This is a genomic window from Pyxidicoccus fallax (assembly GCF_012933655.1).
Lineage (GTDB): Bacteria > Myxococcota > Myxococcia > Myxococcales > Myxococcaceae > Myxococcus > Myxococcus fallax.
This window is the reverse complement of sequence record NZ_JABBJJ010000043.1, coordinates 1-53,735: the sequence shown is the minus strand read 5'-3', so window position 1 is coordinate 53,735 and position 53,735 is coordinate 1. Positions and strand designations below refer to the sequence as shown.

The window sequence follows — 53,735 nt, the reverse complement described above, 5'->3', positions numbered from 1 at the left end:
GGCAGCGTCAGGTGTGTATAAGAGACAGGGTGTGGAGGACATGTGGGGCTCCTGTCTTCGGCACGGAGCGGAGGCCACCGTGCCGATGCGGCCTGGATGTGCCACCCGGAGCCTCCGCGCGGAACGGGCAGGAGCGCGGGGGCAGCCATGCGAGAATGCAGGGGTGGACTGGAACGACCTGCGCTATCTGCTCGCGGTGCATGAGGGAGGCTCGCTCGCGGCGGCGGCGCGCAGGCTGCGCGTGGACGCGGCGACGGTGGGACGCCGGCTGACGGCGCTGGAGCGCGCCGTGGGCGTGCGCCTCCTGGAGAAGGCCCCGGGAGGCATGCGCCTGACGGTGGCCGGTGAGCAGGCCGTCCAGGCCGCGAAGCACATCGACGAGACGGCCACCACGCTGGAGCGCCAGCTCGCCGGAGCGGACGTGCAGGTCTCCGGGAGCGTGCGCATCACCGCGCCCGAGACGGTCGTGAGCCACATCCTCGCGCCCCACCTGCCCGCCTGGCGCGAGCGCTACCCAGCGCTGCGTCTGGAACTGCGGGCGGCCACCCAGGTGCTCAACCTCTCGCGCCGCGAGGCGGACGTGGCGGTGCGGCTGTTCCGGCCCCAGGAGGACACGCTCATGGCACGCAAGCTGGGCGAGTTCTCCCTCGCGCTGTACGGTTCCCGGACCTACGTGCGCCGGCACGGGCGTCCCCGGCTGGACGCGCTGCACGAACACGCACTGCTCGGCTACGACGAGTCCCTGGCCCACACGCCGGAGCAGCAGTGGCTGGAGCGCGCGGGGAACGGGGCTCCCTTCGCCCTGCGCAGCAACAGCCGCTACGCGCTGCTGGAGGCCGCGCGCCAGGGGGTGGGGCTCACGGTGCTGCCCTGCTACCTCGCGGACGGCGTGTCAGGGCTGGTCAGGCTCTCGCGTGTGGAGGACCTGCCCCGGCGCGAAGCCTGGCTCGCCGTGCATCCGGACCTCCAACACGCGCCCCGCGTGCGTGCGGCCATCGACCTCGTGGTGGAGGTCTTTCAACACGAAGGCGCCCGGCTGCGGGGCGAGCGACCGAGCTGAAACCTTCATCCTTCCATCAGGACATCATGGATACGTACAGCCTGGAGTTGGCGACGGGCCGCATCATCCATCTCCGGGCGCTCGACCAGTCCCACGTGTACGAAGGACTGCTGGAGGGAGCGCCCACGAAGAAGATGAACCAGGGCATCCTGGGACGCCTGCTGGAAGAAGCGCGGAACCTGAAGGCCGGGGAGCCCTACCTGGTGACTCCGCGCGAGACGCCCATCGAGATGTCGGAGCGGCTCCGGCCGTACCCGTTCGGAGAGCCCGCGGCACTGCCGCCCATCGCCTGTGTCGGGCGCTTCCGCTCATTCCAGCCAGCCAGGGACAAGAACTGTGATGCCTCCGAGCTGGTCGTGGTCTGGCTCCAGGATTCGTTCGCGTTCCCCATCGCCCCGGGGGTGGAGGAACACCTGAAGGCGCTCGACTGGGAGCGCCTCGCTCACGACTTCGAATACTGAGGAGCGGACATGGCCGACGACAGACTCAAGAAGAGCGACCTCATCGTCATCTCCCGCACGCCCGGATTCGATCCGGAGCTCGGGTCGTCGACCCTCCAACTCACCGCTTCGGGATTGGCGTACTACCAGCGCTGGTGGTTCAGCTCCCCTGGGCACGTTCGGCACTCGGAGCAGGCGGAGCACCGCTTCAATGAGTCCGCCATGAGCAGGATTCGAAGCCTCCTCGAAGGGCTTCCGCCCCCGGTGCCTCCCGCCTTCATCATGGAGGACGCCGGGACGTGGGAGTTCGCGTTCTGGAGCGGAGAGGAGGTCCGCGTGGTGAGCATCTACGACATGTACCTGGACGAGAGCACGCGCGAGCGGTTCGGAAATGACGGCTACCCCGCCTTCCACCGGCTCCGCACCCTGTGGAGCATGCTGCACCTCCCCTTCAAGAAGCAGGAGTGAGGCGCCCTACCCCCGCGCGAGGAAGCCCTTCAGCACTCCGGCGACGTTGGAGCCCAGGTCCTCCACCGCGTAGCCGCCTTCCTGCACGAACACCGTGGGAATCCCGAGGCGCGCCAGCCGCTCACCCATCAGCGGGTAGTGCCGCGTCTCCAGCTTGAACGCGCTGATGGGGTCGCCCTCGTACGTGTCGACACCGAGCGACACCACCAGCGCGTCGGGCGCGAAGCCACCGACGGTGTCCAGCGCCGCGTCCAGCGCGGTGACGTACTCCGCCCATGCGGTGCCTCGCGGCAGCGGGAAGTTGCGCGTGTAGCCCTCGCCCTCCCCTGCTCCACGCTCGTCGGCATAGCCGAGGAAGTACGGGTACTCCGTCTCGGGCGTGCCGTGGATGGAGACGAAGAGCACGTCGGAGCGCTCCCAGAAGATGTCCTGCGTGCCGTTGCCGTGGTGGTAGTCCACGTCCAGCACCGCGACGCGCTTCTTCCCGTGGTCCCGCAGGTACTGCGCCGCCAGCGCCGCGTTGTTGAGGAAGCAGTACCCGCCATACACGGCGTGCCCCGCGTGGTGGCCGGGCGGACGGCACAGGGCGTAGGCGCCGCGTTCACCCTCGACGACGTGGGCGGCGGCGGTCAGCGCGCAGTGCGCGGCGGCGAGCGCGGCGTCCCACGTGCCCTCGACGATGGGCGTGCTCGCGTCGAAGGCGTAGTACCCCATCTTCCCGTTGATGCCGGCGGGGATGTGGTCCCGGCGCAGGCTCCGCGCCGGGAAGCCGCTCGGCAGCATGAAGCCCTCCTTGCCCACGGCGCGCCACTCCGCGTGCGCCGTGCGCAGGAACTCGACGAAGCCGGCGTCATGGACGCGCAGCAGCGACTCCAGCGGGAACTCGCGCGGCCCGCCCACCGCGAAGCCCTCGCGTCGCAGCGCCTGGAGGATGAAGTCCGCGCGGGACGGCATCTCGAAGCACGGCACCAGCTCGCCGCGGTGCAGTTCCTTGCCGCCGTCGTGCCGGGCGTGCAGTGGCGAATGGACGACCTTCATGGGAGCGACTCCTGGCGCACGGTGGGCGAAGCGGCGCGGGCGGAATCCTACGAGCCGCGTTTCCCCGTGACGAGCCCACCGGGAGGCGACGGTCGCCCGCTCAGTCGCTCCGTACGCTCCCGGCTTCACCCCGTGCGCGGCAGCCACCGCGTACGCGCGGGCACGCGTCCGAAGCTCCGCGCCCCGGCCACCCGTGGCGGGCCTCCTTCCGCGGTGCCAGGACCGGACCCGCGTCCGAGGCTCCGCGCCCCGGCCATCCGTGGCGGGCCTACTTCCGCAGCGCCGCCACCAGGTCGCCCGCGGCCAGCCGCTTCACCTGCCCGGCGTCCGTGTGACGGAAGTGGAGCGCGTACCCCTCGCTCCCCTCCGGTAGCGAGGGCTCGTCGGAGAGGCCCGCGAAGAAGGTGGGCGCACTCCCCAGCTCCAGCCGCGGCACCGCCCGCGCGTCCTCCAGGCGGCGCACCCTTCGCAGGAAGTGACCCGTGTCCTCGTCCGGTGCCCGTGTGAGGACGACCACGCTCCCATCGCGGCGGCGCACGTGCACCTTGCGGGTGCGTGCGGCGGCATGCAGGCAGGCCAGCTCCCAGAGCGTCGGCCTCGAGCCGGTGCCGAAGTAGTCCATCGTGTCCTTGCCGAAGTGGGCGAGCTCCCCACGCGAGCGCCGCACGCTGTGGAAGCTGCCGTCGGCCGGCACCTTCACGTCCACCCAGCGCATCCGGCGCTCCACCAGGTCGATGACGAGGGGCACCGAAATCATCGCGCTCCCCTGCAGGTCGAAGCGCTGCTCCACCGTGGACGCGTCGAAGTGCGGCCCGCTCGGGCCCTCGCGCACCATGAAGCCCGCGAAGGCGTCCTCCATGCGGTCGAAGGGAACGCCGTCGTAGGAGAACACCACCGGCACCGCGTAGCGCACGCCCTGCTTCAGCAGCTCGGGGGTATTCACATCCAGGAACTCGGCGCCCCCGAGCGGCGGCGTCCCGGAGGTGACGTCTCCCGAGTGCACGGCGGCGTCCTGCGGCAGGCGCAGCTGCGTGAAGTCGCACAGCGACACGAGCCACCACCGGGCATCGTAGAGCGCCACCGACAGGTCGAGGTCCACCGACTCGCCCTTCGGCTCCGTCCAGTGCACGAAGAAGCGCAGGTGCTCGCCCTCGGGCAGCTCCAGCACGCTGCCGCGCGGCACCGCCACCAGCGCGCGCGACGCGGTCTTCTCCGAGAGGGGAACGAGCAGGTCGCCGAGCTTCTCGTCGAGTAGCGCCTGCGGCAGCGCCGGGAGCCCCTCCGCGCGCACCAGCAGCTCCCGCTCCAGCGTTCCGACGAGCTGCCCGAGCATATCCCCGGGCAGCAGCGGCCGCCGGTCCGCGGCGCCCCAGGCATGGGTGGCCTCACCCTTGGGGAAGAACACCCGCCGCGCGAAGGGCGCGTGCCGCCGTCGAAGATGCGCGGCGACGGTGAGCAGGAGCCCGGGCGCGGCGCGCGGTGCCACCGCCTCCAGCGCGGCGACGAGCTTCCGCTCGCGAGCGGCGCCGTCCGCTCCACTCAGCGCCGTGCGCGTCACATGGTCCAGCCGGCGCAGCAGCTCGCCGGGCCGCTGCCGCAACAGCCGCAGCAGCCCGTCCATGTCCCGCAGCTCCAGCGCCTTCTCCACCTGCGCGCTCCAGGACCGGAAGCGCACCGTGAAGCCCTGCTCCGAGGCGCGGAGCTGGAAGGCGTCGGGAAGCGCGCGGGCCCGGGCGAGCAGCGCCTGGCCGAAGTCCGTCTCCGGCTTCAGCACCGTGCCGCGCAGCGTGGCGAAGGCGAGCGCGACATCCGGATGGTCGCTCCAGCGCTCGAAGACGTGGAGCTGCCCGGCCATGGCCTTCCAGAGGCCGGGGTGGCGGTGCACGTCCTCGGTGAGGTTCAGCGGCGGGAGCCCCGCCAGCAGCTCCAGCACGGCGCGCCGCAGCGGGCGCGGGTGGCTCTTGAGCGGCACCTTCACCGTCAGGTCGGGGTTTCCCCCGGCCCACGCGACGAGCACCCGGAGGACATCCGTCGCGGTCTTCAGGTGCGCGGCGGCACCGCTCAGCACGTCACCCATGGCCTCGGGTTCCCGCCTCAGTAGCAGGCCGATGACCTCGGCCAGCGTCTCCTTCACGGGGATGCGCTGCGGAAGCCAGCCGAGCACCTTCAATCGGAAGGCGGAGACGAGCGTGCGGACCGAGTCCATCTCGTCCGGGCGGAGGACGGTGGCACGTGAGAGCAGCCGCTGCAGCATCTCCCGAGCGGCGGCCTCCAGGTCCGTGCCGAGCGACAGCCGCGTCGTGCGCCCGTGCCGGCGCACGTAGAGGCCCCGGGTGGAAGGGTGCGTCACCGGCTGGAAGTAGGGCTGCCCCGGAGAGACGCGCCGGTGGCAGATGGGGCACACGCTCGTCTCGCTCGGGTCGAAGCAGCGCGTGCAGACGACGTGGGCACACGGGTCGATGGCCCGCACCGTGTCCACCTTTCCGCAGTGGATGCAGGGTTGCTCGTACTCCTGGAAGAGCAACACGAGCATGCGCTGCCTGTACACCGAGTCGGTGTCACGAGGGACACTGCCGGGGAAGCCCAGGAAGTGGGCCGCGAAGGGCCGGTCCCCACCGAGCGTCCGCTGGAGCTCGAACCACACGAAGCGCCCCACCGCGGCGAGCATCGTGGGGGGAAGCGCGGCGAGCGCGTCCTGGAGCGGTCCGGACAGCGTGTAGCCCAACGCGAGCAGGTCCGCCTCGAGCACGCGCACGCCCTCACGTCCCTCGGGAGAGGGCTGGCTGCCGGCGGGCACCGGGGGAAGGAAGACGCGAGACGTCTTCCACAGCATCAGGGCCGCGACGGGCCCCGCAGTTCCGGACGGGTCGAGCGCGGGCGAAGTCACCGTGCCTCCGGCGAGAGGGAAGAAGTGGGGCGGAGAGCGGATGCACTACCCATAGGGAGTGAGAAGGAAGCACACCCAGAGCCGCCCCGAGACCGGAGTGTAGCAGAGGCGTGGGCCGTGCGAAGCCGTCCCAGGTGCGCGTTCCGCGCCGACCTCCAGGGCGGCTTCTCCTTCGTCGCCCATACCGAGAACGTCCCGCCCATCCGCCAGGTGCCGCCAGGACCTCCCAACCGCCGCATCCGCACGGGCGAGTGCATTCCCTTCACCCCGCCCGCGGAGTGGATGCGGCGCATGGAGGCCGGCGCCGCGAGACGCCCGCTACCTGGGGCTCGCCGCGGCCATGTAGAAGTGGATGCGCGTCACGGCGCGGTAGCCCATGCGGAGGTACACCGGGTAGCCGTCCGCCGTGGCATGCAGCACCGTGCGCTTCAGTCCCTGCGTGCGGTGCATCTCGTCGAGCGCCTTGCGGAGCACGGCCTCGGCGCAGCCCAGCTTCCGGTGCTGCCGCATCGTCGCTACCAGCGCGACGTAGGCGACGCCGTCGATGGGGAAGACGGTGGTGCTGCTCGCGGCCTCTCCGTCGCGGTAGGCCACGTAGCCCACGCCCAGGCCCTCACCCGCGAAGTACGCGGGCACGTCGAGCGAGGCGCGCACCATGTCCCGGGGCGCGTCATAGGCATGGGCGTTGATGTCCGCGATATCGTTGCGGCCCTTCGTGTCCACGGCCTGGCGCAGCTCCACCTCCGGCAGCGGCCGCCTGGGCGGCACGAGCGCGTCGGTGACCATGCCGGTGGTGTCCATGCCCGTCTTCAGGCCGTACGGGGCGAGCAGCTCCGCGGCGCGGGGGCGAACCTCGGCCGGCAGCCAGTCCTCGCACACGGCGAGCATCCACGGGTTGCCCCGGGGGACGAAGTAGCCCGCCGCCGCCGCGGCGGCACGCTGGAGCTCCTCCGCCGACTTCACCGGCGCGCGGAGGAAGGCCACGTTCAGCATCATCCACGCGCCGTTGGCCGAGGCGATGTGGACGTCGGGCAGGTCGAGCACCTCGCCCCGAGGATTGTGTCGGGCCATGAAGCGCCAGGCGCCGAGGAACTGCTGGTTGGATTCGAGAATCTCGTCGATGGGCACACCGTCTCCAGGTTGTAGCTGCACCCAGACTACGGTCATCCGCCCAGGCGTTGGGAAACGACTTCATCACCCGCCGCCCTGCTCCCCTTGCGCCGCCAGTACAGGAACACGGGCACGCCCGCGCCAAGCAGCAAGACGCCCTTGAGCGCGTTCAGGGGGTTGGACGCCGCCGAGCCCACCACGACATACAGCGCGGCGGCGATGAAGAGCAGCGGCGTGAGCGGGTAGCCCGGCACGCGGTAGGCCACGCGGGGCACGAGCCCCCGGCGCTCGCGGGAGCGGTAGACGAAGAGCGTGGCCGCCGTGGCGCCGAAGACGAGCCAGTCCGCGAAGACGACGTAGTCGAGCAGCTCGCCGTACGTCCCCGTCCCCGTGAGCAGGATGGCCCAGGCCGCCTGGAAGACGATGGCCGTGGCGGGGGTGCGGTAGCGCGGGTGCAGCCGGGCGAGCTGCGGGAAGAACAGCCCGTCCGCGGCCATGGCCTGGTACACGCGCGGCGAGACGAGGATGACGAGGTTGAGGAACCCGAACGTGGAGAGCGCCACCCCCGCGGTGATGAACGTGCGCCCCCCGGACCCGAGCAGCTGGCCGAGCGCGTCCGCCGCCGGAGCGCTGCTCGCCGCCAGCCCCGTCGCGCCGAGCGTGCGCAGGTAGGTGAGGTTCGCCAGCAGGTACACCGTCACCACGCCGATGACGCCGAGCAACAGCGCGCGCGGCAGGTTGCGCGCCGGGTCCACCATCTCCTCGGCCACGAAGTTCGTCTGCTGCCACCCGCCGTAGCTGAAGAGCACCGGGACGAGCGCCGCGCCCACGGCGAGCACGAGCGAGTCCGGCGCCTCTGGGGGAACGGCGGCCTCCACCGCGGGCGAGGCCCCGGCGAGCAGCAGCCCCGCCCCCACGAGCACCGCGAGCGCCAGCAGCTTGAGCACGGTGAAGACGTTCTGCGTGAGCGCCCCGGGCCGTACACCGAAGTAGTTCACCCCGGAGAGCAGGACGATGGCGCCGACGGCGAGCGGAAGCCGGTAGCCCTCCCCCAGCCCCGTCAGCGCGAGCGTGTAGTTGGCGAACGTCACGGCCACCGCGGCGATGGCCCCGGTGGCAATCATGAGCATCATTCCCCACGCATTGAGGAAGGCCGGCAGCGCGCCGAAGGCATCGCGCAGGTAGACGTAGCTGCCGCCCGCCTTCGGGATGCGCTGCCCCAATTCGCCGTAGACGAACGCGCCGATGAGCGCCACCCCGCCACCGAGCAACCACACCCCCAGTGTCAGCGCGGGCGTGTGCACGCGCTGCGCGACGATGGCGGGGTTGAGGAAGATGCCCGAGCCGATGATGCCGCCGATGACGAGCATCACGCCGGAGAAAAGACCGACCCGCCGCGCGTAGCCATCCGTGGGAGTGGAAGAATCCATGTGCCGTGGAGCATAGCTCCCGGCGCGTCCGTGCTCGCAGGCCAGCAGGGCCGTCACTCGCGCCGCGTGCGTGGACGCCACGAGGCGGATGCTTTACCTTGCTCACACGCTTATCTCGCTTCGACAGTATTTCTGGAATATGTCGATGTTTGCGGCGCGATGATGCGTGATTGGCTCGCCAATCATTCCCCCTCAAGACAGACACCCATGAACTCCTTCAAGACGTGCAGCCTCGCGGTGGTGACCCTTGCCCTCGGCGCGTGTGGTCCCGCGCCGGAAGGGAAGGAGCAGGCTCCCAGCGGCGCCGAGCTCGCCCAGGCCGAGGCGGCGGTGACCAGGCCCATCCCGAATACGACGTGCGTCGTCGAGGCGACGTCCCCGTACACCTACGACAACGTCACGGTGAGCGCCCAGGCCTCCGTGTGGGACTGCGACCAGGACTACCCCATCATCTACATCTGCTCGATCGTGGAGCTCCGCTCGGTGAGCAGCACGGGCACCGTCACCTGGACGGCCCTGCCGGGCAGCCGGAGCTGCTGGCCCGAGACGAACACCGACTTCGGCGGCCAGACGGCGAACCGGGTGACCTATACCCCTGGTAGCGTCTACCGTCAGCGCGCGCAGGCGGCCATCAAGCTGAACGCCACGACGTGGACCCCGGCGCAGCCGTCGAGCTGCACCACCCTGGCCAACGACATCCCGTGCACGTTCACCAGCGTGGTGTCCGCTGGCGTCACGATTCGTTGATTCGCGCCTCCCAGGCGTGAACCACCGAGGGTCCGGCCGGGGCGCCACTCGCGGGCCGGACCTTCGCCGTTACAGGGCGCGCCGGCTTCAGCTCCCCGGAGGTGGGTGAGCGACGCGCCGGACCTTCCGCCGCAAGACACAGCCTCCCCACATCGGTACCGGCACAGTGCCGCGCGCGAGGCCCGGGCACCTTCTGTTCCCGTCTGGCATTGGCTATAGCCGCCGCCCATGAGCCTGATGAATCTCGTGTCGGAAGCCGCGGCGCTGCCGCACGCGTGGCGCTCGCGGGTGCTGGGGCGGGTCGGACAAGCGAACGTGAAGGTGCTGCGCATGGACGCGATGCCGCTCGAGGAGGAGCGCCATCCGTACGACGAGGCGCTGCTGGTGCTCGAAGGCCACATGGAGCTGACCGTGCCCGAGGCCTCCGTCACCGTGCGCACCGGCGAGCTGTACCTCGTGCCGGCCGGGACGCCTCACTCCGTGAAGGAGGGCAGCCGGGGCACGCTGGTCATCATCGACCTGTAGCCTGCGTCCCCATGTCGAGCGGCGCCTGGAGCGCCGGCTTCACGCGCGCGGACAGCCTGTCGCGCAGCCAGCGGCGGGCGGGCTCCTCCACGTAGCGGAAGACGGCGAGCGACGCGGCCACGCACAGCAGCGAATAGCCGATGAAGAAGGCCGGCCCCCGGGACCACCAGCCGAGGCCCAGGTATGTGTCCGCGGCCTGGAGCCAGTTGTTGACGGGCGAGTGCAGCAGGTAGAGCGCGTAGCTGGCCTCGCCCAGCTTCACCATGAAGGGCCGCGCCAGGAAGCGCGAGAGCGGGTCCGCCCCCCCGGCCAGGCCCCAGATGAGGCACATGAAGCCGGGCAGCATCGCCATGTCCTTGAAGTACAGCGCGGGGCGGCCCCACGTCAGGCCCAGCAGCACCAGGCTCGAGCCCACGCCCAGCGCCACCATCGCCCGGTCGAAGGACGCGGACGCCCGCCCGTCACGCTGACGCAGGCAGAACAGCCGGCCCAGGAAGACGCCACAGAGGAACTGGGGCAACCGCAGCAGCGGGTTGTACGCGCCCACCACCTTCCACGCGTCCCGGTCGAAGCCGCTCCCGTGCTCCGTGCCCCACCACAGGACGAAGAGCCAGACGCCCATGAGCAGCACGCCCACGAGCGCCGACACGCCCAGGGCCACGAGGAGCCGCCGGGCCCCCATGCGCAGCACGGGCAGCGCCGCGAAGGGGAACACCAGATAGAAGAACGCCTCCACCGACAGCGACCAGCCCGGACAGTTCCACTGACAGGCCGCGGCGGGGAACCACGCCTGCGACAGCCCGCCCACGGCCGCGCCGATGCCCGTCACCGTCCACAGCGACTGTCCCGTGAGGCCCTGCTGCTGGAACAGCTTGCCCACGAAGATGGGCGCGGCGAGCAGCAGGCCGAGCAGGTACACCGGATAGACGCGCGCGAAGCGGGCCACCCAGAACGAGCGCCTGGGCACCTCGACCTCCGACTCCGCGCCCAGGTAGCTGTAGGCGAGGATGAAGCCGGAGAGGATGAAGAACAGCGTCACGCTGTTGGAGCCGCTGTCCGCCACGTTCGCCAGCCACGTCGGCATCCCGCTCCGCTCCAGGTAGTGGAACACCACCACGTGGAAGGCCGCCAGGAAGCGCAGGCCGGTGAGCGCGGGCAACGGGCGGAGAGCGGTCCTCATGAAGACAGGCGCGGCAGCATGCATGAGCGCATGCGGTGCGGCAACACTCCGTGGCCGCGCCTCCGCGACAATCCGCCCGCTCCCCCGCTGTCCCACCGAGTCGCACGCGCCCCACACCCGATGCGGCACCGGGGGCGAATGGCCTGCGGGGGACGAAGGCTGACAAGATGGCCGACGGCCTGCTCGCCTGCACGCCGACGGAGTCTCCCATGCCGCACGCCCGCTCCAACGTCCCCCTTCCCGTCCTCTCCTTCCGAAAAGCCCTCCACCGCGCGGCCGCCGTCACCTGCGGCCTGCTGGCCCTCACCGTTTTCGCCTGGCCCACGCCGGGCCGAGCGGATGTCGTCGCCGAGTGGAACCACCTGACGCTGAAGCTGGAGTCCCCGCGCGCCTTCGTGCTGCTCACCCGCGTGGGAGCCCTGACCCAGGTGGCCATGCACGACGCCATCAACGCGCTGCCGGACCAGCGGCGCTTCGCCACGTACCTGCCGCCCGTGCCGGCGCCTCCGGGTGCTTCCGCCGAGGCCGCCGCCGTGGCCGCGGCCCACCGGGTGATTCTCCGGTACGTGCTGACCGTCCACCCCGAGAACAGCGCCCTCATCGCCCTGATTGAAGCGCGGTACGCGGCGTCGCTCGCGGCCATCCCGGACGGGCCCGCGAAGGAGAAGGGGCTCCAGGTCGGCGAGGCCACGGCGGAGCAGCTCTGGGCCGTGCGCGACGCGGACGGCTGGGACAACCCGGACGGGATTTCCTACGTCTTCCCCACGCCCGCGCCGGGCGTCTGGAGGCCGGTGCCGCCGGCGGCTCCGGGCACCGTGCCACCCTTCTATTGGTGGAACCGTGTGACGCCGTGGGTGATGCGCGACGCGTCCCAGTTCCTGACGCAGCCGCCGCTCTCGCTCACGAGCAAGGTGTACCTGCGCGACGTGGTGGAGACGTGGGCCTACGGAAGCAACGACAGCCGGCTGCGCACGGCCGACCAGTCCTTCGCGGCCCGCTGGTGGGGTGAATGCCAGGAGACGAGCACCGCGGGCGTCGTCGGCCTCATGGCGGCGCAGCTCGTCGAGGACCACGGCGAGGACCTGTACGACAGCGCCCGCATCTTCGCGCTCGTCACGATGGCGCAGGCGGACGCCATCATCTCCAACGTGGACAGCAAGGCCACCTGGAGCTTCTGGCGCCCCATCACCGCCATCCGCGAGGGCGGTGACGCGGACTGGACGCCGTACCTCGCCACGCCTCCGACGCAGGAGTACCCCGCCGGCCATCCGATGGTCAGCGGCGCCGGGCTGTACATGCTCGCGAGGTTCTACGGCCAGGGCCCGCTCGCGCGGCCGCTGAGCATCACCAGCCCGGACTGCGGCACCCGGACGTTCCGCAGCCTCGACGCGGCCGTCGACGAGGTCATCAACGCGCGCATCTGGGGCGGCATGCACTACCGGCACTCGGGCGTCGTGGGCGCGCGCACCGGCAAGCAGATTGCCCACTGGGTGCACGCCCACGCGCTCCGGCCGCTGGAAGACTGACGGCCCCGAGGTACGCTGGGGTCCGCCGATGCCCCTGGACCCCCGCGATACCCTTCCCGACGTGCGCGACGGCCTCACCCGCGTGGAGCGCATCATCCTCCACACGCTGCACCAACTGGAGCAGCAGCAGGGAGGCCGCGCCGTGCCCACGGCCATGCTCTACGGGTACGTCGTCGAGCACGTGAATCTCCGCCCCGACGAGTTCCAGGACATCCTCGCGCGGCTCGTGGGCCGCCGGGTGCCTTGAGGCACCGCACCGGGAACGGCCACCGCGAGCGCGCGGATGCCATGCGCTCGCGAAGCCGCGGGTGAACCGGCGCAACCCCACTCCCTTCCCTCAGCGCGGAAGCGCCGCGTCCGCGTACTGCGCCGCGAACTCGGCCGTGGGCGGGATGGGCTTGATGACGTCAATCATCACGCCGTTCGGGTCCGCGGTGATGAAGTGCCGCTGGCCGAAGGGCTCGTCGCGCAGCGTGCGGAGGACGGGCAGCTTCGCCTCCTGCACGCGCGCATAGACGGCGTCCGGGTCTTCCACCTCGAAGTTGAGCAGCAGGGAGGACGTCTTCCCGCGCCCCTCCGGTGGAATCGTCTCGTGGTCGTTGCGCACGATGCCGAGGTTGACGCCCGGGTCCTCCGACGACTGGAGGTGCACGTACCAGTCGCTCTCGAACAGCGGCTTGAAGCGGAAGTGCGTCACGTAGAAGCGGGCCGTCCCCGCCACGTCGGGGGTCAGCAGCACCGGATAGTAGGAGGTCGTCTTCATTGTTCCGTTCCCTCGCCGTTCGACATACAGTCTGTATGTTTCTTCCCAACTAACATACAGGCTGCATGTATGCAACGTAAGCCCACCCGGCGGACGAATCAGGAGCGGACGGAGGTGACGCGGGGCGACCTGCTCACGGCGGCGCGCAAGCTGTTCACCGAGCGCTCGTACGCGGAGACGAGCACGCCGGACATCGTGGCGGAGGCCGGGGTGACGCGGGGCGCGCTGTACCACCACTTCGCGGACAAGCAGGCGCTGTTCCGAGCCGTGGTGGAGCAGGAGGCGCTCGCCGTCGCGGAGGAAATCGAGCGGGCCACGCCACTGTCCCTGCCCGTGCGCAAGGCGCTGCTCGCCGGAGCGGATGCCTACCTCGCGGCCATGGCGGTGCCAGGCCGCACGCGCCTGCTGCTGCTGGACGGGCCGGCGGTGCTCGGCCGCGCGGAGATGGACGGAATCGACCTGCGCCACGCGGGCCGCACCCTGCGCGAGGGGTTGGCCGCGGCGATGGGCGAGGGTGTCATCGCGAAGAGCCCCATCGATGCACTGACGGGACTGCTCTCCGCGGCGTTCGACCGGGCGGCCCTGGCCGTCGACGCGGGTGCTTCCGCCGCGGACTACCGGGCCGCCCTCGTCGCGCTGGTGGAGGGGCTCTTCACCTCGAAGAAGCGCTGAGCCCCTCGGCCGGGCCTCATCAGCTCTTGCTGATGGGGCGGTAGCGGATGCGGTGCGGCTCCAGGGCCTCGGGGCCGAGCCGCTTCTTCTTGTCGGCCTCGTAGTCCTGGAAGTTGCCCTCGAAGAAGAACACCTTGCTGTCGCCCTCGAAGGCCAGGATGTGCGTGGCGATGCGGTCCAGGAACCAGCGGTCGTGGCTGATGACCACCGCGCAGCCCGCGAAGCCCAGCAGCGCGTCCTCCAGGCTCCGCAGCGTCTCCACGTCCAGGTCGTTCGTGGGCTCGTCGAGCAGCAGCAGGTTGCCGCCGCTCTTGAGCATCTTCGCCAGGTGCACGCGGTTGCGCTCGCCGCCGGACAGGTCCTTCACGCGCTTCTGCTGGTCCTGGCCCTTGAAGGCGAAGCCCGCCAGGTACGCGCGGCTCGGAATCTGGCCGCCCTTGCCCAGGTCCAGGTGGTCCAGCCCGCCGCTGACCTCCTGGAACACCGAGTTCTCACCATTGAGCGCGTCGCGGCTCTGGTCCACGTAGGCCAGCTTCACCGTCTCGCCGACGCGCAGCTCGCCCGCGTCCGGCTTCTCGACGCCGGTCATCATCCGGAACAGCGTCGTCTTGCCGGCGCCGTTGGGTCCAATCACGCCGACGATGCCACCGGGCGGCAGCTTGAAGTTGAGGTCGTCGATGAGCAGCCGGTCGCCGTATGCCTTGCGCAGCCCCTTCGCCTCCACCACCAGGCCGCCCAGCCGGGGGGCCGGGGGGATGATGATTTCGCCCGTGGGGTCGCGCTTCTCCTGCGACTGGTTGAGCAGCTCCTCGTACGCGGCGATACGCGCCTTGCTCTTGGCCTGACGCGCCTTGGGCGACTGGCGCACCCATTCCAGCTCGCGCTTGAGCGTCTTCTGCCGGTGGCTCTCCGCCTTCTCCTCCAGCGCCAGCCGGTTCTGCTTCTGCTCCAGCCAGCTGGAGTAGTTGCCCTTCCAGGGCACGCCCTCGCCGCGGTCCAGCTCCAGGATCCACTCCGCCGCGTTGTCGAGGAAGTAGCGGTCGTGGGTGATGCAGACGATGGTGCCCTTGTACTCCTTCAGCGCCTGCTCCAGCCACGCGACGCTCTCCGCGTCCAGGTGGTTGGTGGGCTCGTCGAGGAGCAGCAGGTCCGGCTTCTCCAGCAGGATGCGGCACAGCGCCACGCGGCGCTTCTCACCGCCGGACAGCGTCGTCACGTCCGCGTCGCCCGGAGGCAGGCGCAGCGCGTCCATGGCCATCTCCAGGGTGCGGTCCAGCTCCCAGCCGTTCACCGCGTCGATGGCGTCCTGGAGCCGGGCCTGCTCGGCGAGCAGCTTCTCCATGGCGGTGTCGTCCATGGGCTCGGCGAACTTCGCGCTGATCTCGTTGAAGCGGTCCAGCGTGGCGCGGACCTCCTTGAGGCCCAGCTCCACGTTGCCCTTCACGTCGAGCGTGGGGTCGAGCTGGGGCTCCTGCGCCAGGTAGCCCACCTTGGCGCCCGGGTCCGGCTTGGCCACGCCGAAGAACTCCGTGTCCACGCCGGCCATGATGCGCAGCAGCGTCGACTTACCGGAGCCGTTGGGGCCGATGACACCAATCTTCGCGCCCGGGAAGAACGACAGGTAGATGCCCTTGAGGATCTCCTTGCCATTCTTGACCTTGCGCAGGTCCTGCATCGTGAAGATGAAATTCTGGGCCATCGCGGCTTTCCTGCCTCCGGCGGGGTGAGGGGCACTGCGGATACCAGGGAGCAACAGCGCACTCAAGCCGCGAGCGTCCCCACTGCCCCCGAGGCCCGGAGGGGCGTCGACGCTCGGCAGCCCCCGACGCGTGCCCGGGGCACCGACCGGCGAGTCCCCGTTCCGCCGCCCGGTGACCGTCCGGTAACGGGCACTGCCACCCTCGCGGAGACCGGGAGCGGGTCAGGGACTATCCGACATCCCCATGAGCCGGGGGCGCCGCGGCGAGTGTGGTGGCCCGGGAAAATGTCGCGAAAAATGCCTGTCGATTTCCGCGAGCCCCGGACGACCACTCTTCGGGGAGGCTCTACTCCCCCCGAATCCCCGAGGAACACCATGCGCTACGTGCTGACCATCTACGAGAACGAGAAGCTGTGGGAGGCGCTGTCGAAGGAAGAGGCCGACCAGGTGATGGGCGAGTACTTCACCTTCACCGATGGCATCCGGAAGAGCGGCAACTACCTGGGCGGCGAGGCGCTCCAGCCCGTGGCCACGGCCACCACGGTGCGCATCCGCGACGGCAAGCGTCTGACGACGGACGGCCCCTTCGCCGAGACGAAGGAGCAGCTCGGCGGCTTCTATCTCATCGAGGCGGAGAACATCGACCAGGCCATCGCCATCGCCTCGCGCATTCCCACCGCCCGCACCGGCTGCGTCGAGGTGCGCCCCGTCATGGAAGTCATGTCGGATCAGGGCTAGACACGCACCCGCGTGAGCACCCCGGCCTCCCTGCTGGAGCGGACCTACCGCGAGGACCATGGCCGCATCGTGGCCACCGTCATCCGTGTGCTCGGCGGGGACTTCGGCGCCGCCGAGGAGGTGGTGCAGGAGGCCTTCGCGGACGCGCTCGTCCAGTGGCCTCGCGAGGGTGCGCCTCGCGAGCCTCGGGCATGGCTCATCCGCGCCGCGCGCAACAAGGCGGTGGACCGGGTGCGGCGCGGGGTGCGCCTGGGCGCCCGCGTGGACGCGCTGGAGGTGGTGGCGCGCATCGAGCAGGAGCTGGCGCCACCGCCGGATGGCTCGGAGTGGGAGGGCTTTCCCGACGACACGCTGCGCCTGCTCTTCACCTGCTGCCACCCGGCGCTCGCGCCCGAGGCGCAGGTGGCGCTCGCGCTGCGCACGCTGTGCGGCCTCACCACGGAGGAGGTGGCGCACGCCTTCCTCGTGCCCCCGGCGACGATGGCGCAGCGGCTGGTGCGCGCGCAGCGGAAGATTCGGGACGCGGGCATTCCGTACATCGTGCCGGAGCCGGACGCGCTGGGCGAGCGCACGCGCGGGGTGCTGCACACCGTGTACCTCGTCTTCTCCGAGGGCTACGCGGCGACGGACGGCCCGGAGTTGCTGCGGGTCGAACTGTGCGCGGAGGCGCTGCGGCTGGGCCGGCTCGCGCGCTCGTTGTTGCCTCGGCATGCGGAGGTGGCGTCCCTGCTCGCGCTGATGTTGCTGCACCACTCGCGCCGCCGCGCGCGGGTGGCGGCGGATGGTGGGCTGGTGCTGTTGGACAGGCAGGACCGCGCGCTGTGGGACCGCGAGGCGATTCGCGAGGGGCTCGCCGAGCTGGACGCGGCGCTCGCGCTGGGCGGGCGGGGGCCGTACACGCTGCAGGCCGCCATCGCGGCACTGCACGCACAGGCGGCCCGCCCGGAGGACACGGACTGGGCGCAGATTGCCGTGCTCTACGAGCGGCTGTGCGAGCTGTCACCGGGCCCCGTCGTGGAGCTCAACCGCGCGGCGGCGGTGGCCATGGCCCGGGGGCCCGAGCACGGACTGGCGCTGGTGGATGACCTGGAGACCTCTGGGCGCCTCACCGACTACCACCTGCTGCCCGCCGCTCGCGCCGAGCTGCTGCGGCGCATGGGACGGGTGAAGGAAGCCGTGGCCAGCTACCGCCGCGCGCTCGCCCTGGTGAAGACGGCCCCGGAGCGACGCTTCCTGGAGGAGCGGTTGGCGGAGCTGCTGGGAGGCGCAAACACCTAGAGGATGCAGGTGCATCCTGGCACTCAACTGCAAATCCCTATTGAACTCCCCAGCCTCACCGTCCGACGCTCGCCCCGCGGTGCGGACAGAGGAGTCAGCATGGCGACATTCCTGGGTGGCTTCTACGTCGAGGCTTCTGGAGCTGACGCGGTGCGCGACATCTACCAGGAAGCCCTCCAGTTCCTGGAAGAGGAGTGGGACGCGGAGCCCGCCGACCCCAAGGGATGGAAGCTGGTCGTGGAGGCCCGGGAGGGCTCTCCGTTCATGTTCGTCGAGCTGGCACAGCCCGTCGACGCGAAGGACCGCCTCGACTCCTTCGATTTCGCCCAGGACCACCCCGCCTTCCCATCAGGGCTCTCCTCCAGACTCGACTGTGTCGTCGCCGCCTTCGGTTTCGACTCCCGGACGGAATACGAGTTCGTCGAGCTTTTCGAAGGCGGGCACCAGACCGAGATGTGGACCCGCGGCCTCGGGGACGACGACTCCGACGAATCAGGGGATGAGGACTCCGATGAGTCGGAGGACTCGCGCGACAATCCGCCCCTGACGCGGCTGGCCTCCGAGTACGGGGTGAGCCGTGAAGCCCTCTTCGACCTCTGCTCGGACAGCCACGGCCTCGACATTCCCCTGGACCAACCCCTCTCCGAGGAGCGCCTGCGGCAATACTTCGCGGCGCTGGCGCCCATGCCGCGTCCGCCCGCCCCGGCGGAGAAGGCAAACCTGCGCGTGGCACTTCCGCAGTCCGTCATCAACGCGGCGACCGCCCTGGCGACTCAGCAGGGCATGTCGTTCAGCGAGACCATCCGCCAGGCCTTCGAGAACATGCTCCCGCTGCTGAGGGAGCGCATCGAGCAGGACCCCGATGCCCTCTCCCGGCAGGTGGCCACCGCGGGGAACGACCCGCGAGTCTTCTGCGAGCTCCACCTGCCCGAGGAACTGCAGAAGACGCTGCAGAAGCTCATCGTCCTCTCCGACAGGCCCGCGGGGTGGCTGCTGTGCGCGGCATTCCGGCTCAGCCAGTCACGGTAGCCCCCGCGCTCAGGGAGCCCAGGTGGAATGGAACTTCCATTCCGCAGCCGGCACCGCGTACCGGCCCGCTACAGCAACGCCTTCCAGGCAGCCAGATACGTGGACGCCTCGGCGCTGAAGCCCGTGTGCAGGGGCTCCCAGCCCAGCAGCCTGCGCGCCTTCGAGGCGTCCGCCACCTGGTCCAGCGCGAGGCACTCCGCGAGCTGGCGCATGCCCTCGGGCGCCTGTGACGGCGGCACGAAGGTGACGCGCGCCTTGCCACCGGCGGCCCGTACCACCGCGTCCACCATGTCGCGCACGCGCTCACGCGAGCCATCGCCGAGGAGGAAGGTTTCCCCCGACACGTTCCGCTCCGCCGCGCGCACGTACGCGTCCGCCAGGTCCTCCACGTGCACCGTCACCCAGTGGTTCGCGCCGTCGCCGAAGACGCGCAGCTCCCCTTCCACCGCGCCCTGGAACCACATACCGGTGAGGCTGCCCGAGCGCCCGTACACCACGCCCGGACGCAGCACGACGCCGCGCACGCTCTCCGCCGTCAGCACCCGCTGCTCCACCGCGGGCCGCCAGGCCACCTTCGCGTGCGGCCGCAGCGGCGTCGCCTCGTCCACCGCCACGCCGCCCGTGTCTCCCTGCACCCAGATGCCGCTCGTGTAGAGCACCGTCGGCTTCTGCGCCCCCGCCGCCCCCTGCCTCAGGAAGACGTCCAGCACCTTGCCGTCCAGCTCCGCCGCGTCCGCCGCGTAGTCCACCGCCGCGTGCACCCGCACGCTGGCGCGCGCTGCCTCGTCCGCCCATTCCGCGGGCGCCTGGAGCGTCCCGAGCACCGGGTGGATTTCCTCCTGCTCCAGCAGCTTCGCCTTGGCCGGCGTGCGCACCAGCCCCACCACCTCGTGCCCCGCCCGCCGGAAAGCCCGCGCCACGTGAAAACCGATGGTACCCGTCGCACCCGTGATGAAGACCTTCATGACCGTGCTCCTCTTCTCGTGCACGGGGCCTGCCCCGCGCCGTGACTCGGCGGATGAACACCCGCCAGGAATTCTTCCCGGCGGAGCCAGGATGGGCTCCGCTTCGACACCGTGGATGTAACCCCGTCCCCATGCGTTGATAATCTGGCCCTTCATGGAAGGACTTTTTCCAATCCGGAAAGAGTCTCCCAGGAGGGCACGTGGACCAGCTCGGTGCGATGACGGTGTTCCGGCGGGTGGTGGAGGCAGGCAGCTACTCCGGCGCCGCCCGCGCGCTGCGCATCTCGGTGGCCAGCGCGAGCAAGCAGGTGGCCTGGCTGGAGCAGCGGCTGGGCGCGCGGCTCCTGCACCGCACCACGCGCCGGCTCGCGCTCACCGAGGCGGGCCGCGAGTACCACGCGCGCTGCGGCCGCATCCTCGACGAGGTGGCGGAGGCCAACGCCCGGGTCGCCGAGCGCGAGGCCGCCGTGCGCGGCAGCCTCCGTCTCACCGCGCCCGTCTCGTTCGGGCTGCTCCACATGAGCGCGCCCATCACCACCTTCGCGCGCAACCACCCCGACGTACGCGTGGAGCTGGCGCTGACCGATAGGATGGTGGACCTCGTCGAGGAGGGCTTCGACGTCGCGGTGCGCATGTCGGCACGGCCCCCGGACACGTCGCTCGTGTCGGTGAAGCTCGCGCGGGCCCGCCGCGTGGTGTGCGCGGCCCCGGGCTACCTGAAGCGAGAGGGGCGGCCTCGCAAGCCCGCCGACCTCGCGCGGCACCGCTGTCTCATCAACCCGGACACCGTGGCGCCCACCACGTGGCTGCTACGAGGCCCAGAGGGCCCCATCGCCGCGGAGGTCCATGCCGCGCTCTCCGTCAACAGCAGCATCTCGCTGCGCGACGCCGCGCTCGCGGAGCTGGGACTCGCGCTCCTGCCGGAGTTCGCCGTCGCGGAGGAACTGCGGGGAGGGCGCCTGGAAGCGGTGCTCACCACCTACGAGCCCGAGCCGCTGCACATCTACGCGCTCCATCCCCACGGGCGCTTCATGCCCCGGCGCGTCCGGCTCTTCTTGGACGCGCTCCGCGAGCAGTTCTCCGGCGCCGGGTGGCGGGCCCGATAGCGGGCACCGCGCACCCGGACGCGACTCCGACTACGGCTTCGTGCCCGCGGCCGTCGCTTCGGAGGACGTGGCGGTCTTCATCCACGCCGAGCAGGCCGCCTTCGCTGGCTCCAGCTCCTTCTCCGACCGCTGCTCCACGATGGGGCACAGGTACGCCTCGCGCCACTGCGACAGCGCGCCCGCCGAGCGCTCCACGTGCACGGCCTCCACGGTGTCCGCGCCCACGACGAGCGTCTCCTTCAGACCGTCGTCGTCGAGGTCCGCCTCCACCATCGTGGTCGGCTTGCCCTTGCGCATCAGGTCCAGCGAGAGCCGCCGCACCGCCTGCGTCCCCGACACCTGGAACACCTCCAGCACGCCCGGCTTGCCCGCGCCCGGCTCGTCCTTCAGCAGCCACACGTCGGACCCCACCGTCCGCACCGGCACGTAGCGGTGCCGGTCTCCTGGCACCAGCTCCGCGTACGCGAGCCGCCCGTGGTCCGAGCGCACCACCCACGACTTGCCCGTCCCCGACAGGCGGCACAGCTGCGTCACCGTGTCCTGCGCCCCGCCCAGCGGCAGCGGCGTGCAGCGGAAGTCACCCTGCACGCGCTCGCACGCCTGCGCCTCCTCCTCCGCGGCCTCCTCGGCTTCCTCCTCCACCGGCGGCATCGGCGTCACCCCATCCATCGAGGCCCACTCCGACACCACCGACGACAGCACCGGCAGGTCCTTGCGCTCGACGGCCTGACGGAAGCGCTGCTCCAGCGCCTCGCCGCCCCGCGCCTTCTGCGCCTCCTCCAGCGAGGCCCGCAGCGCCGCCGGCACCTCCGCCTCCTGCATCCGCGACTTCAGCGTGCCGGCCTCGCCGCGCCAGCTCGCCGTCAGCCACGTCTGCACCCGCTCCAGCGCGCGGCGCTCGGTGGCCCGGGCGGTCTCCGCCTCGCTCAGTCGTCCCTTGAGCCGCTCCACCTCCGCCGTCAGCGCCTGCGCCTTCGTCTCCTCGGCGCGCAGCTCCGCCTGCGCCGCCTCGAGCCGCTTCTGCGCCGCCGCCTTCCCCGCGTCCTCGCCACAGCCCGCGAGCATCAGCCCCACCAGTCCCAACACGACGACCCGCTTCATGGCGTCACCTCCCCGGCCACCTTGCCTTCGGTTCCCGCATCACTCCCCTCGGGCGCGGCGACGGCGGGGGCCGCCGGCTCACACGCCTCCAGGTACGCGGCCGGGAAGCGCTTGGGCTCCTTCTTCAGCGCCTCGCACACCTCGTTCTCGTCCAACGCCTGCACGGGCTCCGCGTCGTCGCCCTTCTCGTGCGAGAAGCGGACGGCCTGCACCGTTCCGTTGGACAGGCCCACCAGCATCGGGCCCTTCATCCCGGGCAGCGGGTCCAGGACCAGCGCGTCGTCCTTGCGCAGCACCTCCTCGAACTCGAACTGCGTATGCAGCGGCGTCAGCACGTCCGCCGAGTCCGCCGCGCTTCCACCCCGCCACAGCGCCGTCAGCGGCCGGTGCTCCAGCACGTAGGTGGTCAGGCTCGACTCCAGCTCCTTGTCGTCGTCCGACAGCTTCCGCGTCTGCACCGTCACCACGAAGTGGCCCGGGGCCGGCGAGGCCTCCAGCCACGCCCTGCGCGACACGGCGGCCGGCGTCGGGGGCAGCGGGTTGCCGTCCTCGTCCGTCGTCGCGGGCTCCTCGGGTTGCTCCGGCTCGCACGCGGCGCGGCACTGCTGGAACTCCAGCTCCTTCGCCGCCAGCTCGGCCTCGCGCTTCGCCTCCTCGACGGCGGCCTCGGCGGCCTCCGCGGCCAGCCGCGCCTCGCGCACCTCGGGAGTCTCGTCGGGCTCGTCCTCCTCGCCGTCCCCGCAGCCGCAGCCGCCCTCGTCATCGTGATGGTCGGGCGTCGGGTCGCACGCGCACGGGTCCTCGTAGCGGTCGAACTGAACGTCGCACTGGTGGAGGCAGGAGTTCTTCTCCGTCTCGGCCGCGCACGTCGCGAGCCCCGTCGTGTTGGGCGGGTGGTACAGCTCGTCCGTGGGGCTGGGGAAGTCGCTCGCGTACAGGTGTCCCTGGTACTCGTAGACGATGCGCACCACCTCCTGCGTGGTGGGCAGGTCATCCTGGGCGTAGGTCGAGCTTCCGGCGGACGTGGGCTCGGGGTACTCGAAGGACGCGGTGCAGAAGGCCGCGGCGGGCAGCGTGTCCGCCGTGCTGGCCACGGACTCACACGTCCACGCCGGCCACAGGGACAGCCGCGCGGGGACGCCCTCGCAGACGTCCTCGTAGGGCTTCGCCTCGCAGGGGCCGCAGTCGCTGGACTCCTCCGGCTCCTCGGCCTGGGCCTCCGCCTGCTGCTCCGGCGCCTCTTCCTTCTTCACCTCCACGCAGGGCCGCTCTGAATCCAACAGGCCGGTGGCCAGCGCGAGCAGCTCCTTCGAGTCCTTCTTGCGCGTGGCCTCCTCCAGGAGGAAGCCGGACCGGGCGGCCTTCAGGTTGGCCTGCATGACGTCGTCCGGCTTCAGCTCGCTGCCCTCGGCCTCGGCGAGGTACGCGCCCGCGGCCAGGGTGCGGTGGTACGCGCTGTTCGCCGCGTCCGCCTGCGCTCGCGTCTCGGCAATCTGCCCGGTGAGCTTCGTGCGCTCCTGCTCCAGGCTCTCCCGGTGGGCCTTTGCCTCGGCGAGCTTCTTCTCCGCCGCGGCGGCCTCCTGCTCCTTCTTCTCCCGCTCCGGGTTGCTACACGCGCACAACGCGAGCAGCACCAGGGCGGACCCCAGGCTTCTTGAACGGCTCATGTGTCGGTACTCCCCCTCTAGCGGAGGGAGCATCGCGCAACAGGCTGACCGCTGTCAGCCATGGGGTCCGCCCAACCCACCCCGGCGCCTGATTAGTTGAAGCGCAACATAACCAGGGGGAACGGGCCGAGGTTGTAGTCGAAGGTCTGCCCGTCCACGGTGAGCGGGTCCGTCAGCATGCTCGTCAGCATCGGCTCGCCCGTGCTGAGCATCAGGAAGTGGGGCTTGTTCAGGGGGTGCGACTCGTCCCAGCCCACGCGCGGGTCGATGAAGGTGCGCGACCAGCGGTGCTCCCCGTCCAGCCCGTAGTGCGCGAGGAAGGGCGTCTCGTACTGGCCCAGGTAGCCGCCGCCCAGGTCGGCGGCGCTGCCCATCCGTCCGGCGAGGATGAGCGTGCCGTCATACCGGGCCCCCAGCCCCAGCGCGGAGACGGTGGCCCACGGGCTGCCATGCAGCTTCGCCCAGGCCTCCACGCCCGAGTCGGTGATGAACGCCAGCGCCAGCCCCGACGTCCAGCCGGGCGGGTCCACCTGGATGCGGCTGCCCGCGAACTGGAAGCCGCCCCGCAGGTTGAAGGCGAACGCCCAGCCCACGTTCGTCGCCACCGCCGACTCGACGGCGCCCGTCGCGCCGTCCAGCACCCGCGTCCAGGAGGGCGTGCCGTCCGGGAGATACCGGGCGATGAACGGCGTGGTGGGCGCGCCCGTCGCCGTCGTGCCGCCGAGGATGGCTCCCAGGCCGAGCCCGCCGCCCACGAGCACGGAGCCGTCGCCGTTCACCGCGAGCGCCCGGACGCGCGTGCCCTCCTGTCCGGTGGGAATCGCGTGGGACCACAGGTGCTGGGCATCCCAGCCGATGCGCGCCACGAAGCCGGCCATCTGCTGGGGCGTGGTGGCGCCCGCGTCGAACGTCGTGCCTCCCAGCGTCAGCTGCCCCCGGAAGTCACCGGCCACCACCAGGCTGCCGTTGGCGTCCGTGCGCACCGCGCTCACGCTCACCGTGCCCCCGGTGGGCGCGTAGGTCATGAACCAGTCCAGGCTTCCGTCCGGCTTCAGCTTCAGCAGCAGCAGGTTGCGGCTCCCCACGGGCGCTGACTGGAGCAGCCGGCCGTGCAGGGTGAGCTGTGAGTAGTCCGCCGCCACCATGAGGTTGCCGAGCGGGGTGACGGCGAAGCGGAAGTTGGCGTTGCCCTGGGCGAAGGCGCGCGTCAGCTTGACGGAGCCGTCCAGGGCGAAGCGCCGGAGCACGTACTGGCCGGAGTCGTCCCGGGTCATCGTCGTCCACCCGCCGTCGCGCCAGTCCGCGCTCGCGTGCACGAGCGACTCGGATTGCGAGAAGTCCATCCGCGTGGCCTGGGTCAGCCGGCCGCCGAGGCCGTCACCGTGGTAGTTGCACTTGGGGCCCAGCGTGAGGACGAGCTGCGGCGGCCGCGTGCCGCCGTCCCCCTCGCGCGAGGTGAACACGGCGCCGTCCCCGCTGGTGCTGACCAGGGCGAAGGAGAAGCCGTCCTCCCCCTCGTCCGTGTCCATCACCGACGTCACGTCGAACTCGTTCCACGCCTCGTCCACCACCGCCATGGGGCCGTGGAGGACGGGCCCCACGGGCAGCGGCTTGTTCCAGGTGATGAAGTTCGCGGACTGCCAGTAATCGACGGAGTGGAGAGAGAAGCCGCCAGACGCACCGTCACGGGCCCACAGGCGCAGCTTCGCGCCCAGCACGGGACGGCCGTCGAGGCTCGGATTGAAGTTGAGGTAGACGCGCTGCTTCGGGCTGCCGTCCACCGCCAGGCGCTCCGCCGTGGCGAAGGACGTGTCGGGTGACTCCTCGGTGACGTAGGTGTCCTGGTACACCGTCGACACCAGCTCCTCCACGGTGCCCTCACAGTCGGACACGGCGCTCGTCGTGCTCGACGCTCCGTCCGGAGGTGCCACCTCCTCCGTGGGCCGCTCCCTCGTGCTGACCTCTTCGACCGGGAGGGGCTGCCCCCCTTCCGCCGCCGTCACCTCGTCACCCGCCGGGCCACACCCCACCTGAAGTGCCAGCATGGCCGCCGCGACCACTCCCACCTGCCCTCGCACGCTCGCTCCCCTTCCCCAACGCCGCATTGCACCGTGCTCCTGTCACAGCCCCCGCCGTGCGCCTGTGCAGTGCGGGTGCCATGACGAGAGCCGAACGAAACGCGCGGATGGGGACGCGGCGCGGGGCCCAGGTGGCGTGGCCCGCACTCACGAAGGGAAGCGGCGTTCCCCAAAGGGGCACCACGGGGCGCTCCCGGAGAAGGCGCGGTGCGGGGGCGGAGGGGACACGGCGCGCGGGCCCGTCCCGGCGCGGGACACGGAATGCACGCGCGACGCGGCGCTCACTCCCGCCGCAGCGTGATGACGGCCAGCTCGGGCGGAGCGCCCAGCCGCACCGGCGGCCCGGTGGTGCCGGCCCCCCGGTTCACGTACAGCCACGAGCGTCCCCGCCGGTACAGGCCGGCGGTCCACTCGGTGATGACCCGCGCCAGCGACAGGCGTCGAATCCCCGGCACTCCGAGCTGCCCGCCGTGCGTGTGGCCGGAGAGCGTCAGCTCCACGCCGCGCTCCACCGCCTGGGGGAACAGGTCCGGGTCGTGCGCGAGCAGCACCGTGGGCGAGCCCTCCGGCCTCGCCGCGAGCGCCCGCGACAGGTCATGCCGCGAGGTCCAGGTGTCATCCACGCCCGCGACGTAGAGGCGCGCCTCGCCCCGCCGTACGACGACGCCCCGGTTGCGCAGCACGTGCAAGCCATTGCGCTCCAGCTCGCGCACCAGCTGCTCGCCGTCGGTGAAGTAGTCGTGGTTGCCCATGCTGACGTAGGCGCCGTCCTTCGCGCGCAGCCCACCGAGCGCCCGCGCCACGGCCTCGACATGGGAGGAGCCGTGGGTAATCAGGTCGCCCGTCACCGTCACCAGGTCCAGGCCGAGCCCGTTGAGCCGCGACACCCAGCCGGCCACCTTCTCCTCCGGCACGTGGGGACCGCAGTGCACGTCGGAGAGCTGACCGATGCGGTAGCCGTCCAGCTCCGGCGGCAGTCCGGCGATGCGCACCGTCCGCCTGCGCAGCCGGGGCCGGCCGAGCACCGCGTCTCCACCCAGCAGCAGGGCCACGGCTCCCGCGAGCCCCCACGTCGCGTCCGCGGGCGTGCCTGCCCGGATGGCCAGCAAGGCGGGGAGCATGAGCACGTCGAACACCAGGCAGGCGGACCACCAGCCCAGCGCCACGTAGGTCGACGGCGCGCGCGGCGTCGTCGTCCACGGACTCTGGAGCTGCTTCAGGTAGGGCCACGAGACGCCCAGCGCGGCGAGCGCCGGAAGGGGCGTCCGGGTGAGCCAGCACAGCCACAGCACCGGAGGGAGCTGGACGACGGTGACGAGTGCCGCCGCCATCAGCTGGAAGCGGCCCTGGAGACGCGTTCGGAGGGACATCGGACCTCGGTGATTAATCGCCCCGTGGCTCGTGCGCCGTGGGGTTCGGCCTCCGCCCGCCCTGCTAGCGGCCGGGCACGGGCGTGCCCGCGTCCGCCGCCGGGGCCGGAGGTGCGTCGGAGGGGCCCCACTGCGTGTTGCGGGCGAAGCCATGGGCCTCGTTGCCGCTGCGGTCCGAGACGCGCTGGCCCTTCCCTTCATTCATGGGCCACCAGGCCAGCAGGCCGTCCTCGTTCTCCTCCGGAGGGTTGTCCATGCCCTCCCGAATCTGGTCCTGCGTTCGGGCGACGCTCCAGATGCGCACGTCGCGGATGTTGCCGTTGAAGCCCCGCTCGGCGCCGCCGCCCCTGGCGCCAACGGCCCAGCGCGCGCGGATGGGATAGGCCCCGCCCTCCGTGAGCGGCTGGGACTCGGACAGCAGCTCGCCATTGCGGTAGAGCCTCCACTGCGAGCCGTCGAAGGTGCCCGCCACGTGGACCCAGTTGTTCAGGTCCTGCGCGGGCATGCTCGAGCTCGTAATCCCGAAGGGCTTGCCGTCCATGCTGGAGCCGACCTGGTAGTTCCGGAACACGATGCGCAGGAAGATTTCCCCACCGGGGTTCGAGACGAAGCCCCGGGCGATGATGTTCTGGACGCTGTTGGGGTTCGTCGGGCGAATCCAGGCCTCCATCGTGATGGGTCCGGTGATTTCCAGGGCCAGGGGCTCGCCCAGGTCCACGAAGGACGTGGTGCCGTTGAAGGTCAGCACCTGGGCCTTCGGAGGCGGGTCGGCCGGAGGCTGCTCCACCACCGGTCCGGAGCCGCCCGTGCCGGGTGGCTCCTCCTGTCCACCCCGGCGCAGCAGCAGGCCCGTCACCAGGGCGATGAGGAGCACGGCCCCGGCGGACACCGGAATCCACCAGGGGAAGCGCTTCATCGGAGGCGCCACCGGCGCGGGGACCTTGAACGCCACCGAGGGCCCGTCCGCGAAGTGCTCGTCGGGGTTGGCCTGGTCCGCCACCAGCAGATGGAAGGCGTGCTCGCCCGCTCCCCGTGACGGAGGAATGGCCACCTGCACCAGGAAGACGTGCGTGCCGTTGGGCGGGAAGTCGCGCTCGGCATCCCCCGCGAGCGAGAGCCACTCGGGGGGCGTGGCTCCCTCGGGCACCACGACGGCCCTGCCCCGGACGGGGCGGCCGAGCGAGTTGGTGACGGTGAACGCCACCTCGCCCTTCCGGTTCCCGTCGAGCCGCAGCGACGGTGAGGTGGTGGTGATGTCGAATGCGCGGGCCATGAGACACCTCCAGTCACGGACGGCCGGCCGGGGCTCCTCGCCCCATGGTTGGAGAGTGGCCACAGCCGTCGTGACGGGCGGCGCACGCCTCCGCCGCCGCCCGGGGCCGGAGCGAGGCTGCGCGGCATCCTCCGCCCGTCCCAGCCTCCCCATGGGGAGGCGCGGTCAGGCGCGCCAGGCCCTGGCGCCCTCCGCCCCCTCATCCGCGTCAGGTCAGGACGACGCCCTGGGGCGTGCGCGCCACCTTCGCGCGGTGGCGCTCGCGCCGGCGCCAGTCGATGTAGACGAGCTCGGCGGTGCCGTCGTGCAGCAGGCGCAGCTTGCACCAGCCGTTGTTGCCCATGTCCTCGCGCAGGGGGCCTCCGCCCGCGGCCTTCCAGCCGGAGAAGCGGTGCTCGTACTCGGCCCAGCGCACCGGCGCGGCGCTCTTCGGCGCGTCCCCCGGCTTCAGCGTGTAGTACGGGTAGCCCGCGTGGCCGATGCAGCTCGCCACGAACGGCCCCAGCGCGGAGGGCTCGTAGAGCGCGGCGTGGTGCACGTTGCCCCAGAACCACAGGTCCACGAGGCCGGCGTCGACGATGCCGCGCAGGTCCTCCTTCAGGAGGTCCGTCGTCTTCGCGCTGCCGAAGTCCCAGCCGTGCTCGGAGGTGAGCAGGATGTTCATGCGCGCGTCGCGCCCCTCCCGCAGCCACCCGCGCACCAACTCCAGCACCTCCGGCTCGATGCGGCCGTACTTCCACCAGGCGGTGTCCACGCCGACAATCTGGAAGCGGTCCGAGACGAGCCGGAAGGTCGCGCCCTCCTGCTTCTGCCGCTCCGGGTAGCGGTCGCGCTTCTTGTCCAGCCAGGCGTGGAACGTCGTGCCCCGGCTGTACATCTCGTGGTTGCCCGCGAGCATGAACAGCTCCGTGTTCTCGAGCAGGGGCTCCAGGGGCTCGGCGAAGAAGTGCTCGAACTCCTGGCGCGTGCCCGCGTAGTACACGTCCCCCAGGTGGATGGCGTAGGGGCACGCGGTGAGCTGCCGCGCGATGTAGCGCGCATGGGGCAGCCCGTTGCCGAAGTCGGAGAACAGCGCCACCTCCACCGGCGTCTCCTTCGTCGGCGAGGCCAGCGGGTAGGTGAAGCGGGAGTTGAACGCGCCGTTGCGCCGGACCGGGTCCAGCTTCAACAGCCGCGTGTGGTACAGGCCCCCGGCGAAGACCACGTAGGACAGCCAGTCCGCCTTCGTCTCGAACCGGGTGTTCGTCGGGTCGATGGGGATGGCGTCCGGGTCGTACCCGTCGAAGGTGAAGCCCTCCGGCAGCCGGATGGCGGGGGCGGCCTTCGTCGGCGCCGGTGGCGCGAAGGCCTCCAACATCACCGCGCCCTCGGGCGTCTCGGCGCGCTCCCGCAGCGCGGCGACCGTCTTGCGCGCCAGGGCGGCGGCCTCCTCATCGGAGGGCTGCGCGCTGGCGTCGATGCGCGCGGAGAGGAGCCGGCCCACGCCGACGGGGTCTCGCTCCGCCTCGCGAAGGAGTTCCTCCACCTCGACCGGGCCCATGGGCGGGACGCCCTCGTCCTCGGTCTCCGGAGGAGGCACGGCTCGCGCCCGCGAGCGCGCGTTGGCCAGGGCGGGCGCGACGGCGGACGCCGCGGTGAACGGCGACAGCTCCAGCACGACGCGGGGCTCCGCGGGAGCGACCCCCAGCTCCGGCGCGCGCTCGAGCACCACGGAGCGGGCGCTGAAGGGCGCGGGAGGACGGGGGATGGCCTCGATGGACAGGCCCTCCAGTGACGCGTCGAGCTCGAAGCGCGCCTGCCACACGTGGCGCCCTTCCCCGAAGAGCGGCTCGTCCAGCAGCCGCACCTCCACCGGGTTCAGGAGATGGACCTCCTCGGGCCCGCCGCTGGCGCGAAGCTCCAACTGGACCCGGAGCACGTCCTCCGGCGCATGCTCCGCGGGCCACGCCCACCAGGCGAACACGGTGCGCCCCTCGCGGTGGCCGCCCGAGGCGATGGCCTCACCGGAGGTCGCGGTGGCGGCGAGTGCCGCGGATGTGCCCGAGCCTCCGCCCTCGGCGGGTGCATTCGAGCGCTCCGTGACGACGAGCGGCGCCGAGCGCTTCAGGGTGAGGGACGCGGCCGGGGGCGCGGCGGCGCGCGGCGCGATGGACGCTTCCGCCTCCTCGGGCGCCTCCAGCTGGAAGGCGGCCACCTCGCGTCCGGGCGCGGCGAAGGGCGCGCTCCGGGCGAGCCGCGCCAGCCGCGCCGCGAGGTGGTTGACGCTCTCCGAGCCATAGAGCGTCGAGGCGCCCTCGTAGTGCTGGAGGAGGAACTCCGCGCGCGTGGTGAAGTAGCCCGCGAAGTCCCCCGCGTAGCCCAGCACCGACGCGGTGGCCAGGCCCGGCAGCCGGCGCAGGGCGGACTCAATCTGGAAGGCGGCGCACGCCGTGGGCTCTCCCGGCACCGTGGCGAAGGCATGGTCCGCCACCCGCACCACGTGCAGCGCGTGGCACGGCGAGGGCTTCAGGTTGGCCAGCCCCTTCAGCAGCGACCCCACCACGCCGAGCGCGGGCACCTTGGGGAACTGCGGATGGCCGGGCGCGAACTTCCCGCCCCGCATCCCCTCTCGCACCAGCCCCGGATACAGCAGCGAGCGGCCATCCTCCGCCCCCGCGAGCGCGGGCGCGCCCAGCTCCCACTTCGCCAGACGCGTGCCCGGCAGGCCCGCGACGTCCGAGCCCGGCGCGGGCACCCACTCCTCGAACCAGCTCTGGAGCGAGATGGGTACCAGCCGCGGCGGCCGCGCATGCGAGGCCAGGATGGTGCGCGCCACCTCCGCGCCGACGAAGCGCGCCAGGTCCACGCCCTGCTTCTTCGGCCCCTTGTAGTGGGACGCATCATCTCCCGGAGGCGTGGGAGACGCGTCCCCCGCTCCCGACAGCCCCACCAGGGTGATGGGCGCGCCGTGCGTCACGTCCTGCTCCACGAGCGACGCGGCGATGCCCGTCCAGTCCGGCGCGTAGTACTTCTGGTCCACGCCCAGCGCCGTGTTGTGACAGCCGAAGGTGGCGAACGTGCCGATGCGGCGCCCCTCGTCGTCATACGCGGACAGGATGACCACGCGAGGGTCCACCGCGAGCTGCTCCGCGGAGCGGGGGCCTTCACTTCCATCCCGGTAGCCGGGGAACGCCGGGTCGCTGTTCCAGTGCGCGGCCTCCGGATTCTCCCGGAAGGGGGCGAGGCTCCGGTTGCGGCTCACGCCCCACAGGCGCTCCGTCTGGAGCGAGATGCGCGCGGGGCGGGCCGTGCGCCACGCCTCCTCGATGGCGTCCGCGATGGCCCGCGCGAGGTCATCCGCGAGCCGCCGCCGGAAGCCGGGCACGCTCTGGGCAATCGTGTCGTAGAGGTTGTTGCCGTAGAAGCCGCCGGGCGCCGTGTGCGTGTGCGTGCCCATGAGGACGATCTGGTGCACGTCCAGCCCCGAGGCCCCCTGCCGCGTCAGCGCCGCGGCGCGTTCGTGCAGGTAGCGCGAGGCCGACATCAGGTCCGCCGTCACGAACGCCACCACGTGCCCCGCGTCGTCCTCCAGCACCAGGGCCCGCGCGCACAGCTCCCAGGCCGCCCGCCTCCCCGCCTTGCCCATGAGCGAATACCCTGCCATGGGAATGCCGTCCGGCAGGGTGAAGGGCACCGCGGCGACACCACACCGGGCTCCGCGAGCCGCCCGCTTCGTGGGTTCCCGCTCGAACAGGGCTGACGCTCCCATCGCTTCCGGCATCGTGGATTCCCCCTGCGAGTCTTCTCCCCTGCTCTAACAACCCGCACTGACAAGCCGCAATCGCCCACCAGGGAATGAGCCCGCATCCGAGAGACGTGATGTCGCCCCGACCGCGTTCCGCCGCGCCTCCCTCACCGGCTACTGACACCGAGCAGCGCGGCGCCCGACCCCGCCTTGACCCGCCGGACGCAATCCCCCATATAGCCCCTGGCGCAGAGTTGATAATGCGTCGCAAAACCAAATAAGCCCCGGATAGCGGATGTTCTCGCCCTTCACGTCGCTCGCCCTGCTCCTCTCGGTGGCCTCCGCGCCGCCAGGCTCGTCCGTGCCTCCGTCCCCGTCCGAGGCGACTCCCGCGGAGGCGGCGCCCTCGCCAGCGGCAACGCCCGCTCCGGAGACGGTGCCCGTCTCCGAGGTCCAGCCGCCCCAGCGCATCGACAGCGTCGTCGTCCCGTACCCGGAAGCAGAGCGGGCGGCCGGCCTCGAGGGCGAGGTGGTGCTGCGGCTGACCATCGACGAGCACGGCGTCGTCACGGAGTCCGAGGTGGTGCGCTCGGCGGGCCCGGCGTTCGACGAGGCGGTGCGCACGGCCAGCCTCTCCTTCCGCTTCGAGCCCGCGCGCGTCGGCGGCGAGCCGGTGGCCGTGCAAATCGAGCTGCTCCACACCTTCAAGCTCGACCCGGTGCCCCCATCTGCTGAAACGCCGGCCTCGGAGGCACCCACGGCCGCGGGCACCGAGCCCGCGCCCACGGACGAGAAGCCCGCCGAGGGCAAGGGCCTGGAGACGACGGTGTCGGGCCGCTCGGAGGCGGAGCGGATGCGCCAGTCCGCCGAGGCCGTGAAGGTCATCAGCATCCGGCGCGCGAAGGCCCGCTCCGCGGACCTGGGACAGGTGCTGGCCTCGCAGGAGGGCGTGGAGGTGCGCCGCGCCGGTGGCCTCGGCAGCACCGCGCTCTTCTCCCTCAACGGGCTCACCGACGACCAGATCCGCTTCTTCCTGGACGGCGTGCCGCTGGACCTCGCGGGCTACCCCTTCGGCATCGCCAACGTGCCGGTGAACCTCGTGGACTCCGTGCAGCTCTACCGGGGCGTGGTGCCGGTGCGCTACGGCGCGGACGCGCTGGGCGGCGCGGTCAACCTCACCCCCGCGCCGCTGGAGGAGGGCCTGCACGGCGCCGCCTCGCTCCAGGGCGGCGCCTTCGGCACCTACCGCCTGACGCTCGGAGGAAGCTTCAAGCCGGCCGAGCGGGGCTTCTTCGCGCGCGCCCACTTCTTCGCCGACACCACCGACAACGACTACTCCGTGGACACCGAGGTCGCCGACGAGCGCGGCAGCATCCGCCCCGTCACCGTCCAGCGCTTCCATGACGGCTACCAGGCGCTCGGCGGCGGTCTCGAGGCCGGGTACACCGGGCTCGCCTGGGCCGACCGCTTCGTGGTGCGCGCCTTCGGCTCCGGGCACGACAAGGAGCTGCAGCACAACCTGGTGATGCGCGGCACCCCGTATGGCGAGGCCCGCTACGGCGCCACCGCGCTGGGAGGCCAGCTCCTCTACGAGAAGGCGCTCTCCCCCGCGGTGCGCCTGGACGCGCTGGTGGGCTACGGCTGGCAGGCCACCGAGCTCGTCGACGTCTCCGAGTGGGTCTACGACTGGTACGGCAACCGGGTGAACCCACGCACGGTGCCGGGCGAGATTGGCGGCGACGCCACCGACCAGACCGTGTGGCAGCAGGCCTTCTACGGCCGCGCCCACGTGGGCTGGGACGTCGCGAAGGCCCAGACGCTGCGCCTCGCCGTCGCGCCCACGCTGACGCTGCGCACCGGCGAGGAGCGGCGCCCGGTCAGCCCCACCGACCCGGACCCGCTGTCCGCGGACCGCACGCTGCTCTCCTTCGTCACCGGCCTCGAATACGAGGTGGACCTCTTCGATGACGCGCTGGAGGTCATCGTCTTCGGCAAGGACTACGTCTACGCGGCCCGCGCGCGGGAGCCCGCGGATACCGGCGGCTGGCGGAGGAAGGACAGGGACCTGCACCAGCTCGGCGGTGGCGCGGCGCTGCGGCTGCGCCTGGGCGAGCCGCTCTACCTCAAGGCCAGCTACGAGCGGGCCACCCGCCTGCCCCGCCCCGACGAGGTCTTCGGCAATGGCGTGCTCGTCAACGCGAACCTCGACCTGGAGCCGGAGCACAGCCACAACCTGAACATCGGCGTCGCCACGGTGCCGCTGCGCACGGGGCTGGGCGCCTTCCGGGGCGAGCTCAACGGCTTCGCCCGGCTCGCGGACAACCTCATCCTCCTCACCGGAAGGGACAGGGACTGGAGCTACCAGAACGTGTACTCGGCCCGCGTGCTGGGCGTGGAGGGCGCGGCGGGGTGGACGTCACCGGGCGGGCTCGTCAGCCTCGACGCCAACGCCACCTTCCAGGACCTGCGCAACACGTCGGAAGAGGGCGCCTTCAGCACCTTCGAGGGCACGCGGCTGCCCAACCGGCCCTGGTTCTTCGCCAACGCCACCGCGCGGGTGTCCCTGCGCGGGCTCGCCACCCAGGAGGACGAGCTGTCCCCCTTCTGGAGCACCCGCTACGTGCACCGCTTCTTCCGCAACTGGGAGAGCCTGGGCGCGGTGGACTCCAAGGAGGAGATTGCCTCCCAGTTCGTCCAGGCCGCGGGCGTGGGCTATCGCGTCCGGCGCGGCGGGGTGACGGTGGGCCTCACCGCCGAGCTGGAGAACCTCACCGCGGCGAAGGTCTTCGACTTCTTCGGCGTGCAGCGGCCCGGCCGCGCCGGCTGGCTCAAGGCCACGCTCGAATATTGAGTGTGGCCCCGAGGGGTGCGCTCAGCGCACCTTGACGAACTGGTAGGCCCAGCCCAGCGTCTCGAAGCGCTTCACCGCGGCGCCATCCACGCCCAGCTCCCACACGGCCGTCTTCGCGTAGTCCGCGGTGGGCAGCAGCAGGAAGGTGCGGCCCTCGATGGTGAAGGCGTAGTAGCCGCCCGCGATGAAGTCGAGCCCCTCGACGGGAGCGGCGGTGTTGGTCCGCAGGTTCACCCGCCAGAGCTTCCAGTGGTTGCCGCCGGTGATGACGGTGCGGTCCGACTGCTCGTTGATCTCCGCCTTGTCCGCATCGAAGACGGCCACCACGCCCACGCCGTTGGCGAGGTAGCGGAACGCCGCCGTCTGGCGGCCTTCCACCATGGCGGACAGCGAGCGCGTCCAGCCCGCGTCGATGTCCGTGGCGCCCTTGTTGATGCGCACCACGCAGGTGGCGGGCGCGGTGTCCTTCTTCAGCACGGGCGCGGCGGCGCTGAACACCCAGTTGCTGAAGTAGATGTTGCCCTCCTCGTCCCGCGTCGCCACGTCGAGCCCCGGGCACGGCGCGTCGATGAGCTTCTCCAGGCTGTCGTCCGCGTGCGAGTAGACGGCGATCTGCGAGCTGGGGAGAAAGTCGTAGTAGACGCCGTCCGTCCAGTAGAAGGGCTGGAACGAGTAGCCGTCTTCCCGCGCCACCACGCCGCGGTCGAAGCTGGCCCTCACCACCAGGCCCTCACGCTCGCTCGCCAGGCCCGGCGCCTCCTGGGTGCCGGTGATGGTCATCGCCGTGGGGTCCCAGACGATGCGCTTGGCCTCCTCGAGCTGCATGTACGCCGTCGAGGAGTCCACGAAGTGGTTGTGGTAGAACGGCGCGCTGGTCAGGCCGTAGTTGGCGAAGCTGAGCCGGCCCGCCTCTTCCAGCTTCCCGTCCGAGGTGACGTTGTAGCGGGTGATTTGCGGCGACTCGCCGGCGGCGACGAAGAGCATCCCATCCACCGCGCCCACCGTCGCGAAGCCGGAGTGCTCCCGCGCCTGCTCCAGGTCCAGCGAGGTGACGTCGAGCGAGTCGAAGACGCTCACGTACGTGGCGGAGCCCGCCTGGGAGGAGACGGTGGTGGCCAGGCTGTACACCGGGCCCTCCCCGGCGCCGGGGCCGGGCTTCTTGTCGTCGTCGCCGCAGCCGGTGGAGACCGAGGCGAGGAGGAGCGTGGAGGTGGATGCGGCGGCGAGACGGCGAAGCCTGCTCATGGAGTACTCCGTTCAGTGGGGGAAACGCGGTGGCTCAGGTCGGCACGGGGGCGGGCTCGTCCGGCTCCACCGCGGCAGGTGAGGTCGAGGGCGTGGGCCGCTGGAGGCGGCGGATGACGAGCGCGGCGCCCGCGCAGAGCAGCCCCAGCGCGACGAGCCCCACCTCCGTGGCCAGCACGAAGGACGAGCCCGAGGCGAAGGGCAGCCGGCCCGTGCGCACCGCGTCCAGCAGCGGCACGACGACGAGCACCGCGCCGGAGACGAAGAGCAGGCGGCGGGCATGCCGCGCGGCGGAGCGGTCCAGGAAGGCGCTGCCCACGCCCACCGCCCAGGCCGCGAGGAAGGCGGCGTGCTCCCAGCGCGGGCGGTCCGCGAGCGTGCCCGGCAAGAGCTGGTTGGCGGTGAAGACGGCCGCCACGGCGAACGCGAGTCCCGCGCAGCCACCCGACGTCAGCTTCGCGAGCACGCGGTCGAAGCGGCCCGGGGCCTTGGCGCGGCGCCGCTCCAGCCAGAGCAGGTTGCCCGCGAGGATGCCGAACGCGCAGACGAAGGAGAGCAGCGCGTAGAGGACCTTGGCGGGGAAGCCGGCCCAGGTGGCGAAGTGCAGGCCGAACAGCGGGTCCATGACGCGCGTGTACGCCGACCCGCCGCCCGTCTCGCGCGCCCATACGAGCGCGCCCTCGCGAGACACGCGCACGTGCGTGAAGGCGTGCAGCGTGCCCTCGCTCTCACCGGGCAGGTGGACCGTGCCGTTCTCGTCACCGAGGTGGTCGAAGAAGAACCAGTGATGCTCCGAGCGCGGGAAGCGCTCCTTCGCGAGCGCCAGCGCGCGGGCGAGGTCCGGCGCTCCCGCGGCCTTCCCCGAGGGCGCGGGCGGAGAGGGCCAGTCCACGGCGTGCTCGCGCGCCTTCGCGTCCCCGGCCATGGAGGTCTTCACCACCGCCGGCTCCAGCCAGTCGTCCAGCCAGAGGATGCCGCCGGTGAGCGCGAAGACGAGGAGGAAGGGCGCGGTGACGACGCCAATCACCTTGTGCGCGTCCGACCAGAGCACCCGCCGCGACGCGCCGGGACGGAACTGGATGAACTCGCGCACCATGCGGCCGAGCTGGAGCAGGAGCCCCGTGCCAATGAGCAGCACCAGCACCGCCGAGGCCACGCCCGTCACGTGCTTGCCGCCGGGCAGCGGCTCCAGGAAGTGCATCGCGTTGAGGAACTCGCCCAGGTCGCTGCGCTCGCCGAGCTGCCGGCCGGACACCGGGTCCACCCACGTGGGCTTGATGGTTCCTTCCGGGGACACGCGCCAGAGGCGCAGCCAGGGCTCCTCGTCGGTGGGCAGGGAGATGCCGAACCACGCCGGCTTCGACGCGGCCTCCGCGTCCGCCACCTGCTGCGCGAGCCGCACGGCCTCGGCCTCGGACACCGCGATGGGCGCGCGGAACGTGGGCTCCTGCCAGGGGGACAGCTCCTCCGCGAAGAGCGCGAAGGCGCCGAGGAAGAACGTCACGAAGAGGACCAGCGACGAGAGCACGCCGGCCCAGGCATGTGCGTCCCAGAGGATGGCGTACGAGCGGGGCGAGAGCTTCACGTGAGCACCAGGACGACGGCCGCCACGCAGGCGACCAGGGCCGAGCCCACCCAGGCGCGGACCGCGCTCCGGGCGAGGAGGGCAAGACACGCGGCGGTGGCCGCCGCGGGCAGGGCGGCCAGCATCGCGACGACGAGTCGGACATCTCCCGGAACGGGCAGCGCCGCCGCGAGCGCCACGCTCGCGAGCACCGCGGCCCCGGGAGCGCCAGTGACGGCGGCGGTGATGCGCCCCGCTCCATGCACGTGTGCCATCAGGAAGCCCCCAGCCACAGCAGCGCGACACCGAAGGCGCCCACCGGCAGCACCCACCGCGTCGCCCGGGGCCACAATGGCGCGCACAGCGCCACCAGCGTGGTGCCCAGCATCGCCAGCACCAGCGCGCACGTCAGCCCGACCGCGAGCCCCTGCGCCCTTACCGCCAGCACCACGCCCGCCGCGAGCACGAGGCCACCACCCGCCCTCCCCCACGCCCGGTGCCGCGCGAGCCACGTCTCCGGCGCGGCAGCCGCGGCGCCGTGGAGCACGGCGATGCCCAGCAGCACCAGCACGGTCGAGAGCGCCATCGCTTCCTCGAAATGCGGTATTGAGAATGATTCTCAATACCGAAACGAGGCGCAGTTCAACCGCAGGCCCGCGAGGAAGTCAAGGCACGCTCCCGGGCTCGCATCGGCGTTATCCGTCAATGCACGGAGCCCGGGTTTCCGAGGCGCGGAAGGACGTCAGGGGACATCCATGGCCGTCGGCTCGCGCTTCCACTTCTCGAGCTGTGCCTTCGAGGGAAACCCCGTGACGCGGTAGCGCTCGGGGTACATGCCCGGCTCCGGCATCAGCAGGAGCCCGGCGTCGCGGACGACCAGGTCCCAGCGGACGACGGCGACCGGAGGCGCCTTCGGGCCGAGCTCCTGGTCCATGAAGATGAGGACGTCCGCGCGCGGCAGCAGCGTGTCGATGCCGCTGACCCAGACGGCCTGTCCGAAGGAACGGCCGTGCTCGTCGTCCTCGGGGATGAAGTCCGCGACGAACAGGTCGGTGCCTTCGCGCGCGTGCTGTTGCGCGAGGCGTGCGCCCTGCTCCTGGTAGTCGTTCGCCCGGCTCTCCACCGCCAGCCGCTGGAGGATGCTCCGGGAAGGGCTGCCGGGCTCGGGCAGGAAGGGCTTCCACCCGTCGGGGGCGAGGCGCAGCGCGCGGCCGTCCACGGGGCGTGGCGCCTGGATGGCGGCCTGTGCCGCCTCCGCCACCGCGAGCAACCCCTTCGCGTCGCCCGAGCCGGTGATGAACAGCGTGTCCCGGTTGGGCACCAGGACCACCGGCTCGCCCTTCACCTCGCAGCGGTGAATCACCTCTCCCAGCAGCAGCCGCGAGGCGCCGTAGCTGTCGTTCGTGGAGAGCGCGCAGGCCCCCGGCGCCAGGGGCGTCAGCGGCGCCGCCCCGAGAAGCCGCAGGTTCGCCACGGCGTCGGCGGAGGCCTGGTCGAAGGAGACGCCCCAGCGCTCCAGGTCCTCCGGGGAGAGGTAGCGCATGGCATCCGGAGTGTCCTGGACGAGCGCCACGGCGAGCACCTCGCCCAGCGGGCGCCACGCCACGGGCACCTTTCCGCGGGTGCTGGGAAGGCCGAGGCCTCCGACGTGTTCGGCGAGCAGCTCGAAGGAGGTGCGCGCACGCACCACGAGCATCAGGTTCGGGCGCACCTCTTCGTAGCTCGCCGGGGAGTCGACGGGCAGGTTCACCTTCACCATGCGCGCGATCACCTCGGCGCGCCGCTCGGGTGGAGCGGCCTGGTACTCGCGGTAGGTGTTGGCGAGGAAGAGCGTCATTCCCACGCCGCCATCCGGCCCCCGGGTCTGGATGCGGAAGTGCTGCGGCTCATAGCGCGGCTCGCCCGGGACGCCCGAGGCACGGAGCGCCTCCATCAGCTGCTGGGCGAAGGCGGCCTTCTCCTGCTCCTCCGACAGCGGAGCCCCGTCGACCACCGCTCCGGGCACATCCTCCCGCCCCCCTGTGAGGACCAGCCCGATGACGAACACCAGGGCCAGGACGCCAAAGAGGGCCACACTCCACCGCGTGTTGCGAGACATGTCCGGTCTCCACCCCAGTGCGCGAGCCCGGGAGTCGGGCGCCGGGCCGGCGGCGATGGTAACGCATCGCACGGTTCGGAGCCGATTGTCGTTCGGTCAGGCGGGTGCCAACGACAGCCCCTCCAGCCTCGTCACCCAGGCATGGAAGCGGGGGCACACCACGCGGAGCCTCGCGAGTCCCACATCCTCGACCACGAGCGGACCATGCAGTGTCTTGCTGTAGCTCGGAATCCTGGCTTCCAGTCGCTTGGACGGCGCGGTGTCACGGCCATCATTCACGTCTTCGGGTGACTGGTTCGCGACCTCGGAGCGCAATTGCTTGACTCCTTTCAGGTCCTCCTCGGCATCCAGGAACCCGGCCAGGCTGTCGAGCCCGGCCAGCACCAACGCCTCGAACTCGTGCCGCTGAGCATAGGGAATGAAGCGATGGTCGCCGAACTGCTGGTACATCACCGCCTCGACCTCGGATGCTCGCTGCAGGGTGTCCCTGATCGTGGAGAGTGCTTCGATTTGGGGGAAATCCTTGGGGAGCCCATAAAGGTCGATGAGGGTGGTGAAGGCCACATTGGGGCCCGGGTTGTCCCCCATGACGCGCTTCAAGTCCCTGTACCAGTTCCGCCAGGGTCCCCCACCCTTGTTCAGCTTGGCGCCGGTGGACTCGTCTCGGCGGGTCGTCACGATGATGGGGAACGTGAAGATGGAACGCCCCTGCAGATGCGGACCCAGAACTCCCTTCACGAATCCCTCCTCGGTCGGTCCCTCCACCACGATGAAGAGGCGCTTCACGGACGCCCCCCGAGGACGTTCTTGTCGTAGAGCTCGGACAGGCTGTAGTCCTCCATCCATCCCGCGAGCTGTTCAGCGTCGAGGCGGCGGAAGGTCGTGGCCCCCTGAACCCGCTCCGTGACGACGACCTCCTGAGGCTCGAAGAGGTCGAGCAACGCGGGAGATTGAGTCGCCAGCAGAATCTGCGCGTGCGCGCTGGCGGAACGGACGAGACTGGCGAGGATGGTGAGCGCTGCGGGGTGAAGGCCGAGCTCCGGCTCATCGATGCTGAGGAACGCGGGAAGTGAGTCCACGGGCTGGCCGAGCGCGGTGAAGAGCGCGATGCAGCGCAGCGTTCCATCGGAGAGCTGGTGTGGACCGAAGATTTCATCCCGCTCATCCACCCAGTCCAGCCGCACAGTCGAAGTCTCCGGATGCGCGGGGTCGACCAGCGTTGGCTGGAGGGCCTTGATGAAGGGAGCCACGCGCCTGACGAGCTGGCTGATGCGACGCCATGCCGCCTGCCTCGCCGGGTCCTCACTGATGGACAAAGACCGCAGATAGGCGGCCAGGTTGCTCCCATCGGAGCGAAGGAAGTGGACGTCCTCCTGGCGGGAGTTCTGCCGCAGCGGAGCGGCGAGAGACGTGTCGTGGAAGTGGAAGAAGTTCGTTTTCGCCAGCCACCACCGCACCGTCTTCGCGGTCTTGCCACCCGGCTCACCCGCCGCGTCCTCCAGCATCGACTCCTTGTGCCCCGCCCCCAGGGACGTCACCTTGAATGCCGCAACCCCAACTGGCCGATATTCGACGGTCTCGTCCAGGAAGAGCAGGGTGTCACCCGCCGCATACCCCAGCCGAGCGCCATAGGCGTTCGCGCCCGTGGGCTGCTCGAACTCCAGCCGGACGACCAGCTCCTTCGTCACCTTGGGGCCGTAATGCAGGAGCGCCGAGGCCCCGCCCGCCTCACCGACATACCGGCGGAGCGATTGCGTCCGCATCAGCGCGACCATCCGCAAGAGGGACAGCAGATTCGACTTGCCTGCCCCGTTGGCGCCGATGAGCACCGTCACGCGGCCTGGTTCAAGGTCGACGCGCTGGAGCGACCTGTAGCCTTCGACATGGATGCGCGTGATGGCTCTGTTCTCGGGTGGCATGCGTCATTCTCCTCCCGCGGGGAGCGCGGCAAGGTATCCGGCTGTCCCGGGCCCCACAAGAACCCCTCAGAGGCAAGCGCGCTGCCCTCGAAGGTGTTAGAGGAAGCCCCGCCATGTCGACCCCCGCCCTCGAGCTCCAGGGACTCACCAAGCGCTACGGCGACTTCACCGCGCTGCACTCGATGGACCTGTCCATCCGGCCGGGGGAAATCTTCGCGCTGCTGGGCCCCAATGGCGCGGGCAAGACGACGATGATTGGCAGCGTGTGCGGCCTGGTGAAGAAGACGGCCGGCACCATCCGCGTCTTCGGCAAGGACCTGGACAAGGACCCGGTGGCCCCGCGCTACGACATCGGGCTGGTGCCGCAGGAAATCAACTTCGACCCGTTCTTCTCCGTGGCCGAGTCCCTGCGCATCCAGCTCGGCTACTACGGCCGGCCCCGGGACGACGCGCGCATCGACGAGGTGCTCACCGCCCTCAACCTCCAGGGCAAGAAGGACGCGATGACGCGCGCCCTGTCCGGCGGCATGAAGCGCCGGCTGCTCATCGCCAAGGCGCTGGTGCACAAGCCCCGCCTCGTCTTCCTCGACGAGCCCACCGCCGGCGTGGACGTGGAGCTGCGCCGCGACTTGTGGACCTACGTGCGCAAGCTGGCCGCGGACGGCACCACCATCCTCCTCACCACGCACTACCTCGAGGAGGCCGAGGAGCTGGCGGACCGCGTGGGCATCATCAACGAGGGCCGCCTGCTGATGGTGGAGGACAAGGCCACCCTGCTGCGCCGCTTCGGCGAGCGCCGCGTCGTCGTCACCTTCGAGCACCCCCAGACGGCCCTGTCCGAGGCCGGCCGCCGCTTCGCCGCCCGCCTGTCCGAGGACGGCCGCACCCTCACCTACGTCGAGCGCGAGGGCTGCGCGCCCTCCGGTGAGCTGCTCCGCGCGCTGTACGCGGAAGGGCAGCCCATCGCCGACGTGGAGACGCGCCGCTCGCGCATGGAGGACGTGCTCATCGAAGTCCTGCGGGGCCGCTCCCAGGCCGCCTGACAACCCCCGCGCTCCACACCCTGCCCACCATGAACGTCCTCGGGATGCAGACGCTGTTCGCGAAGGAGGTCCGCCGCTTCATGCGGGTGCCGGGCCAGACGGTCCTCTCGCCCCTCATCAGCACCACGCTGTACTTCATCGTCTTCGGCTACTCCATCTCCGGCCGCATCCAGACGGTGGAGGGCTCGCCCTACCTGCACTTCATCGTGCCCGGGCTCGTCTTCCTCGGCATCGCCAACAACGCCTTCCTCAACAGCTCCTCGTCCCTGTTCATCACCAAGATCCAGGGCACGGTGGTGGACCTGCTGGTGTCCCCGCTGGGGCCCGGCGAGCTGATGGCCGGCTTCATCGGCGGCGCCATGGTGCGCGGCCTCGTGGTGGGTGGCCTCACCTGGGCCGTGGCCGCCGTCTTCACCGGCTTCAGCCTGGAGCACGCGTGGGTGGCCGCCTACTTCCTGCTTCTGTCCTCCTACGTCTTCAGCGTGCTCGGCATGCTCGCGGCCGTGTGGGCGGAGAAGTTCGAGCAAATCAACTTCTTCCCGACCTTCGTGATGCTGCCCCTCACCTTCCTGGGCGGCGTCTTCTACTCGGTGCGGGAGCTGCCCTCGCCCTGGAACGCCATCAGCCTCTTCAACCCCATGGTCTACATGGTGGAGGGGCTGCGGTACGGGCTGCTCGGCCGCAGCATCTACCCCCCCCTCATGGGCGGGGCCATCCTGGCCGGCGTCGCCGTGGTGGCCACAGTTGTCACCTATGGAGTGTTGCGTTCCGGTTACAAGATGAAGGCGTGAGCCCTACATCGACTGGACTCCTGCCCCGCGGGACGAGCCTTCTGTGGGGTTATCCATGACTTGGCATTTCCCACCCGGTGAGAAACAGGGATAGTCTCGCCGGACAATCATGGCGGTGCCATTCGGTAAGTACGAGCTGTTGCGGAAGATTGCCTCCGGCGGAATGGGGCAGATCTTCCTCGCGCGCGAGCACGGGACGGGATTCGAGCGGCTGGTGGTCCTCAAGCTCATCCTCCCCCACCTCGCCGAGGACGATGAGTTCCTCACGATGTTCCTCGAGGAGGCGGGGCTGGTGGCGCGGCTGACGCACCCCAACCTCATCACCATCCTCGACCTGACGGAGATTGAAGGCCGGCACTGCCTGGCCATGGAGTACGTCCAGGGTGACGACGTGCGTCGTCTGGACAAGTTCTCCCGAGCGCATGGCAAGCCGCTGCCGGTGGGACTCATCCTGCGCATCATCGCGGACGCGGCGGCGGGGCTGGACTACGCGCACCAGGCGCGTGACGCGCAGGGCCGTCCGCTGCGGCTGGTGCACCGCGACGTGTCGCCGCAGAACATCCTCGTCGGCTTCGACGGCGGGGTGAAGGTCATCGACTTCGGTGTGGCCAAGGCGGCCACCAGCAGCCAGAACACCGCCACGGGCGTGCTGAAGGGGAAGTACCCCTACATGTCCCCCGAGCAGGCGAACGGGCTGACCATCGACGCGCGCAGTGACTTGTTCGCGCTGGGCGTCGTCATGTGGGAGCTGCTCACGGGCAAGCGCCTCTTCAAGGGCGAGTCGGACCTGATGACGCTGCGACTGGTGAAGGACTGCCAGGTGCCGCGGCCGTCGCAGCTCAACCCCAGGCTGCCGCCGGGGCTGGATGACATCCTCCTCAAGGCGCTGGCGCCCACGCCGGAAGCGCGCTACCGCGACTGCGGGGCCTTCCGGCTGGCGCTGGAGGACTACGCGCTCAACCTGCGGCTGCCCTCCAGCAGCGCGCACCTGTCCGCGTACCTGCGGGACGTGTACGCCGAGCGCATCGCCACGGAGGCGGACCCGGCGAAGCTGGACCAGCTCGCCGAGGACGCGGACCTGGACTCGCGCTCCAACTCGTCGTTGAGCGGCGTGCCCGGCGCGCCGCGCTCGGCGGTGTCGCGCGTGGCCGGCCGCTCGCCGCAGGGCGCCGTCCCGGGGACGCGCTCGCGTCAGGCGGAGCAGGCCGCGCAGCCCGCGCGGGAGAAGACGCGGGGCACCGCGGCGTTGGACGCCCGGCCCGCCGAGCAGCGGCGCATTCCGTGGGTACCGGTGGTGGTGGCCGGCGCGGGCCTGCTCATCGCGGGCGCGGCGATGGGCTTCCTCCGCACGCCCGAGGCCACGCCCCCAGCGCAGCCGCCGCCCCAGGTCGCCGTGGCGCAGCCGGCCGCGAACACCCGCCCCGCGCCCCAGGAGGCGCCGAGGCAGCCGCCCGCCGTGCGCGTGAAGCTGCCCGTCATCACCGAGCCGCCCGGGGCGAAGGTCAGCGTCAACGGCACGGAGCTCGGCGAGCCGACGCCCACCAGCCTGGACCTGCCCCCGGACGCCGCGCCGGTGTCGGTGACGGTCGCGCTGAACGGATACGAGCCGGTGACTCAGCAGGTGTCCGCCAAGGACGACGCGCTGCGACTGGAGCTGAAGCGCGTGTCGGGCAAGACGGGCGGCTCGGCCACGAAGAAGACGGGCGGCAACCTGGGCATCAAGACGGGCCGCTGAGCCCCGCGCTCTCGCCCTTCCCGGGGCGGAGCGCCTACTGGAAGCCCGACTCGAACAGGAGCTTCGGTTCGTCCGGGGTGTCCTCGTCCTCGCCGTACAGCTTGAAGTTGAGCCGGGCCTCGTCACCGTCGATTTCCACCTCGATGGCGCCCACGTTGAGGCCGCCCACCGGCTGCTCGAAGACGCGCGCGAGGTTGCCGCCCAGCAGGTGGATGCGCGCCGAGCGCCCGTCCAAATCAGACATCACGAAGTGCGTGCGCGGCAGGTGGCGTGCCAGGTGCCAGTCGAGCGACGACAGCTTGTGGGTGATGGAACTCGACACGAACTGGTACAGCGACGTCGGCGGGTCCGTGCGCCAGTCGCACCGGGCCGCGTAGCCCACGTGCACGTCGCCGCCCACGAGCACCACTCGCTGCCTCGGGTGGCGCAGCTGGTGGTGCTTGATGAGCTCCAGCAGGCGGCAACGGTCGGCGCGGTACTGCGGGTGCACCCACCGGTCATGCGCGTCCTCGCGGAAGCTGCCCGGTACGTAGCGGGCCAGCCGTGACAGCCAGCCCGGCATGAAGAACGGCGGCACGCTCACCACGATGAATAGCACCGGCGCGTCGGCGTTCGCGTTCAGCCACGTGGCGAAGTGCTCCAGCTGGTGCGGTGCGAAGACGCGCGCATGGTCCCCATCCGCCGAGCGCCGCTCGGAGCGCACGTCGAGCACGTAGCCCGCGGCGGCGCCGTACTCGAAGGAATAGTCGTAGGGGCCGTCGTCACCGGGCCGCATCGGCTCCACGCGCGAGTGCTGGTAGTCGCGGTAGGCGGCCTCGGCCGCGTCGCGCAGGTGGCGCCACTTCGCGTGGTGGTGCTCGGGCAGGGAGCCGTAGTTGTCGGCCACCTCGTGGTCATCGAGGATGGGATAGCCGGGGAAGCGCGCCTGGAGCGCGAGCCAGTCCGGGTGGCCCCAGTTGCGCCGGTAGCGCGCGTGATACACCGCGCGCGCCTCGTCGTGCGTGCACTCCAGCAGGCTGGCGCGGCCCGGCGGCCCCACCTGCTTGAAGTACTCCGGGTCGAAGAGGGACTGCGACTCCGGGAAGTCCGCGTAGAGCTGGTCCCCCGTCCACAGCACCTGCTTCACGTCGCAGCGCTCCCAGGCGACGCGCGCCACGCGCAGCATGCGGATGCCCATCTCGTGCATCCGCCCGTCCTGGTCGAAGGGCTGGTGGCAGCTCGCCACGCCGATGCAGAAGCGCCGGGGCATCTGGGCGCGCCGCGCGGGGAGCGTCTCGAAGCGCCCCTCGCCGACGAGCACGCCATCCGCGCGGCGGATGCGGAAGCCGTAGCGCGTCACCGGCTCCAGCGGACGCGCGCCGGGGATGTCGTCCGGATAGGCGAAGGAGAAGGTGTGGTCGGCCTGGGAGCGGTCCCCCATGTCGAAGGCGAAGGCGACTCCCTCCGAGGGTGCCGCGTCCAGCCACAGCTCCAGGCGGTGGACGCCGCCTCCCGGCGAGCGCATCCACAAGCGAACTCCGCGTGGGCTCACGCGGCCCGCCGCCACGGCGCGGTCCATCACCGGCAGCTCCATCTCCATGAGGGCACAGTGGGGACGGCCAGGGCTGGGGACCAGCACCCGCATGGCCGCGCGCCGCGGAGACACATGCCCGGCCGCTGTCAGGCGTGCCAGGCAGGGCCCGCTCTCGAGGTTCCCACCGCGCCCCGGGAGGAGGCGCCCCTGGGCCCGCCGGGTCGCCTGCTCTCCACTAACGGGCTGAACGCGCCGGCCGCTTCACCAACCCGAGCCGTCCGCGAATCCGGCTCAGCGCCACCGGCGTCACGCCGAGGTACGAGGCCACGTGGTAGTCGGGGATGAGCGCCTGGACATCCGCGAACTCCCGCAGGAACTCGAGGTACCGGTCCGCCGGGCTGTCGAGCAGGAACGCGGCCTCGCGCTGCACCTTCCGCACGTAGAGCCGCTCCAGCAACCGCCGCGTCGCGAGCCCCCAGAAGGCGTGCGCCTCGCACAGCCGCTCCAGCTCGCGGTACGGCAGCGTCCAGAGCGTGGAGGGAGCGAGCGCCTCCGCCGTGACGCGGCTCGGCTGCTTCAGCAGCAACGCGTCCAGGATGGCCACCCAGCCTCCGGGGCGGATGAAGCCCTTGATGAGCTCTCGCCCGTCCTCGCGCAGGTAGTACAGGCGCATGAGCCCGCTGGAGAGCACCGCCACCTGGTCCGGCGTGTCTCCATGCCGGACCCAGGTCTCCGACGCCTTCAGCCGACGCCTCTTCAGCACCTTCGCGAAGTCGCGCCACGCGGCGTCCGGAAGCGGCGCGAGGCCCTCCAGTCCCCGTCGAAGGGAGAGCAGCTCCTCGCGCTCCGGGCCCGTCTCAGCCATGGCTCGCACAGGATAGGGCTTCAGGGAGGGCGCATCATCACCTTCTGCGTCACGTCCCCGGACAGCGCGAACGCGGCGGCGGCGAATTTCGGCGGGCCGTTCATCAGGGGGGTACCCCGCCCGCCGGCAGCTCCGCCGTGTGGCGCGGCGCGTCCTCGCGGTTCATCACCCGCGCCAGCAGTCCGGGCGCCACGCGCAACAGGAAGGGCAGCAGCCGCGTCTTCCCCACGTGGACCACGGAGGCGCCGCTGGCAATGCCGTCGTGAATCTGCTCGGCCGTGGCGGCGGGGCTCAGCTTCCCGCTCCCCCGGCCCGCGGTCATCCGCGTGTCGACGAGCGGCAACACCACCTCCACGAAGCGAGCCCCCGGCCGCTGCAGCAGCGCGGACCGCGTGTACATGGAGAGCGCGGCCTTCGTCGCGCAGTAGACCGGCGAGCGGGACCGGGGGATGTACGCCAGCCCCGAGGAGACATTCGCGATGAAGCCACCCCGCGAGGCTACCTCGGCCAGCACGGCGTGCCCGAGCGCGAGCGGCGCCACCAGGTTGATGCGCACCTCCTCGTCGAGCCGGTCCTCCAGCGCCCCGGCCTCCGACACCCCATAGGCGTGCTGGATGGCGGCGTTGTTGATGAGTCCCTGCACGGGCCCCACCTCGCGCCGCACCGCCTCGAGCAGCCGGCGCCGCTCCTCGGCGCGCCCCACGTCGCAGACGAAGCCCCGCGCGCCGGAGACCTCCCGCTCCAGCGTGCGCAGCTCCTCCTCGCGCCGCGAGCACGTCGCGACCCGCCACCCCTCGCGCGCGTACTTCTCCACCAGCGCCCGGCCCACGCCATGTGTGCCGCCGGTAATCAACACCACCTTCGCTTCCCCGAGCGTCCTGGCCATACCGCCTCCTGACGCTCGAGGTTGTACGGGCCCGTCCGCCCGGTCTCATTAACCCGGGATAACGCGCGTGCGCGCTCAGCTCGGCCTCAGCCCCTTGGGCCGCTGCAGCAGCCGGTCCACGTAGGCGTCAATCGACGGGCGGCCGCTGCGGTGGCCCTGGATGCGGGCCCAGATGAACATCGAGCCAATCATCACGTCCGCCGCCGTGAACCAGTCGCCAAAGAGCCACGGCCCGTTGCCCAGCTCGCGCTCCACGGCGTTCAGCGCGGAGGTGAAGTCCGTCCAGCCCCGCTGCGGCGGCGTCTCCAGGTTCATCAGGAAGTCGCCCATGGACGGCTCCAACTGCGACGTCGAGTAGACCACCAGCGACAGGTACCGCCCGCGCTCCGGCGCGTCCGGCTTCGGTGCGAGCCGGGCCTCGGGGAACTTGTCACCGAGGTACAGGCAGATGGCCGCGTTCTCGAACAGCCGCGCCTCGCCGTCCACCAGCGCGGGCAGCTTGCCGGCGGGGTTGATGGCCAGGAACTCCGGCGACTTGTGCTCGCGCTTCTGCAGGTCGACGTGCACCAGGTCGTACTTCGCGCCGCACTCGTCCAACATCCACTTCGCGATGACCGCGCGACTCTGGGGATTGAAGTAGAGCTTCATCGGGATTCCTCCAGATAGGGAACACAGGGCACTGCTGTTTCCATCTTGTTGCCCAAGCAACCCGGTTTTGTAGGACTATGCGGACTTCACCCCTGACAAGGAAGGTTGTCCGTGAGCATGCGTTCGTCGCTTGTCGTGGCTGTCCTGGGTCTCTCCGTCTCCTCCGTCGCCGTCGCGCAGACCTCCAACCGGGGCTTCGTCGACATTGCCAGCTACCTGACGTCCGAGGCGGACATCACGGCCTGGTACACGCTGCGCTCCAACCTCACGCAGAACTTCGACGACATCTGCGGCGACACGTTCTGCGAGGGCGACTACAGCAACATCCAGTCGCTGCGCTTCCGCTGCTCCGTCAACCAGCGCTCGGGCAACATTGGCCAGTGCGTGTGGGTCTTCGCCGCCAGCAACGAGGAGGTGAACTACTTCACCGGCGCCATCACGGTGGAGACGCAGTCCTTCACCTGCCCCATCGCCGTGGCCCCTGGCACCTCCGTCAGCGCGTTCCTGTCCGCGCTCTCCGGTCCCTCGCCGCTGTACGCGACGGTGCCGGGCACCGGGCAGACCGTCTACGACAACCTCATCGGCTGCCTGTAGTCGGCCGCTCCCTGGGGTGCGCTGGGGACGTGCTACCAGCGCACCAGCAGGTCGAAGCGCGTGGGTGAGACTTCCTGGAGCTCCATCTGGGGCAGCACGTGGGTGGCGCGCACGCCCTCGTCGATGAGGCCCGCGGTGAACTCGGCAGGGCCTCCATCTTCAGGTAGCTCGGGTACTTCTTGAGGTAGCGCACCGGGCCCAGCAGCGAGATGCCCACCGACAGCGCCCCGGTGCAACCCGGGAACAACAAGGCCCGCGCGGCGAAGCGCCACGCGGGCCCGTGGGACGGCTTTCCGCCTACCGCTGGAAGTGGTCGGCGATGACGCTGGCCACGCAGCAGGTGAGCTTCTTGCCGGTGGGGATGTGGAGGAACTCGTTGGGCCCGTGCGCGTTGCTGCCCGGCCCGAGCAGGCCGGTGATGAGGAACTGCGCCTCGGGGAAGCGCTCGCCCAGCATGCCCATGAAGGGGATGGTGCCGCCCTCGCCCATGGCCATGGCCGACCGGCCGAAGTACGTGGAGGAGGCGGACTCCACCGCCTTGGACAGCCAGGGCGACAGCGGGGGCGCGTCCCAGCCGACGCTGGCCTTCTCACCCTCGAACGTCACCTTGGCGCCGTACGGCGGGTCCTTCTCCAGCGCCTCCTTCAGCGCCTTCATGCCCGCCTTCGGGTCCAGCCGCGGGGGGATGCGCATGGACAGCTTGAAGGTGGTGAAGGGCCGCAGCACGTTGCCCGCGTTGCTCAGGGGCGGCATGCCGTCCACGCCCGTCACCGCCAGCGCCGGGCGCCAGGTGCGGTTGAGCACCAATTCCGCGCCGTCGTTCGACACCGGGCGCGAGCCGGGCACCCAGGGGAACTTGGTGAAGACCTCCTTCTCCAGCACCTTCGCCGCCTCGCGCGCCTGCTGGCGCCGGGCCTCGGGAATCTCGACGTGCAGGCCCTCCACCTTGATGTTGCCGGTGGCCTCGTCCTCCACGCGCGACAGCAGCTGCCGCAGGATGCGGAAGGACGACGGGACGATGCCCGTCGCGTCACCCGAGTGCACGCCCTCGGTGAGGATGTCCACGCGCAGGTTGCCGCCGACGATGCCGCGCAGCGACGTGGTCATCCAGAGCTGGTCATAGTTGGCGCAGCCCGAGTCCAGACACACCACGAGCGACGGCTTGCCGATGCGCGGCGCCAGCGCCTCGATGTAGGCCGGCAGGTCGTAGCTGCCGCTCTCCTCGCACGCCTCGATGAGCACCACGCAGCGCGCGTGCGGCAGGCCCTGCTCCTTCAGGAGGCGGATGGCCGCCAGCGAGGCGAAGGCGGAGTAGCCGTCGTCCGCGCCGCCGCGGCCGTAGAGCTTGTCGCCCTCGCGCACCGGCGTCCACGGCGTGAGGCCCTCGCGCCAGCCGGTCATCTCCGGCTGCTTGTCGAGGTGGCCGTACAAGAGGACGGTGTCGTCACCCTTGGTGCCCGGCACCTCCATGTAGATGACGGGGGTGCGGGGGTTGCCCTTCTCGTCCTTGAGGCGGATGACCTCCAGCTCCAGGCCGGGCAGGTGCTGGGCCTGCGCGCGGCACCAGTCCGCGATGAGCTGCACCGCGGCTTCCATGTGGCCGGACTTCACCCAGTCAGGGTCGAAGGAAGGCGACTTGTTGGGGATGCGGATGTAGCGCTCGAGCGCCGGGAGGATTTCCTTCTCCCAGATGCGGTCGGACGACGCGGTGGCGGTCTGGACGTTCATGGCCATGGCGGGCGAATGGAGAGCACGGATGAGGGCGTGTGTCGACTACGGGAACCCCGGAGACAGGCCGGGGAAGCCCCCGTCTCCCAGCCTACTCCGCCCCGGGGCTGATGGCGCCCATTGAAAGCCCTGTCGGCCGCCCCTCAGGCGAACGCGTGGTACACGCCCAGCAACACCGCCAGGACATACAGCACCGGGTGGGCGTCCCGCGGGCGGCCCATCAGCAGTTTGAGCACCGCATAGCTGACGATGCCCGCCGACACGCCGTGGGCGATGGAATAGGTGAAGGGCATCAGCGCCACCGTGAGGAAGGCCGGTAGCGCCTCGTCGAAGCGGGTCCAGGGCACCTCCACCGCGCCGGACATCATCATCGCCCCCACCGCCACCAGCGCGGGCGCCGTGGCCACCGCGGGGATGGAGGTGAGCAGCGGCGTGAAGAAGAGCGCCAGGAGGAACATCCCGGACACCGTCACCGCCGTGAGGCCGGTGCGCCCGCCGTCCTCCACGCCCGCGGCGGACTCGATGTACGTGGTGATGGCGCTCGTCCCCAGCGCGGCGCCGGCCATGGTTCCCACCGCGTCCGCGACGAAGGCCTTCCCCGCGCCCGGCAATTCACCCTTGGGCGTGAGGAAGCCGCCCATGCGCCCCATGCCCAGCAGCGTGCCCGCCGTGTCGAACACGTCCACGAAGAGCAGCGCCAGCGTCACGCCCAGCACCTTCGCGCTGAACAGGCCACTGAAGTCCAGCGCGCCCAGCGTCTCGCGCGGCAGGGAGGGCCAGCGAAAGATGCCGGACGGGCCCGGCGCCAGCCCCAGCGCCCACGCTCCCACCGCCACCGCGGCGATACCGATGAGCAGCGCCCCCTTCACCCGCCGCGCCACCAGCGCGCCGATGAGGAGCAGCCCCGCGAAGCCCAGCAGCACGCCACCCTCGTGCAGGTTGCCCAGCTGCACCAGCGTGGCGGGGCTCGCCACCACCATGCCCGCGTTGCGCAGGCCGATGAGCGCCAGGAACAGGCCGATGCCCGTGGTGGTGGCCAGCTTCAGCGACTCGGGGATGGCGTTGATGAGCACCGTGCGCACGCCGCCGAAGGACAGGAAGAGGAAGATGAGCCCTTCGGCGAAGACGGCGGTGAGCGCCACGCGCCAGTCCACGCCCAGCCCCTGCACGATGCCGTAGGTGAAGTAGGCGTTGATGCCCATGCCGGGCGCGAGCGCGAACGGGAAGTTGGCGTACGCGCCCATGATGAACGTGGCCACCGCCGAGCCCACCGCCGTGGCGAACACCACGTCGTCCGCCGGCATCCCCGCCTCCGCGAGGATTTGCGGATTGACCAGCAGGATGTACGCCATCGTCAGGAACGTCGTCACGCCGGCCCGCAGCTCCGTGGCCACGGTGGTGCCGCGTTCCTTGAGGCGGAACCAGCGCTCGAGGGCTTCCATGCCGGGCATCTTCACCCCGCCCGACGCGGCGCCCAAGCCCGAAGCCCGCCCCCGCACGCGAAAAGGGCGCGAGGAGACAATGCCCCCGCGCCCTCGTGTTTCAGTGAATCAATTCAGGCCAGCCGGGACTACGGCTGGATTTCGCGGACCGACAGCCACTTGAAGTCCACGTCGTTGGCGTTGTCCCAACGGAACGTGGCGATGGGACCGCCCCACGTAATGGGCATGGCCCCCACGGCGCCGCCGCAGTGCTGGGCGTCGCCGCCCCAGGCGCCGGAGTCCATCATGTCGTAGACCTTCTTCCAGGTGACCTTGTCGGCGTTCTCGTTGACGTACATCTCCAGGCGCACGGCCTCCTTGCCGCTGACGGTGGTGTTGCGCATCACCGCCTTGAAGCCCACCCAGCGGCCCTTGAGGGCGGTGGTGGCGGACTTGTAGGACGCCTGCTCGTAGGAGACGTGCCACGTCTCCTTCTGCCAGCGGGCGCGGCCGTCATAGTGCAGGCCCGCCTTGTAGCTGCTGCCCTCGCAGCCGGAGTTGTTGTCGTTGTGCTTGCCGCCGCGCGCGTACCAGTCGAAGTTGTCCGAGCCGTCCTGCGCCGCGTTGAGCTTCACGAAGCCCGTCATCTCCACGTTCTTCCAGTCGTTCGCGGCCTGCATGTAGCCGCGGCTGGCCAGCACGTCCCGGTCGTACGTGGGAATCCTGGACGAGCTGTAGCCAGTGGACGTGAAGACGGACATGCGCACCTGGCTGTTCTTCATCTTCCAGGAGCCGTCCGCGTTGCGGGTGATGGTCTTCTGCGGGTCGAAGCGGCTGTCGGACGTGGCGTTGTCCGCGAGGAACCACTGCTCGCCGCTGGCCTTCGTCGGGTACAGCATCGTCACGCCGAACTTGTCCTTGCCCGGGGTGGGCGTGGGCGTCGGGGTGGGCGTCGGCGGG

The 53,735-nt window shown here is 71.0% G+C and carries 45 protein-coding genes and 1 pseudogene; 17 read left to right on the top strand and 29 right to left on the bottom strand.

Annotation, left to right across the window (positions count from 1 at the left end):
- Positions 1-163 precede the first annotated feature (163 nt).
- From HG543_RS12350 to HG543_RS12340, 3 genes are read left to right on the top strand one after another with little or no spacing between them, the layout of a single operon-like run.
- Positions 164-1,060, top strand: coding sequence for a LysR substrate-binding domain-containing protein (locus tag HG543_RS12350; protein ID WP_169344926.1), 897 nt, complete (start codon positions 164-166; stop codon positions 1,058-1,060).
- A gap of 26 nt (positions 1,061-1,086) precedes the next feature.
- Positions 1,087-1,521, top strand: coding sequence for a hypothetical protein (locus tag HG543_RS12345; protein ID WP_169344925.1), 435 nt, complete (start codon positions 1,087-1,089; stop codon positions 1,519-1,521).
- Between the two features lie 9 nt (positions 1,522-1,530).
- Positions 1,531-1,968 carry a hypothetical protein gene (locus HG543_RS12340; protein ID WP_169344924.1) on the top strand — a complete coding sequence of 146 codons (438 nt, stop codon included), beginning with the start codon at positions 1,531-1,533 and terminating at the stop codon, positions 1,966-1,968.
- 6 nt (positions 1,969-1,974) lie between these two features.
- On the opposite strand, the gene HG543_RS12335 is transcribed toward HG543_RS12340, so the two are convergent.
- From HG543_RS12335 to HG543_RS12320, 4 genes are all read right to left on the bottom strand, one after another.
- Positions 1,975-3,006, bottom strand: coding sequence for a histone deacetylase family protein (locus HG543_RS12335; RefSeq protein ID WP_169344923.1), 1,032 nt, complete (start codon positions 3,004-3,006; stop codon positions 1,975-1,977).
- Between the two features lie 268 nt (positions 3,007-3,274).
- Positions 3,275-5,893, bottom strand: coding sequence for an MXAN_6230/SCO0854 family RING domain-containing protein (locus tag HG543_RS12330; protein WP_169344922.1), 2,619 nt, complete (start codon positions 5,891-5,893; stop codon positions 3,275-3,277).
- 318 nt (positions 5,894-6,211) lie between these two features.
- Positions 6,212-7,021: a GNAT family N-acetyltransferase gene (locus HG543_RS12325; RefSeq protein ID WP_343073334.1), complete on the bottom strand. Its 810-nt coding sequence runs from the start codon at positions 7,019-7,021 to the stop codon at positions 6,212-6,214.
- A gap of 35 nt (positions 7,022-7,056) precedes the next feature.
- Positions 7,057-8,433 (bottom strand): APC family permease, encoded by a 1,377-nt coding sequence (locus HG543_RS12320; RefSeq protein WP_169344920.1) that lies wholly within the window; start codon positions 8,431-8,433, stop codon positions 7,057-7,059.
- A 207-nt stretch (positions 8,434-8,640) separates the two neighbouring features.
- Here HG543_RS12320 and HG543_RS12315 point away from each other — a divergent pair, with 207 nt between their 5' ends.
- On the top strand, positions 8,641-9,180 hold the full coding sequence (locus HG543_RS12315; RefSeq protein WP_169344919.1) for a hypothetical protein: 540 nt from the start codon (positions 8,641-8,643) through the stop codon (positions 9,178-9,180).
- A gap of 228 nt (positions 9,181-9,408) precedes the next feature.
- Complete coding sequence (locus HG543_RS12310) at positions 9,409-9,705, top strand: cupin domain-containing protein (protein ID WP_169344918.1); 297 nt, start codon at positions 9,409-9,411, stop codon at positions 9,703-9,705.
- On the opposite strand, the gene HG543_RS12305 is transcribed toward HG543_RS12310, so the two are convergent.
- A complete protein-coding gene (locus HG543_RS12305) occupies positions 9,692-10,885 on the bottom strand; it encodes an acyltransferase family protein (protein ID WP_169344917.1) in 1,194 nt (397 codons plus the stop codon). The two genes, HG543_RS12310 and HG543_RS12305, sit on opposite strands and share 14 nt — an antisense overlap.
- Positions 10,886-11,052: 167 nt before the next feature.
- On the opposite strand from HG543_RS12305, the gene HG543_RS12300 reads away from it, so the two are divergent.
- Together HG543_RS12300 and HG543_RS12295 are read left to right on the top strand one after the other, a co-directional pair.
- Entirely contained in the window at positions 11,053-12,411 is a 1,359-nt protein-coding gene (locus tag HG543_RS12300) for a vanadium-dependent haloperoxidase (RefSeq protein ID WP_169344916.1), read from the top strand.
- Positions 12,412-12,439: 28 nt separating this feature from the next.
- A complete protein-coding gene (locus HG543_RS12295; RefSeq protein WP_171817769.1) occupies positions 12,440-12,658 on the top strand; it encodes a hypothetical protein in 219 nt (72 codons plus the stop codon).
- Positions 12,659-12,748: 90 nt separating this feature from the next.
- Here HG543_RS12295 and HG543_RS12290 read toward each other — a convergent pair whose 3' ends face one another.
- Positions 12,749-13,174 carry a VOC family protein gene (locus HG543_RS12290; RefSeq protein ID WP_169344915.1) on the bottom strand — a complete coding sequence of 142 codons (426 nt, stop codon included), beginning with the start codon at positions 13,172-13,174 and terminating at the stop codon, positions 12,749-12,751.
- 69 nt (positions 13,175-13,243) lie between these two features.
- Here HG543_RS12290 and HG543_RS12285 point away from each other — a divergent pair, with 69 nt between their 5' ends.
- A complete protein-coding gene (locus tag HG543_RS12285; protein WP_169344914.1) occupies positions 13,244-13,846 on the top strand; it encodes a TetR/AcrR family transcriptional regulator in 603 nt (200 codons plus the stop codon).
- A gap of 19 nt (positions 13,847-13,865) precedes the next feature.
- On the opposite strand, the gene ettA is transcribed toward HG543_RS12285, so the two are convergent.
- The gene (gene ettA / locus HG543_RS12280) at positions 13,866-15,545 is read right to left on the bottom strand and encodes an energy-dependent translational throttle protein EttA (RefSeq protein WP_169344913.1); all 1,680 of its coding nucleotides are present in this window, start codon (positions 15,543-15,545) and stop codon (positions 13,866-13,868) included.
- A 375-nt stretch (positions 15,546-15,920) separates the two neighbouring features.
- On the opposite strand from ettA, the gene HG543_RS12275 reads away from it, so the two are divergent.
- The 3 genes from HG543_RS12275 (at position 15,921) to HG543_RS12265 (ending at position 18,590) form a co-directional block, all read left to right on the top strand.
- Positions 15,921-16,283, top strand: a complete 363-nt coding sequence (locus tag HG543_RS12275) for a YciI family protein (protein ID WP_169344912.1) — start codon at positions 15,921-15,923, stop codon at positions 16,281-16,283.
- A gap of 12 nt (positions 16,284-16,295) precedes the next feature.
- Positions 16,296-17,561, top strand: a complete 1,266-nt coding sequence (locus HG543_RS12270; RefSeq protein ID WP_169344911.1) for a DUF6596 domain-containing protein — start codon at positions 16,296-16,298, stop codon at positions 17,559-17,561.
- 99 nt (positions 17,562-17,660) lie between these two features.
- Positions 17,661-18,590: a hypothetical protein gene (locus HG543_RS12265; protein WP_169344910.1), complete on the top strand. Its 930-nt coding sequence runs from the start codon at positions 17,661-17,663 to the stop codon at positions 18,588-18,590.
- Positions 18,591-18,658: 68 nt separating this feature from the next.
- Here HG543_RS12265 and HG543_RS12260 read toward each other — a convergent pair whose 3' ends face one another.
- A complete protein-coding gene (locus tag HG543_RS12260; protein WP_169344909.1) occupies positions 18,659-19,555 on the bottom strand; it encodes an NAD-dependent epimerase/dehydratase family protein in 897 nt (298 codons plus the stop codon).
- Between the two features lie 200 nt (positions 19,556-19,755).
- On the opposite strand from HG543_RS12260, the gene HG543_RS12255 reads away from it, so the two are divergent.
- A complete protein-coding gene (locus tag HG543_RS12255; protein ID WP_169344908.1) occupies positions 19,756-20,661 on the top strand; it encodes a LysR substrate-binding domain-containing protein in 906 nt (301 codons plus the stop codon).
- A 30-nt stretch (positions 20,662-20,691) separates the two neighbouring features.
- On the opposite strand, the gene HG543_RS12250 is transcribed toward HG543_RS12255, so the two are convergent.
- The 6 genes from HG543_RS12250 to HG543_RS12225 all read right to left on the bottom strand — a co-directional run bounded on the left by HG543_RS12250 (position 20,692) and on the right by HG543_RS12225 (position 31,898).
- The gene (locus tag HG543_RS12250) at positions 20,692-21,762 is read right to left on the bottom strand and encodes a hypothetical protein (RefSeq protein WP_169344907.1); all 1,071 of its coding nucleotides are present in this window, start codon (positions 21,760-21,762) and stop codon (positions 20,692-20,694) included.
- A complete protein-coding gene (locus HG543_RS12245) occupies positions 21,759-23,429 on the bottom strand; it encodes a hypothetical protein (RefSeq protein WP_169344906.1) in 1,671 nt (556 codons plus the stop codon). The genes HG543_RS12250 and HG543_RS12245 overlap by 4 nt, the downstream gene beginning before the upstream one ends.
- Before the next feature lie 92 nt (positions 23,430-23,521).
- A complete protein-coding gene (locus HG543_RS12240) occupies positions 23,522-25,474 on the bottom strand; it encodes a CBM96 family carbohydrate-binding protein (RefSeq protein WP_169344905.1) in 1,953 nt (650 codons plus the stop codon).
- Between the two features lie 314 nt (positions 25,475-25,788).
- The gene (locus HG543_RS12235; protein ID WP_169344904.1) at positions 25,789-26,877 is read right to left on the bottom strand and encodes a metallophosphoesterase; all 1,089 of its coding nucleotides are present in this window, start codon (positions 26,875-26,877) and stop codon (positions 25,789-25,791) included.
- A 64-nt stretch (positions 26,878-26,941) separates the two neighbouring features.
- The gene (locus HG543_RS12230; RefSeq protein ID WP_169344903.1) at positions 26,942-28,150 is read right to left on the bottom strand and encodes a LamG domain-containing protein; all 1,209 of its coding nucleotides are present in this window, start codon (positions 28,148-28,150) and stop codon (positions 26,942-26,944) included.
- A gap of 208 nt (positions 28,151-28,358) precedes the next feature.
- Entirely contained in the window at positions 28,359-31,898 is a 3,540-nt protein-coding gene (locus HG543_RS12225; RefSeq protein ID WP_169344902.1) for a neutral/alkaline non-lysosomal ceramidase N-terminal domain-containing protein, read from the bottom strand.
- 271 nt (positions 31,899-32,169) lie between these two features.
- Here HG543_RS12225 and mxcH point away from each other — a divergent pair, with 271 nt between their 5' ends.
- The gene (gene mxcH / locus HG543_RS12220) at positions 32,170-34,725 is read left to right on the top strand and encodes a TonB-dependent siderophore myxochelin receptor MxcH (RefSeq protein WP_169344901.1); all 2,556 of its coding nucleotides are present in this window, start codon (positions 32,170-32,172) and stop codon (positions 34,723-34,725) included.
- Positions 34,726-34,746: 21 nt separating this feature from the next.
- Here mxcH and HG543_RS12215 read toward each other — a convergent pair whose 3' ends face one another.
- The 7 genes from HG543_RS12215 to HG543_RS12185 all read right to left on the bottom strand — a co-directional run bounded on the left by HG543_RS12215 (position 34,747) and on the right by HG543_RS12185 (position 41,551).
- Entirely contained in the window at positions 34,747-35,970 is a 1,224-nt protein-coding gene (locus HG543_RS12215; protein ID WP_169344900.1) for a DUF4374 domain-containing protein, read from the bottom strand.
- A gap of 34 nt (positions 35,971-36,004) precedes the next feature.
- Positions 36,005-37,555: a PepSY domain-containing protein gene (locus HG543_RS12210; protein ID WP_169344899.1), complete on the bottom strand. Its 1,551-nt coding sequence runs from the start codon at positions 37,553-37,555 to the stop codon at positions 36,005-36,007.
- Positions 37,552-37,809, bottom strand: coding sequence for a hypothetical protein (locus HG543_RS12205; RefSeq protein ID WP_169344898.1), 258 nt, complete (start codon positions 37,807-37,809; stop codon positions 37,552-37,554). The genes HG543_RS12210 and HG543_RS12205 overlap by 4 nt, the downstream gene beginning before the upstream one ends.
- Entirely contained in the window at positions 37,809-38,120 is a 312-nt protein-coding gene (locus tag HG543_RS12200) for a hypothetical protein (RefSeq protein ID WP_169344897.1), read from the bottom strand. Before HG543_RS12200 ends, HG543_RS12205 begins: the two co-directional genes overlap by 1 nt.
- Before the next feature lie 156 nt (positions 38,121-38,276).
- Positions 38,277-39,632 carry a DUF1444 domain-containing protein gene (locus HG543_RS12195; protein ID WP_169344896.1) on the bottom strand — a complete coding sequence of 452 codons (1,356 nt, stop codon included), beginning with the start codon at positions 39,630-39,632 and terminating at the stop codon, positions 38,277-38,279.
- 96 nt (positions 39,633-39,728) lie between these two features.
- Positions 39,729-40,418, bottom strand: a complete 690-nt coding sequence (locus HG543_RS12190; protein ID WP_169344895.1) for a DUF4276 family protein — start codon at positions 40,416-40,418, stop codon at positions 39,729-39,731.
- Positions 40,415-41,551, bottom strand: coding sequence for an AAA family ATPase (locus tag HG543_RS12185; RefSeq protein ID WP_169344894.1), 1,137 nt, complete (start codon positions 41,549-41,551; stop codon positions 40,415-40,417). The genes HG543_RS12190 and HG543_RS12185 overlap by 4 nt, the downstream gene beginning before the upstream one ends.
- A gap of 113 nt (positions 41,552-41,664) precedes the next feature.
- Between HG543_RS12185 and HG543_RS12180 the strand changes: the two genes are divergently transcribed.
- The 3 genes from HG543_RS12180 (at position 41,665) to HG543_RS12170 (ending at position 45,120) form a co-directional block, all read left to right on the top strand.
- Positions 41,665-42,594: an ABC transporter ATP-binding protein gene (locus HG543_RS12180; RefSeq protein ID WP_169344893.1), complete on the top strand. Its 930-nt coding sequence runs from the start codon at positions 41,665-41,667 to the stop codon at positions 42,592-42,594.
- A 44-nt stretch (positions 42,595-42,638) separates the two neighbouring features.
- Positions 42,639-43,385, top strand: a complete 747-nt coding sequence (locus HG543_RS12175; RefSeq protein ID WP_246356956.1) for an ABC transporter permease — start codon at positions 42,639-42,641, stop codon at positions 43,383-43,385.
- A 109-nt stretch (positions 43,386-43,494) separates the two neighbouring features.
- On the top strand, positions 43,495-45,120 hold the full coding sequence (locus HG543_RS12170; protein WP_169344891.1) for a serine/threonine protein kinase: 1,626 nt from the start codon (positions 43,495-43,497) through the stop codon (positions 45,118-45,120).
- A gap of 34 nt (positions 45,121-45,154) precedes the next feature.
- On the opposite strand, the gene HG543_RS12165 is transcribed toward HG543_RS12170, so the two are convergent.
- From HG543_RS12165 to HG543_RS12150, 4 genes are all read right to left on the bottom strand, one after another.
- Positions 45,155-46,744, bottom strand: a complete 1,590-nt coding sequence (locus HG543_RS12165) for an alkaline phosphatase D family protein (RefSeq protein WP_169344890.1) — start codon at positions 46,742-46,744, stop codon at positions 45,155-45,157.
- Between the two features lie 124 nt (positions 46,745-46,868).
- Complete coding sequence (locus tag HG543_RS12160; RefSeq protein WP_169344889.1) at positions 46,869-47,498, bottom strand: Crp/Fnr family transcriptional regulator; 630 nt, start codon at positions 47,496-47,498, stop codon at positions 46,869-46,871.
- A 103-nt stretch (positions 47,499-47,601) separates the two neighbouring features.
- Positions 47,602-48,384 (bottom strand): SDR family NAD(P)-dependent oxidoreductase, encoded by a 783-nt coding sequence (locus tag HG543_RS12155; RefSeq protein WP_169344888.1) that lies wholly within the window; start codon positions 48,382-48,384, stop codon positions 47,602-47,604.
- Between the two features lie 75 nt (positions 48,385-48,459).
- A complete protein-coding gene (locus HG543_RS12150) occupies positions 48,460-49,032 on the bottom strand; it encodes a glutathione S-transferase family protein (RefSeq protein WP_171818204.1) in 573 nt (190 codons plus the stop codon).
- A gap of 117 nt (positions 49,033-49,149) precedes the next feature.
- Between HG543_RS12150 and HG543_RS12145 the strand changes: the two genes are divergently transcribed.
- Positions 49,150-49,626: a hypothetical protein gene (locus HG543_RS12145; RefSeq protein ID WP_211193884.1), complete on the top strand. Its 477-nt coding sequence runs from the start codon at positions 49,150-49,152 to the stop codon at positions 49,624-49,626.
- Positions 49,627-49,658: 32 nt separating this feature from the next.
- On the opposite strand, the gene HG543_RS12140 is transcribed toward HG543_RS12145, so the two are convergent.
- The 4 genes and pseudogenes from HG543_RS12140 to HG543_RS12125 form a co-directional block, all read right to left on the bottom strand.
- The gene (locus tag HG543_RS12140) at positions 49,659-49,898 is read right to left on the bottom strand and encodes a hypothetical protein (protein ID WP_169344886.1); all 240 of its coding nucleotides are present in this window, start codon (positions 49,896-49,898) and stop codon (positions 49,659-49,661) included.
- Between the two features lie 25 nt (positions 49,899-49,923).
- Positions 49,924-51,360 carry a M20 family metallopeptidase gene (locus HG543_RS12135; RefSeq protein WP_171818202.1) on the bottom strand — a complete coding sequence of 479 codons (1,437 nt, stop codon included), beginning with the start codon at positions 51,358-51,360 and terminating at the stop codon, positions 49,924-49,926.
- Between the two features lie 137 nt (positions 51,361-51,497).
- A complete protein-coding gene (locus tag HG543_RS12130; protein ID WP_169344885.1) occupies positions 51,498-52,796 on the bottom strand; it encodes an NCS2 family permease in 1,299 nt (432 codons plus the stop codon).
- A 128-nt stretch (positions 52,797-52,924) separates the two neighbouring features.
- Positions 52,925-53,735, bottom strand: a pseudogene (locus tag HG543_RS12125) (discoidin domain-containing protein); the annotation flags it as partial.

Bases quoted from the DNA above. Each gene is read 5' to 3' on its own strand.
- HG543_RS12345 (WP_169344925.1), top strand. From the start codon at position 1,087: ATGGATACGTACAGCCTGGAGTTGGCGACGGGCCGCATCATCCATCTC.
- HG543_RS12340 (WP_169344924.1), top strand. From the start codon at position 1,531: ATGGCCGACGACAGACTCAAGAAGAGCGACCTCATCGTCATCTCCCGC.
- HG543_RS12335 (WP_169344923.1), bottom strand. From the start codon at position 3,006: ATGAAGGTCGTCCATTCGCCACTGCACGCCCGGCACGACGGCGGCAAG.
- HG543_RS12320 (WP_169344920.1), bottom strand. From the start codon at position 8,433: ATGGATTCTTCCACTCCCACGGATGGCTACGCGCGGCGGGTCGGTCTT.
- HG543_RS12315 (WP_169344919.1), top strand. From the start codon at position 8,641: ATGAACTCCTTCAAGACGTGCAGCCTCGCGGTGGTGACCCTTGCCCTC.
- HG543_RS12310 (WP_169344918.1), top strand. From the start codon at position 9,409: ATGAGCCTGATGAATCTCGTGTCGGAAGCCGCGGCGCTGCCGCACGCG.
- HG543_RS12305 (WP_169344917.1), bottom strand. From the start codon at position 10,885: ATGAGGACCGCTCTCCGCCCGTTGCCCGCGCTCACCGGCCTGCGCTTC.
- HG543_RS12300 (WP_169344916.1), top strand. From the start codon at position 11,053: ATGGCCGACGGCCTGCTCGCCTGCACGCCGACGGAGTCTCCCATGCCG.
- HG543_RS12295 (WP_171817769.1), top strand. From the start codon at position 12,440: ATGCCCCTGGACCCCCGCGATACCCTTCCCGACGTGCGCGACGGCCTC.
- HG543_RS12290 (WP_169344915.1), bottom strand. From the start codon at position 13,174: ATGAAGACGACCTCCTACTATCCGGTGCTGCTGACCCCCGACGTGGCG.
- HG543_RS12285 (WP_169344914.1), top strand. From the start codon at position 13,244: ATGCAACGTAAGCCCACCCGGCGGACGAATCAGGAGCGGACGGAGGTG.
- ettA (WP_169344913.1), bottom strand. From the start codon at position 15,545: ATGGCCCAGAATTTCATCTTCACGATGCAGGACCTGCGCAAGGTCAAG.
- HG543_RS12275 (WP_169344912.1), top strand. From the start codon at position 15,921: ATGCGCTACGTGCTGACCATCTACGAGAACGAGAAGCTGTGGGAGGCG.
- HG543_RS12265 (WP_169344910.1), top strand. From the start codon at position 17,661: ATGGCGACATTCCTGGGTGGCTTCTACGTCGAGGCTTCTGGAGCTGAC.
- HG543_RS12260 (WP_169344909.1), bottom strand. From the start codon at position 19,555: ATGAAGGTCTTCATCACGGGTGCGACGGGTACCATCGGTTTTCACGTG.
- HG543_RS12250 (WP_169344907.1), bottom strand. From the start codon at position 21,762: ATGAAGCGGGTCGTCGTGTTGGGACTGGTGGGGCTGATGCTCGCGGGC.
- HG543_RS12245 (WP_169344906.1), bottom strand. From the start codon at position 23,429: ATGAGCCGTTCAAGAAGCCTGGGGTCCGCCCTGGTGCTGCTCGCGTTG.
- HG543_RS12240 (WP_169344905.1), bottom strand. From the start codon at position 25,474: ATGCTGGCACTTCAGGTGGGGTGTGGCCCGGCGGGTGACGAGGTGACG.
- HG543_RS12235 (WP_169344904.1), bottom strand. From the start codon at position 26,877: ATGTCCCTCCGAACGCGTCTCCAGGGCCGCTTCCAGCTGATGGCGGCG.
- HG543_RS12230 (WP_169344903.1), bottom strand. From the start codon at position 28,150: ATGGCCCGCGCATTCGACATCACCACCACCTCACCGTCGCTGCGGCTC.
- HG543_RS12225 (WP_169344902.1), bottom strand. From the start codon at position 31,898: ATGGGAGCGTCAGCCCTGTTCGAGCGGGAACCCACGAAGCGGGCGGCT.
- mxcH (WP_169344901.1), top strand. From the start codon at position 32,170: ATGTTCTCGCCCTTCACGTCGCTCGCCCTGCTCCTCTCGGTGGCCTCC.
- HG543_RS12215 (WP_169344900.1), bottom strand. From the start codon at position 35,970: ATGAGCAGGCTTCGCCGTCTCGCCGCCGCATCCACCTCCACGCTCCTC.
- HG543_RS12205 (WP_169344898.1), bottom strand. From the start codon at position 37,809: ATGGCACACGTGCATGGAGCGGGGCGCATCACCGCCGCCGTCACTGGC.
- HG543_RS12200 (WP_169344897.1), bottom strand. From the start codon at position 38,120: ATGGCGCTCTCGACCGTGCTGGTGCTGCTGGGCATCGCCGTGCTCCAC.
- HG543_RS12195 (WP_169344896.1), bottom strand. From the start codon at position 39,632: ATGTCTCGCAACACGCGGTGGAGTGTGGCCCTCTTTGGCGTCCTGGCC.
- HG543_RS12185 (WP_169344894.1), bottom strand. From the start codon at position 41,551: ATGCCACCCGAGAACAGAGCCATCACGCGCATCCATGTCGAAGGCTAC.
- HG543_RS12180 (WP_169344893.1), top strand. From the start codon at position 41,665: ATGTCGACCCCCGCCCTCGAGCTCCAGGGACTCACCAAGCGCTACGGC.
- HG543_RS12175 (WP_246356956.1), top strand. From the start codon at position 42,639: ATGCAGACGCTGTTCGCGAAGGAGGTCCGCCGCTTCATGCGGGTGCCG.
- HG543_RS12170 (WP_169344891.1), top strand. From the start codon at position 43,495: ATGGCGGTGCCATTCGGTAAGTACGAGCTGTTGCGGAAGATTGCCTCC.
- HG543_RS12165 (WP_169344890.1), bottom strand. From the start codon at position 46,744: ATGCGGGTGCTGGTCCCCAGCCCTGGCCGTCCCCACTGTGCCCTCATG.
- HG543_RS12160 (WP_169344889.1), bottom strand. From the start codon at position 47,498: ATGGCTGAGACGGGCCCGGAGCGCGAGGAGCTGCTCTCCCTTCGACGG.
- HG543_RS12155 (WP_169344888.1), bottom strand. From the start codon at position 48,384: ATGGCCAGGACGCTCGGGGAAGCGAAGGTGGTGTTGATTACCGGCGGC.
- HG543_RS12150 (WP_171818204.1), bottom strand. From the start codon at position 49,032: ATGAAGCTCTACTTCAATCCCCAGAGTCGCGCGGTCATCGCGAAGTGG.
- HG543_RS12145 (WP_211193884.1), top strand. From the start codon at position 49,150: ATGCGTTCGTCGCTTGTCGTGGCTGTCCTGGGTCTCTCCGTCTCCTCC.
- HG543_RS12135 (WP_171818202.1), bottom strand. From the start codon at position 51,360: ATGGCCATGAACGTCCAGACCGCCACCGCGTCGTCCGACCGCATCTGG.
- HG543_RS12130 (WP_169344885.1), bottom strand. From the start codon at position 52,796: ATGGAAGCCCTCGAGCGCTGGTTCCGCCTCAAGGAACGCGGCACCACC.